The 57,671-nt window shown below is 41.4% G+C and carries 54 protein-coding genes and 1 pseudogene (2 of these 55 running past the window's edge); 28 read left to right on the forward strand and 27 right to left on the reverse strand.

The features are described from left to right. From WDV74_RS07840 to WDV74_RS07855, 4 genes are all read right to left on the reverse strand, one after another. Positions 1-4,112 carry the 5' end (the start) of a non-ribosomal peptide synthase/polyketide synthase gene (locus WDV74_RS07840; protein WP_338885390.1) on the reverse strand. It extends 18,655 nt beyond the left edge of the window, so 4,112 of the gene's 22,767 nt are visible here — the first part of the coding sequence; the start codon lies at positions 4,110-4,112; its stop codon lies beyond the left edge, outside the window. Positions 4,113-4,815: 703 nt separating this feature from the next. Beyond that, entirely contained in the window at positions 4,816-5,031 is a 216-nt protein-coding gene (gene cspA, locus WDV74_RS07845) for an RNA chaperone/antiterminator CspA (RefSeq protein ID WP_074021785.1), read from the reverse strand. A 282-nt stretch (positions 5,032-5,313) separates the two neighbouring features. Then, complete coding sequence (locus WDV74_RS07850; RefSeq protein ID WP_338885392.1) at positions 5,314-5,709, reverse strand: structural protein; 396 nt, start codon at positions 5,707-5,709, stop codon at positions 5,314-5,316. Then, positions 5,690-6,022: a phage holin, lambda family gene (locus tag WDV74_RS07855; protein ID WP_338885394.1), complete on the reverse strand. Its 333-nt coding sequence runs from the start codon at positions 6,020-6,022 to the stop codon at positions 5,690-5,692. Before WDV74_RS07855 ends, WDV74_RS07850 begins: the two co-directional genes overlap by 20 nt. 393 nt (positions 6,023-6,415) lie before the next feature. Here WDV74_RS07855 and adiA point away from each other — a divergent pair, with 393 nt between their 5' ends. The 10 genes from adiA (at position 6,416) to WDV74_RS07905 (ending at position 17,954) form a co-directional block, all read left to right on the forward strand. Then, entirely contained in the window at positions 6,416-8,689 is a 2,274-nt protein-coding gene (adiA, locus tag WDV74_RS07860) for an arginine decarboxylase (RefSeq protein WP_338885395.1), read from the forward strand. A gap of 17 nt (positions 8,690-8,706) precedes the next feature. After that, positions 8,707-10,050: an arginine/agmatine antiporter gene (adiC, locus tag WDV74_RS07865; RefSeq protein ID WP_338885397.1), complete on the forward strand. Its 1,344-nt coding sequence runs from the start codon at positions 8,707-8,709 to the stop codon at positions 10,048-10,050. Positions 10,051-10,487: 437 nt separating this feature from the next. Beyond that, complete coding sequence (locus tag WDV74_RS07870; protein WP_338885398.1) at positions 10,488-11,579, forward strand: PfkB family carbohydrate kinase; 1,092 nt, start codon at positions 10,488-10,490, stop codon at positions 11,577-11,579. Beyond that, positions 11,576-12,520 carry a pseudouridine-5'-phosphate glycosidase gene (locus tag WDV74_RS07875; protein ID WP_338885400.1) on the forward strand — a complete coding sequence of 315 codons (945 nt, stop codon included), beginning with the start codon at positions 11,576-11,578 and terminating at the stop codon, positions 12,518-12,520. The genes WDV74_RS07870 and WDV74_RS07875 overlap by 4 nt, the downstream gene beginning before the upstream one ends. A gap of 109 nt (positions 12,521-12,629) precedes the next feature. Beyond that, on the forward strand, positions 12,630-13,886 hold the full coding sequence (locus WDV74_RS07880) for a NupC/NupG family nucleoside CNT transporter (protein WP_338885401.1): 1,257 nt from the start codon (positions 12,630-12,632) through the stop codon (positions 13,884-13,886). Between the two features lie 130 nt (positions 13,887-14,016). After that, a complete protein-coding gene (locus WDV74_RS07885; RefSeq protein WP_338885402.1) occupies positions 14,017-14,445 on the forward strand; it encodes a universal stress protein in 429 nt (142 codons plus the stop codon). Positions 14,446-14,535: 90 nt separating this feature from the next. Beyond that, a complete protein-coding gene (locus WDV74_RS07890; RefSeq protein WP_338885404.1) occupies positions 14,536-14,973 on the forward strand; it encodes a universal stress protein in 438 nt (145 codons plus the stop codon). Between the two features lie 312 nt (positions 14,974-15,285). Next, positions 15,286-16,260, forward strand: a complete 975-nt coding sequence (locus tag WDV74_RS07895; RefSeq protein WP_338885405.1) for an endonuclease — start codon at positions 15,286-15,288, stop codon at positions 16,258-16,260. Between the two features lie 327 nt (positions 16,261-16,587). Continuing rightward, a complete protein-coding gene (gene phoH / locus WDV74_RS07900; RefSeq protein ID WP_338885406.1) occupies positions 16,588-17,367 on the forward strand; it encodes a phosphate starvation-inducible protein PhoH in 780 nt (259 codons plus the stop codon). A 281-nt stretch (positions 17,368-17,648) separates the two neighbouring features. Beyond that, positions 17,649-17,954, forward strand: coding sequence for a hypothetical protein (locus WDV74_RS07905; protein ID WP_338885408.1), 306 nt, complete (start codon positions 17,649-17,651; stop codon positions 17,952-17,954). A 245-nt stretch (positions 17,955-18,199) separates the two neighbouring features. Here the strand turns inward: WDV74_RS07905 and WDV74_RS07910 are convergent, their stop codons facing one another. The 4 genes from WDV74_RS07910 to WDV74_RS07925 all read right to left on the reverse strand — a co-directional run bounded on the left by WDV74_RS07910 (position 18,200) and on the right by WDV74_RS07925 (position 19,492). Then, a complete protein-coding gene (locus WDV74_RS07910; RefSeq protein ID WP_338885409.1) occupies positions 18,200-18,514 on the reverse strand; it encodes a HigA family addiction module antitoxin in 315 nt (104 codons plus the stop codon). Further along, complete coding sequence (locus WDV74_RS07915) at positions 18,514-18,792, reverse strand: type II toxin-antitoxin system RelE/ParE family toxin (protein ID WP_338885410.1); 279 nt, start codon at positions 18,790-18,792, stop codon at positions 18,514-18,516. The genes WDV74_RS07910 and WDV74_RS07915 overlap by 1 nt, the downstream gene beginning before the upstream one ends. Positions 18,793-19,116: 324 nt before the next feature. Next, a complete protein-coding gene (locus WDV74_RS07920) occupies positions 19,117-19,260 on the reverse strand; it encodes a hypothetical protein (protein WP_338885412.1) in 144 nt (47 codons plus the stop codon). A 52-nt stretch (positions 19,261-19,312) separates the two neighbouring features. Continuing rightward, a complete protein-coding gene (locus WDV74_RS07925) occupies positions 19,313-19,492 on the reverse strand; it encodes a hypothetical protein (RefSeq protein ID WP_338885414.1) in 180 nt (59 codons plus the stop codon). A gap of 70 nt (positions 19,493-19,562) precedes the next feature. Here WDV74_RS07925 and WDV74_RS07930 point away from each other — a divergent pair, with 70 nt between their 5' ends. Beyond that, positions 19,563-19,754: a hypothetical protein gene (locus tag WDV74_RS07930; protein WP_338885415.1), complete on the forward strand. Its 192-nt coding sequence runs from the start codon at positions 19,563-19,565 to the stop codon at positions 19,752-19,754. A gap of 377 nt (positions 19,755-20,131) precedes the next feature. Here the strand turns inward: WDV74_RS07930 and WDV74_RS07935 are convergent, their stop codons facing one another. Further along, a complete protein-coding gene (locus WDV74_RS07935) occupies positions 20,132-20,437 on the reverse strand; it encodes a hypothetical protein (protein WP_338885416.1) in 306 nt (101 codons plus the stop codon). Between the two features lie 376 nt (positions 20,438-20,813). On the opposite strand from WDV74_RS07935, the gene WDV74_RS07940 reads away from it, so the two are divergent. Next, complete coding sequence (locus WDV74_RS07940; RefSeq protein WP_338885418.1) at positions 20,814-21,248, forward strand: hypothetical protein; 435 nt, start codon at positions 20,814-20,816, stop codon at positions 21,246-21,248. A gap of 182 nt (positions 21,249-21,430) precedes the next feature. Next, positions 21,431-21,721: pseudogene (locus WDV74_RS07945) on the forward strand (transposase); the annotation flags it as partial. A 37-nt stretch (positions 21,722-21,758) separates the two neighbouring features. Here the strand turns inward: WDV74_RS07945 and WDV74_RS07950 are convergent. From WDV74_RS07950 to WDV74_RS07970, 5 genes are all read right to left on the reverse strand, one after another. Beyond that, on the reverse strand, positions 21,759-22,205 hold the full coding sequence (locus WDV74_RS07950) for a helix-turn-helix domain-containing protein (RefSeq protein WP_338885420.1): 447 nt from the start codon (positions 22,203-22,205) through the stop codon (positions 21,759-21,761). Beyond that, complete coding sequence (locus WDV74_RS07955) at positions 22,202-22,513, reverse strand: type II toxin-antitoxin system HigB family toxin (RefSeq protein ID WP_338885421.1); 312 nt, start codon at positions 22,511-22,513, stop codon at positions 22,202-22,204. The genes WDV74_RS07950 and WDV74_RS07955 overlap by 4 nt, the downstream gene beginning before the upstream one ends. Before the next feature lie 400 nt (positions 22,514-22,913). Further along, positions 22,914-23,096, reverse strand: coding sequence for a DUF2474 domain-containing protein (locus tag WDV74_RS07960; RefSeq protein WP_338885422.1), 183 nt, complete (start codon positions 23,094-23,096; stop codon positions 22,914-22,916). Then, entirely contained in the window at positions 23,053-24,060 is a 1,008-nt protein-coding gene (cydB, locus tag WDV74_RS07965; protein WP_338885424.1) for a cytochrome d ubiquinol oxidase subunit II, read from the reverse strand. The genes WDV74_RS07960 and cydB overlap by 44 nt, the downstream gene beginning before the upstream one ends. Continuing rightward, a complete protein-coding gene (locus tag WDV74_RS07970; RefSeq protein ID WP_189759740.1) occupies positions 24,050-25,402 on the reverse strand; it encodes a cytochrome ubiquinol oxidase subunit I in 1,353 nt (450 codons plus the stop codon). Before WDV74_RS07970 ends, cydB begins: the two co-directional genes overlap by 11 nt. Before the next feature lie 453 nt (positions 25,403-25,855). Here WDV74_RS07970 and ribA point away from each other — a divergent pair, with 453 nt between their 5' ends. From ribA to WDV74_RS08005, 7 genes are all read left to right on the forward strand, one after another. After that, complete coding sequence (gene ribA / locus WDV74_RS07975) at positions 25,856-26,494, forward strand: GTP cyclohydrolase II (protein ID WP_338885426.1); 639 nt, start codon at positions 25,856-25,858, stop codon at positions 26,492-26,494. Then, complete coding sequence (locus tag WDV74_RS07980) at positions 26,495-27,034, forward strand: NAD(P)H-dependent oxidoreductase (protein ID WP_338885428.1); 540 nt, start codon at positions 26,495-26,497, stop codon at positions 27,032-27,034. Between the two features lie 169 nt (positions 27,035-27,203). Next, the gene (locus tag WDV74_RS07985; protein WP_338885429.1) at positions 27,204-27,821 is read left to right on the forward strand and encodes a hypothetical protein; all 618 of its coding nucleotides are present in this window, start codon (positions 27,204-27,206) and stop codon (positions 27,819-27,821) included. Between the two features lie 151 nt (positions 27,822-27,972). Then, on the forward strand, positions 27,973-28,563 hold the full coding sequence (locus WDV74_RS07990; protein ID WP_338885430.1) for a hypothetical protein: 591 nt from the start codon (positions 27,973-27,975) through the stop codon (positions 28,561-28,563). A gap of 10 nt (positions 28,564-28,573) precedes the next feature. Then, positions 28,574-29,296 (forward strand): MFS transporter, encoded by a 723-nt coding sequence (locus WDV74_RS07995; protein WP_338885431.1) that lies wholly within the window; start codon positions 28,574-28,576, stop codon positions 29,294-29,296. A 14-nt stretch (positions 29,297-29,310) separates the two neighbouring features. Next, positions 29,311-29,778, forward strand: coding sequence for a hypothetical protein (locus WDV74_RS08000; RefSeq protein ID WP_338885432.1), 468 nt, complete (start codon positions 29,311-29,313; stop codon positions 29,776-29,778). 21 nt (positions 29,779-29,799) lie between these two features. Further along, positions 29,800-30,510, forward strand: a complete 711-nt coding sequence (locus WDV74_RS08005) for a class I SAM-dependent methyltransferase (protein WP_338885433.1) — start codon at positions 29,800-29,802, stop codon at positions 30,508-30,510. 271 nt (positions 30,511-30,781) lie between these two features. Here WDV74_RS08005 and yegD read toward each other — a convergent pair whose 3' ends face one another. Continuing rightward, entirely contained in the window at positions 30,782-32,134 is a 1,353-nt protein-coding gene (gene yegD, locus WDV74_RS08010) for a molecular chaperone (protein ID WP_338885435.1), read from the reverse strand. 371 nt (positions 32,135-32,505) lie between these two features. Here yegD and WDV74_RS08015 point away from each other — a divergent pair, with 371 nt between their 5' ends. From WDV74_RS08015 to WDV74_RS08025, 3 genes are all read left to right on the forward strand, one after another. Next, the gene (locus WDV74_RS08015; protein WP_338885436.1) at positions 32,506-33,927 is read left to right on the forward strand and encodes a PLP-dependent aminotransferase family protein; all 1,422 of its coding nucleotides are present in this window, start codon (positions 32,506-32,508) and stop codon (positions 33,925-33,927) included. Positions 33,928-34,053: 126 nt separating this feature from the next. After that, entirely contained in the window at positions 34,054-34,623 is a 570-nt protein-coding gene (locus WDV74_RS08020; protein WP_338885439.1) for a HutD family protein, read from the forward strand. A gap of 252 nt (positions 34,624-34,875) precedes the next feature. Then, positions 34,876-35,817 carry an omptin family outer membrane protease gene (locus WDV74_RS08025; RefSeq protein WP_338885440.1) on the forward strand — a complete coding sequence of 314 codons (942 nt, stop codon included), beginning with the start codon at positions 34,876-34,878 and terminating at the stop codon, positions 35,815-35,817. A 72-nt stretch (positions 35,818-35,889) separates the two neighbouring features. On the opposite strand, the gene lhgO is transcribed toward WDV74_RS08025, so the two are convergent. The 3 genes from lhgO to WDV74_RS08040 form a co-directional block, all read right to left on the reverse strand. After that, the gene (gene lhgO, locus WDV74_RS08030; protein WP_338885441.1) at positions 35,890-37,080 is read right to left on the reverse strand and encodes an L-2-hydroxyglutarate oxidase; all 1,191 of its coding nucleotides are present in this window, start codon (positions 37,078-37,080) and stop codon (positions 35,890-35,892) included. Then, a complete protein-coding gene (locus WDV74_RS08035; protein ID WP_338885443.1) occupies positions 37,073-39,043 on the reverse strand; it encodes a TRAP transporter permease in 1,971 nt (656 codons plus the stop codon). Before WDV74_RS08035 ends, lhgO begins: the two co-directional genes overlap by 8 nt. Positions 39,044-39,116: 73 nt before the next feature. Next, positions 39,117-40,151, reverse strand: coding sequence for a TAXI family TRAP transporter solute-binding subunit (locus tag WDV74_RS08040; RefSeq protein WP_338885560.1), 1,035 nt, complete (start codon positions 40,149-40,151; stop codon positions 39,117-39,119). A 335-nt stretch (positions 40,152-40,486) separates the two neighbouring features. On the opposite strand from WDV74_RS08040, the gene WDV74_RS08045 reads away from it, so the two are divergent. Continuing rightward, positions 40,487-41,317, forward strand: a complete 831-nt coding sequence (locus WDV74_RS08045; RefSeq protein WP_338885444.1) for an alpha/beta hydrolase — start codon at positions 40,487-40,489, stop codon at positions 41,315-41,317. Between the two features lie 897 nt (positions 41,318-42,214). Here WDV74_RS08045 and WDV74_RS08050 read toward each other — a convergent pair. From WDV74_RS08050 to pth, 4 genes are all read right to left on the reverse strand, one after another. After that, the gene (locus tag WDV74_RS08050; protein ID WP_338885445.1) at positions 42,215-42,793 is read right to left on the reverse strand and encodes an NAD(P)H-dependent oxidoreductase; all 579 of its coding nucleotides are present in this window, start codon (positions 42,791-42,793) and stop codon (positions 42,215-42,217) included. Between the two features lie 80 nt (positions 42,794-42,873). Continuing rightward, positions 42,874-43,842 carry an AraC family transcriptional regulator gene (locus tag WDV74_RS08055; RefSeq protein WP_338885446.1) on the reverse strand — a complete coding sequence of 323 codons (969 nt, stop codon included), beginning with the start codon at positions 43,840-43,842 and terminating at the stop codon, positions 42,874-42,876. A 269-nt stretch (positions 43,843-44,111) separates the two neighbouring features. After that, positions 44,112-45,203: a redox-regulated ATPase YchF gene (gene ychF, locus WDV74_RS08060; RefSeq protein ID WP_099132307.1), complete on the reverse strand. Its 1,092-nt coding sequence runs from the start codon at positions 45,201-45,203 to the stop codon at positions 44,112-44,114. A 213-nt stretch (positions 45,204-45,416) separates the two neighbouring features. Then, positions 45,417-46,007 carry an aminoacyl-tRNA hydrolase gene (gene pth / locus WDV74_RS08065; protein ID WP_338885447.1) on the reverse strand — a complete coding sequence of 197 codons (591 nt, stop codon included), beginning with the start codon at positions 46,005-46,007 and terminating at the stop codon, positions 45,417-45,419. Between the two features lie 262 nt (positions 46,008-46,269). Here pth and ychH point away from each other — a divergent pair, with 262 nt between their 5' ends. Then, positions 46,270-46,545 (forward strand): stress-induced protein YchH, encoded by a 276-nt coding sequence (gene ychH, locus WDV74_RS08070; RefSeq protein WP_338885448.1) that lies wholly within the window; start codon positions 46,270-46,272, stop codon positions 46,543-46,545. Positions 46,546-46,699: 154 nt separating this feature from the next. On the opposite strand, the gene WDV74_RS08075 is transcribed toward ychH, so the two are convergent. The 5 genes from WDV74_RS08075 to lolB form a co-directional block, all read right to left on the reverse strand. Continuing rightward, entirely contained in the window at positions 46,700-48,682 is a 1,983-nt protein-coding gene (locus WDV74_RS08075; protein ID WP_338885449.1) for an autotransporter domain-containing protein, read from the reverse strand. A 229-nt stretch (positions 48,683-48,911) separates the two neighbouring features. Beyond that, positions 48,912-50,966 carry an autotransporter domain-containing protein gene (locus WDV74_RS08080; RefSeq protein ID WP_338885450.1) on the reverse strand — a complete coding sequence of 685 codons (2,055 nt, stop codon included), beginning with the start codon at positions 50,964-50,966 and terminating at the stop codon, positions 48,912-48,914. Between the two features lie 776 nt (positions 50,967-51,742). Further along, positions 51,743-52,690 carry a ribose-phosphate diphosphokinase gene (gene prs / locus WDV74_RS08085; RefSeq protein ID WP_120211349.1) on the reverse strand — a complete coding sequence of 316 codons (948 nt, stop codon included), beginning with the start codon at positions 52,688-52,690 and terminating at the stop codon, positions 51,743-51,745. A 58-nt stretch (positions 52,691-52,748) separates the two neighbouring features. Then, entirely contained in the window at positions 52,749-53,654 is a 906-nt protein-coding gene (gene ispE / locus WDV74_RS08090) for a 4-(cytidine 5'-diphospho)-2-C-methyl-D-erythritol kinase (RefSeq protein ID WP_338885451.1), read from the reverse strand. Then, positions 53,654-54,271: a lipoprotein insertase outer membrane protein LolB gene (gene lolB / locus WDV74_RS08095; RefSeq protein ID WP_338885452.1), complete on the reverse strand. Its 618-nt coding sequence runs from the start codon at positions 54,269-54,271 to the stop codon at positions 53,654-53,656. The genes ispE and lolB overlap by 1 nt, the downstream gene beginning before the upstream one ends. A gap of 298 nt (positions 54,272-54,569) precedes the next feature. Between lolB and hemA the strand changes: the two genes are divergently transcribed. The 3 genes in view from hemA to prmC are tightly spaced (at most 30 nt apart) and all read left to right on the forward strand, a layout consistent with a single transcriptional unit that may run on beyond the window. After that, entirely contained in the window at positions 54,570-55,832 is a 1,263-nt protein-coding gene (gene hemA / locus WDV74_RS08100) for a glutamyl-tRNA reductase (protein WP_338885453.1), read from the forward strand. A gap of 30 nt (positions 55,833-55,862) precedes the next feature. Further along, positions 55,863-56,945 carry a peptide chain release factor 1 gene (gene prfA / locus WDV74_RS08105; RefSeq protein WP_189759986.1) on the forward strand — a complete coding sequence of 361 codons (1,083 nt, stop codon included), beginning with the start codon at positions 55,863-55,865 and terminating at the stop codon, positions 56,943-56,945. After that, positions 56,945-57,671: the 5' portion of a peptide chain release factor N(5)-glutamine methyltransferase gene (gene prmC, locus WDV74_RS08110; protein WP_338885454.1), read on the forward strand. It continues 134 nt past the right edge of the window; only the first 727 of its 861 coding nucleotides appear in the window; it begins with the start codon at positions 56,945-56,947; the stop codon falls past the right edge of the window. Before prfA ends, prmC begins: the two co-directional genes overlap by 1 nt.

Genomic DNA, 57,671 nt, shown 5'->3' on the forward strand with positions numbered 1-57,671 from the left:
GGGGTGCCGATAACAATATCATCCTGACCACTAAGCCTGTTGAGTACAATACTCCAACCAGCCAGCAGAACCATAAATAAGGTACTGTTATGGCGTTGTCCGAGTTCCTTAAGTGAATTTAATACTGAGGCATCAAGGTGGAAAGGCACTTGTCTGCCGATATAAGTTTGTACTGCTGGGCGTGGCCGATCAGTGGGGAGTGATAATAACGCGGGCGCATTTTCAAGTTGCCGGAGCCAGAAGTTTCGCTGTGCAGTAAAACTTTCTCCTTGCAACCATTCACGCTGCCAGACGGCATAATCGGCGTACTGAATGGGAAGTTGCGGCAAAGGATCATTCTGGTCATTAAGGACAGCATGATAGAAAACACCCAGTTCGCGTATCAGCACCCCAATGGACCAGCCGTCAGCGATAATGTGGTGCAGGGTGAGCAGTAACACATGTTCCTTATCCGCCAGTTGCAGCAGTTGACCACGGATCAGGGGGCCTTGAGCAAAATCGAAAGGCGTTTGGGCTTCAAGGGTCGCGAGTTCAGTTACCCGCTCGATATGCAGAGCGGGATCGAGTTGGCGCAAGTCCTGACAGGACAGGGCAAAACCGATATCCGCCGGGGCGATTTGCTGGCTGGGTTGCCCTGCAACCAGCACGAAACGTGTCCGCAGACTTTCATGCCGAGCCATCAGACGATCAAGTGCGGTGGTTAGGGCGTGATGATTAAGTTGCCCCGTCAGGCGTAGTGCTACAGGAATATAATAGGCTTGACTCGCCGCCGGATCGAGCTGACCGAGGAACCATAACCGCTGTTGGGCAAAGGATAAAGGCAAGGGCTGGCTGCGATCAGCCAGTGGGATCACGGTTTGTGTGAGCGTGGCCGTATCCGTTAGCGTCTGGGCCTGCGCCAACAGGACGGGTTGGGCAAACAGGGTTTGTAACGGTAATTCCCGCGCCAGTCGCTGACGGATACGGGCGACAAGCTGGACGGCAAGCAGGGAATGCCCGCCCAGCTCAAAGAAATGATCATGGCGGCCAACCCGTTCCAGCCCCAGCAAGTCCTGCCAGATTTTAGCCAGTGCGGTTTCTGTGTCACCGACTGGCGCTTCATAGCGGCGCGTTGCCACGGCTGACGCATCCGGTGCAGGCAGGGCTTGACGGTTAAGTTTGCCATTGGGTGTGAGTGGGAAAGTTTCCAGTATCACAAAAGCACTGGGTAACATATAGTCGGCCAGGTGTCGGGCGAGTTGCTGACGCAGTTCAGCCGGCATGAGTTTAGCGCCCGCCAGCGGCCGCAGATAGGCCACCAGCCGTTTCTCGCCAGGTTCATCTTCGCGGGCAATCACCACGGCTTCGCGCACCCCGTGACACTGCATCAGCTGTGTTTCGATTTCCCCCAGTTCAATACGGAATCCCCGCAGTTTGACCTGAAAATCATTGCGGCCAAGATATTCGATATTGCCATCAGGCCGCCAGCGGCCGAGGTCGCCGGTTTTGTACATGCGGTCATTGGGATTTGGGGAAAACGGGTCAACAAGGAAACGTTCAGCGGTCAGTTCCGGCCGGTTTCGATATCCACGGGCCACCCCAGCGCCGGCGATATAAATTTCTCCGGTCACGCCCAAAGGTACGGGCTGGCCGCTGCCATCAAGGATATAAATACGGTTGTTGGCAATCGGGCGACCGATGGGGGGCAGTGTTGGCCATGGCGCCATCGCCTTATCCAATGAATATGCCGTGACAACGTGGCTTTCTGTCGGGCCATAGTGATTATGTAACCGGCAATCAGCCCGTTGCAGGAAGCGCGCAATGGCCGGTGTAATACGCAATTGCTCGCCGGCGGTGATGATATGCGCCAGGCAGGAAAAATCCTCTTCACTGTCACTGGCGGCTTCAGCCAGATGCTGGAGCGCAATATAGGGCAGAAAAACGCGGTCAATCTGTTGTTGCTGAATCAGCCGGAGGAGCTGTTGCGGCGCCCGCCGTTGGGTTTCATTAACCAGAACCAGACAGCCGCCTTCACTCAGGGTGGTAAAGATTTCCTGAAAAGCGACATCAAATCCCAGCGCGGCAAATTGCAGGGTTTTGCCCGTGCCGGCGGGGTGTGAGTGCCATTGCAGTAAGTTTGACAAAGCGGCCAGCGGCATTTCTACGCCTTTGGGTAATCCGGTGGAGCCAGACGTGTAGATAACATAGGCCAGATGGTGGGGTGTCAGCCCCATATTCTGCGTGTCAGGATTGTCAGTCGGTTGTTCTGCGAGAGACATTGCCGGCGCATCAAGCAGCAGGGTGAGATAACCGGTGTCTGTACTGTTCAGGGTGTTAGCTAACGAGCCCTGGGTCAGCAGAACCACGGGCGCCGCATCGTTGAGCATATAGGTTAGCCGTTCAGTCGGGTAGGCTGGATCGAGCGGGACATAGGCGCCGCCAGCTTTAAGAATAGCCAGTAAGCCGACCACCATATCCAGACTGCGCTCGACACAAATCGCCACGCGCTTGTCTGGACGGACGCCCCGCGCAATCAAATAATGGGCCAACTGATTAGCGCGCCGGTTCAGTTCGCCATAACTCATCGTTTGTTCTTCAAATACCACGGCGGGCGCATTGGGCTGTTGCGCGGCCAGTGCTTCAAACGGGGGATGGATTAAGGTCTCTGGCGGGAAATCCATCTGTGTGGCATTGAAATCTGCCAGCAATTGTTGCTCTTCTGGCGGTAATAGAGGTAAGCGTCGGATCGGGGTTTGCGGGGACGTCAGGGCGGCTTCAATTAACACCATAAGACGGGAGTGGAGTGCTGTTACTTCAGCACGACTCAGGTAATTGGGGGAAAAATTAAACTCAAGTGTGACCGGTTTCTGGGCATCTTCACTGTTAGCAAATGCATATTGGTGGACAGCGATAACAAGCGGGAACGGTGCACCACGTTGTACTTGGCAGTATTTGAGTGTGGCGTCGGGTATATCGGCATTCACATCTATCCACTCAAATGACAGCATGATATCGAATAACTGGGTACGTCCGGTCTGCTGTTGGATTTGTATAAGCCGATTGATTTCTGCGACTGGCAAACGCTGACGTTTGTAGCAACGACGCAATTCCGTTGCAGTTTTGTCCATCACATCAAGAAAAGTATCATGGGGCGAAACCGTGATACCAACCGGGATCACCGACGAAAACATTCCTACCGTGCGTTTTTGTTTGTTGTTCTTACGGTTATGTACGGGAATACCAATAACAATATCTTCATCTTCGGGATGGTTTGTCAGCGAGTAAGCCGTGCGTGAAAAATAGCAGGCCAGCGCGGCATACATAAAATGCAGGACAGATAATCCGTGTGCAGCGACAGTTTCTTCGATTCGCTGGAAGAGCGTTTTATCCAGTGGACAAATTAGCGGTTCGGCATGTTCGTTATCTGTTGTTTTCTCTAAATTTGAAGGTTGAATTAAAGCAGGCGGTAAGTTTTTATAACGCTCTGACCAGAATTGCTGGTCTTGTCGATAGCGCGGTGAGTTTAAATAGGCATCATCCTCATTAATAAAGTCAAGATAAGAGGGCGCCGTTTCAGTAAATTCTTCTTCCCTGCTTAACCTGGTATACGTGTTGGCTATTTCTTCGGGAATAAGCCCTAACGTGTTCCCATCTCCGATGAGATGATGACAGCAGAAATGCCAGTACCAACGATGATCACTCACCCGTAACAGGGCAAAACGCCAGAGTTCACTGTTTAAATCGAACGGTCGCATGAAGGCAGTACGGATATATTGTTTAGCCTGCTCTTCGGCGTTTTCATGATCTGAGAAATCGTGGATTGTCACGGATACAGGCAAGGTATTAGTAAGCGCTTGCAGCGGTAATTCCTGCGTTTTAATGAGTCGTAAACGCAATGCATCATGACGATAAACAACGGTTTCAACAGCGCGTACTAACAGCGCGTCATCCAACTTTCCTTCAACCAGAATTACTGAACCCAAGTTATAGCAGGTGCTATGAGGACGGAAGAGCTGGTCGAGCCAGACAACTTGCTGGGGAGAACTGAGTGGGAATTTGTAAGAGGGAGATGCAGAAGCATTCTCTAATGAAAGTTGGTTCTCGTTGTTAATATTATTGCATGACATAGGCATTGCTTAACTCCTGCTCGCAAGACTGGTTAGCTTGGTTGATGAATTAAAAATGATTTGTGTGGCATTACTCCACACTGGAGATGAAGAACTAACTCTTTATGAGCAGGTACTTTATTTTTTAAATTTCAGTTATAAAAGGGACTTAGACCATCTATTTTTGATAGTGGTTTTTAAAAATTCTGATAGTGTACTTGTGTGGAGCGTTTTTGGGCGGGGCTTAACAGAACACTCATGGCGCTCTAGGAGGCTATCACATACTGGCCCTTAAGAATTAAGTTCTTAAAAACCGCTATATAATGTTTTGTTCTTACATAATCTATGGCGGGCATTTCTGACATATACCAATCGTCTTTCAAGATGCGTCTTATATCTCCGCGTAGCGGGGAGATATAAACAATCATATTGATTTGCAAGCTGCAATTTGAAATTGGATTGGCATAAATATCTCTTCGTTAGAAGGAGGATTAACTGGCACGGGAACACTGTGGGAGCAGGAGATTTTAGTAGTTCAGGAAATTAAGATTAAGCTTTCAACGGATAGAACGCTTAAGTTTTATTGATAATGAAGTCAAAGAGGGATGTTTCAGAAACCGGCTCGGCTTTATCCATACCGGCAACTGAAAATATTCTGACATCCCGTCACTCTGCCCACTCAAGCCAGAGGCCGTCTTCGTTGTCGCAGAGGAGGGATTCAGGGAAGATTTTACGCTGTAGGCACAACGTTTACTGCTGCTGGGCCTTTAGCACCGTTCTCGATGGAGAACTCGACCTTCTGGCCTTCGAACAGAGTGCGGTAGTCGTTACTCTGAATAGCGGAGAAGTGTACGAACACGTCTTTGCTGCCATCGGTAGGGGAGATAAAACCAAAACCTTTATCCGCATTAAACCATTTTACTAAACCAGTCATTTTATTAGACATGTGATATTTCCTTTGATTGAGCCTTGTTAGGTGAATATGGCTTGTTTTACAGAAACTACTTAGCGCTTAATGGAGAAACTCAAAAAGAAGGGGATATCTGGGATAACGCCTGAGGATGAGAACTGCTTTAATAAACTGCTTTGTATGAGGTCTGTCTTTCAAACCGACCTGGCTATTAACGCATGATCCCGAATATTAAGCAAGTTATATTTTTGCTACCTGGTCGCTAAAATTGCGGATGACGGGGGATAAAATCACCGCCTGTAGGCGGTGATTAAGAACTCATAACAATTCAAATGCTTGCTTAATGATCTCATCGGAATAAGGCTGTTGGCCGTTCTCCATTTGAATGACAGCTTTAACCAGTCGGCTCATCATGGCGACGTTTTCTACATCGACCACCGCACTGCTGGCTATGCCAACTGATTGACATACATAAGCGATATAGCTCTCAGTGTCATTTTCATTTGGTGGCGCCCAGCGGGAAATAAACTGGCGAATAGTATTGTCTCCGTATTTGCGTTCGTAGTTGCGCAGAATTTTTAGCATTGCCCGTATACCATATTCCGGCGCCACAAATTGGCAAAATGATTTGTCTGTCTGGATATCACGTAAACCCTGCCATTTGTCACCATGACGGATATTGCCGGGGTTGTGGTTACGAATTCCTCTTGTCATTGTGATCTCCTAAGCGTTTATTGATGGCACGAATAGCAAACTCGCGTATTTTCTCTACGCCAATAAAACCAACAGTACCACCGAGTGCAGGTGAAATACTGTTGGGAATACCAAATAGTTCCAGTCCACTGGAAAATCCCCACGATAGCGCTCCACATAATAGCGGCTCAACCCAGCGATTTTTTCGCTCTACACCATCATAAATAAGTCGGCCATAACAAATCATGATGGCCAAAATAGAGCCAGAAATTTGTGGCCAAGCGTTTCTTAGACCGTTTAATAAATCGGCCCATAAGTCAGGATGTTCTTTCATTATTGTCCCCATAATTTAGTGATGGGCATCATTAGCATTGACTTAATGATATCCCGTACCTTTCCATGGTAACGCGGGTAAAGAAAATCCACAGGGTTACGCTATTGTGCTCTGGCTCTGACTAAATCCATAAACGCCAAGTTTGAGAGATGGACAAAAACAAATGGATTGCACAAATTCAAATAGACACTATATTAATCAGTGTGATTTTTAATAATAAAATTATATTTTAACAAATAGTTTATTTATACAATTATATTGTTGATAACTTTTACTGTGACATATTTAGCATCGTTAAATTTTCTTGATCGTATCAATTATTCGATGGTCATTGCTAAGTAACTCTGAATTTATCCTGTCAGTTCAAGTAGAGATAGAGTAAGGAATCATGTCATGAAAGTATTGATAGCAGAAAACGAAGTGGGTACAAGATATCATAGTCACTATGTGGGAAATGCTGTGCATAGGTTGGCTGATAAATTAATTGAAAAAGACGTGGCTGTTGTTATTGCTGAGTCTTTTGATGATAGCTATACAATAATTTCAGCCAATGAACCGTTCGATTGTGTAATGATAAGCTGCGCACTCATAGATGATGATTTATATCTTCAAATACAGAAACTACTCAATAAATTATTTGAACGACAGGAAAATGTTCCAGTCTTTTTGTTGAGTGATCGGGAAAAAGCGGTATTTTTGCTAAATCATGAATTACTGGAACAGTTAACTGAATTTGCCTGGATATTGGAAGATTCTGCGGATTTTATTGCGGGTCGTGCTATTGCCGCTATGCAGCGTTATCGCCAACAATTATTTCCGCCTTTAATGTCAGCATTAATGAAATATAGCCGAACTTATGAATATTCCTGGGCGGCACCTGGACATCAAGGGGGAGTCGGCTTTAATAAAACACCGGTTGGCCGCTTTTATCATGACTATTATGGGGAAAACCTCTTCCGTACTGATATGGGAATTGAACGCGCTTCATTGGGTTCGCTATTAGATCATTCCGGTGCATTTGGTGAAAGTGAAAGAAACGCAGCCAGAGTATTTGGCGCAGATCATTCTTATTCTGTCGTGGTGGGAACGTCAGGCTCTAATCGCACGATTATGCAGGCTTGTATGACCGAAGATGATGTGGTCATCATCGATCGGAATTGCCATAAATCCATTGAGCAGGGGCTGATACTGACCGGCGCTAAACCGGTTTATATGCTGCCGAGCCGTAACCGCTATGGCATCATCGGGCCTATTTATCCACAAGAAATGCAGGCCAAAACATTACAGAAAAAACTGAAACAAAATCCACTGACTCAGGATATAGCGAGCCAGAAACCCGTTTATAGCGTAGTGACAAACTGTACCTATGATGGTGTCTGTTATAACGCCAAACATGTACAGGCGTTATTGGATAAAAGCGTCGATAGAATCCATTTTGATGAAGCATGGTATGGTTATGCGCGGTTTAACCCGATTTATCATGATCATTTTGCCATGCGCGGCGATCCGAAAGACCACTCAGGGCCGACAGTCTTTGCTACCCATTCATCTCATAAGTTGTTGAATGCGCTCTCCCAGGCTTCTTTTATCCATGTACGGGACGGACGCAATCCGGTGGATTTTTCACGGTTTAATCAAGCCTACATGATGCATGCAACAACTTCTCCTCTGTATGCGATTTGCGCTTCAAACGATATCGCGGTTGCAATGATGGATGGCAATAGCGGCTATTCCTTGACTCAGGAGGTCATTGAGGAAGCCATTGATTTTCGTCAGGCATTAGCGCGTTTAAATCGAGATTTCAATAAGAAGGGGGACTGGTTCTTTAAGCCCTGGAATCAGGAAAAAGTGACCGATCCTGCCACCGGTAAGAAAATGGCTTTTGAGGATGCGCCCAAGGAATTACTGGCGAAAGAACAAAGTTGTTGGGCCATGCGTCCGGGGGACAGTTGGCACGGATTTGAAGATTTACCGGATAACTGGAGTATGCTTGATCCGATTAAAGTCAGCATATTGGCTCCAGGCATGGGAGAAAACGGTAAGTTGAAAAAACAGGGCGTGCCAGCCGCATTGGTTACCGCATGGTTAAGCCAGCACGGTATCGTACCAACCCGTACTACGGATTTCCAAATTATGTTCCTGTTTTCAATGGGGATCACCAAAGGAAAATGGGGAACATTGCTTAACACCTTACTCTCTTTCAAACACCACTATGATGCCAACACGCCTTTAAGTAAGGTTTTGCCAGATTTGGTAGATCAGTACCCAGAAGTGTATGAGCAATTAGGATTGAAAGAGTTAGGCGATAAAATGTTCGATTATTTGCGGCAGAATAATCCGGGTGAAAAACTAAATCGGGCATATGCTGGTCTGCCTAAAATGGAAATGACGCCGCGAGCTGCTTACCAGGCCATCGTGACCAATAATGTGGAAATGGTGGCATTGGATGATTTACCCCATCGCATTGCGGCGAACTCTATCATCCCATATCCACCGGGTATTCCCATGCTGCTTTCAGGCGAAAACTTTGGTGATAAAACCAGTCCCCAAATTGGATATTTACACGCATTACAAAAGTGGGATCACGAATTTCCGGGTTTTGAGCATGAAACGGAAGGCACAGAGATTATCAACGGCATTTATCACGTCATGTGTATAAAAAAGTGAAAACGGGAAGATAAATTATGGCTATTGTTTCAGAGGCAAATGTTTCAGAGGCAAAAAAAGTCGGATTGATCCCCGTTACTCTGATGGTTGCGGGTAACATCATGGGATCGGGTGTTTTTCTTTTGCCTGCCAGCCTGGCATCAACAGGCGGTATTGCGATCCTTGGCTGGTTGGTGACTATCATTGGTGCTGTGGGGTTATCAATCGTCTATGCGAAAGTTTCCTCACTGGATGATAGCCCGGGGGGATCTTATGCTTATGCACGACGGGCTTTTGGTCCTTTTTTAGGCTATCAGACCAATATTTTATATTGGCTGGCGTGTTGGATCGGCAATATCGCCATGGTTGTGATTGGCGTTGGTTACCTGAGCTATTTTTTCCCTATCCTGAAAGATCCCATTATTTTAACCATCACTTGTACAGTCATATTGTGGATATTTGTCATTTTGAACATTATCGGGCCGCATGTTATTACCCGAGTGCAAGCGGTAGCGACAACCTTAGCATTGATTCCGATTGTCGCAACCGCCGTATTGGGGTGGTTCTGGTTCAACGGCAAGACCTATATGGACGCGTGGAACGTCAGTGGGTTAAATACCTTTGGCGCGATTCAGAGTATTTTAAACGTCACATTATGGTCTTTTATTGGTGTTGAAAGTGCTTCTGTTGCGGCTGGCGTGGTTAAAAATCCCAAGCGTAACGTGCCGATTGCGACTATTGGTGGTGTGCTGATTGCGGCTGTCTGTTATGTGCTGTCTAGCAGCGTGATTATGGGCATGATCCCCAACGCGGCGTTGAAAATTTCATCTTCACCATTTGGCGATGCCGCTCGATTGGCGTTGGGAGATACCGCGGGAGCCGTAGTTGCCTTTTGTGCAGCGGCAGGCTGTTTAGGATCATTGGGTGGCTGGACATTGCTTGCAGGGCAAACAGCCAAAGCTGCCGCAGATGATGGGCTGTTTCCCTCAATCTTTGCCAAAGTGAACAAAGCAGGAACGCCAGTTGCGGGGTTGTTGATATTGGGTGTTTTAATGACGATTTTCCAACTCAGCAGTATTTCGCCAAATGCAGCGAGAGAATTTGGGTTGGTTTCGTCTGTCTCCGTGATTTTTACCTTGATACCTTACCTGTATACCTGTGCAGCTTTGCTGTTAATTGGTCATGGTCATCTTGGGCAAGAGAAAACGCGATATATCACTATTACGTTTATTGCCTTCGTTTATTGCGTCTGGGCAGTTTTGGGAACCGGAGCCAAAGAAGTGGTATGGACGCTAGTTGTCATGATGGTCATAACAGCAATGTATACCTTTAACTACAATACGAAACATCCTGTTCCTTTTCCGTTAGATAAAAAAGATTAATTTCGATTTTGGGTGTCACTATTTTGGTGCTGTTATTTCAGCACCTTTTTTTTATGCTGATTTTCTTAACCAATAAGGTTTGTGAGATAAATCATCATTGGATGTAACAAGCCATTCTCTAATTGTCTAAAAATTAAGAATAATAGAAAAACAAACAGATGTTGGTTTAATTTTGCGTTTTATGCATCTGATTGTTTTTACAGTTATTATCACAATATAAAACATTATATGTTCGATTAATTGGTACAAAATCCTTTCCTTGAGTAAACTTTCATTATTAATGTTGTTATTTCTGTCACATTTATCGTGAGTAAATGCTTTTTCATATGGCTTACGATCACTTTCTCACAATGACAATAAACTATATAAATAAACTTTACTGTCACGCAACGATGAAATAAAAAGCTGTCATGTTCAAACATGAGTAAGGACATGATATGGCAAATCGAGAAAAACAGATATTACAGATTATTAGGCGAGACCCTTTTATTCAGCAGCAGGAAATCGCCGACATTCTTGGAATTAGCCGTTCATGTGTCGCGGGGCATATTATGAATCTGACTAAAAAAGGGAATGTTAAAGGAAAAGGGTATATCCTTTCAGAAAATTGTTATGCTGTAACGGTCGGTGCCGCTAACATGGATGTTACCAGTTACGTATTTTCTGAATTAATCTATGAAGATTCTAACCCAGGGAAAAATAAATCTACGGCAGGTGGGGTAGGGCGAAATATTGCGCATAACATTGCTTTATTAGGCAAAGAAAGTTATCTAATTTCTGTTATTGGTGATGATATTTATGGAGAAACATTATTTGAACAAACAAAATTATCGGGTGTTTATACAGATTATCTTCATCAATTGCCCGGTGAAAATACATCGACCTACCATTCATTGATAGATGAGCGAGGTGAAATGCGGGTTGCTGTTAATGATATGGATATATTGGAACAACTTACGCCTGCCTTATTATCTCAATCTCAGTCTTTAATTAAAAACGCGGGTGTATTGATCATTGACTGTAATTTAACACAAGATGCATTAGAGTGGTTATTCAATCACGCAGAAAATATTCCGATCTTTGTTGATACCGTATCGACATTTAAAGCGAACAAAATCCGTCATTGGTTATCTTACATCCATACCTTAAAACCCAATCGGCTTGAAGCTGAAATACTGAGTGGAATAAAAATTACGACATTGGCTGATGCTATTGATGCGGCTGCCTGGTTTCATCAGCAAGGTGTTCAGCGACTCGCCTTGAGTATGGGAACAGAAGGGGTGTATTACAGTGAAATTGGCGGTGTTGCTGGGTGTTCGCCAGCCATTCCCATCAATATTGTCAATGCCAATGGGGCGGGTGATGCCATGATGGCTGGCCTTGCATATTGTTGGTTGGAAGGGATGGCATTAGAAGAGAGCATCCGTTTTTCACAAGGCTGTTCTGCGCTGACTTTATCTTCAGAATTGACTAATTACCCAAATTTATCCTGTAGTAGAGTAAAAAAACTGTTGGAATTAACATCATGAATAAGAATGTTGCATTAAATGAGTATTTAGATATTGCTCCAGAGGTGATTCACGCATTGGCAGAGAATCGTCCTGTCGTTGCGTTGGAATCGACAATTATTTCTCACGGTATGCCTTATCCACGAAATAGGGAAACCGCTTTAAAAGTTGAACAGTGTATTCGGGAAAATGGTGCAGTTCCGGCAACTATCGCGATTATTGAGGGAAGAATAAAAGTTGGGTTATCCCATGATGAAATTGAATTCTTGGCGAAAGAAAGGCATCTGGTTAGCAAAGTTAGCCGTCGTGATTTACCTTTTGTTATTGCGGCGGGCAAACATGGTGCAACGACGGTGGCTTCAACTATGATTATTGCACAAATGGCAGGTATTGCTGTGTTTGCCACAGGAGGTATTGGTGGTGTTCATCGCGGTGCTGAACGTTCCTTTGATATTTCGGCTGATTTACAAGAATTGGCTATGACCAATGTTGCCGTTGTATGCGCTGGTGCTAAATCCATTCTTGATTTAGGGTTAACGGTGGAATATCTGGAAACTCATGGCGTGCCTCTGGTGGGTTACCAGACAGAAAAACTACCCGCCTTCTTCTGTCGTAGCAGTCAATTTCCTGTCAGTGTAAGGCTTGATGATCCTCAACAAATAGCCCAAGCCATGAAAATAAAATGGCATTCAGGGCTGAATGGTGGAATTGTGATCGCCAATCCGATTCCTGAGCCATTTGCTATGCCGGAAGAACGGATCAATAGTGCAATTGAACAGGCGGTTCATGAAGCAGAAAACCAGGGTATTTTGGGTAAAGAAAGTACGCCTTTCCTGCTGGCGAGAGTTACAGAAATCACCGGTGGAGAAAGTTTACAGGCGAATATTGAATTGGTTTTCAATAATGCTAGGTTAGCAGCTAAAATTGCTGTTGCTTATCAAGAGATAAATAAAACACAATAAATTCCATCCAAATTTTTATCCAAAATTATAATAAAATAAATGCCAGCCTGAAAAAACTTAGCAATATATTCGTTCTTTTTTGGGTTGGCTAAAAAATAGGAATGTAATCATGGATATTTTACGCAGCTTATTGGGTGTGGTGATATTGCTTTCTATCGGTTATATATTCTCAGTCAATAAAAAAAGAATCAACTTACCTACAGTAGGGGCTGCATTATTTCTCCAAATAGCGCTTGGGGCGATTATGCTTTATATCCCTGCTGGGAAATGGTTGATTAATAATGTGGCTAATGGCGTCAATGCCGTTATTTCTTACAGTTCAGCAGGAGGTTCATTTATCTTTGGCAGTTTAGTTGGCCCTAAAATGAATGAGTTGTTTGACGGTGCAGGGTTTATTTTTGCATTTCAAGTTTTGCCAGCAATAATTTTTATTACTTCACTAATATCGATCCTCTATTATCTTGGTATCATGAAATGGATTATTAATATCTTGGGATATGCGTTCCAGAAAGCGATGAGAATTAGCAAAATAGAAGCTTTTGCCGCAGTAACAACAATATTCCTTGGGCAAAATGAACTACCGGCCGTTTTAAGACCCTTTGTTAACAAAATGAATCGCAATGAGCTTTTCACAGTGATGTGCAGCGGCATGGCATCAATTGCTGGTTCGATGCTGGTTGGATATGCCGGATTAGGTGTCCCGATAGAATATCTTCTGGCTGCATCATTGATGGCGATCCCAGGTGGTATTTTATTTGCTCGTTTACTCAGCCCTGCGATAGAGCCTTCACAAGTCCAATTTGAACACATTTCATTTAGTGAAAAACGGCCTGCCAGCATTATCGAAGCCGCCGCGGGTGGTGCTATGTTGGGACTAAAGATCGCGGTTGGCGTAGCAACGGTGGTCATGACTTTTGTTGCCCTGATAGCATTAATTAATGGCCTTATTGGTGGTTTTGGTGAGATGTTGGGCTGGCAAGGTATAAGTTTGGAGAAGCTGTTTGGTTATCTTTTTTCACCATTAGCCTACATTATGGGCGTTAACTGGGAACATGCGGATTTAGCTGGGAGTTTGATTGGGCAGAAGCTGGCAATCAACGAATTTGTGGCTTATGTGAACTTCTCTTCCTATTTAAACGATCCGATAGTGGTTTTGGATGCTAAAACTATTGCTGTTATCTCATTTGCTCTTTGTGGTTTTGCCAACTTTGGTTCGATTGCCGTTGTGGTCGGGGCATTTATCTCAGTCGTCCCTGAACGAACATCAGATATCGCACGGCTTGGTGTTAGAGCATTACTGGCAGCGACTTTATCTAACCTTATGAGCGCAACGATTGCAGGGATGTTTATGAGTTTATCTGGCTAATCCCTATCCATGAATCTGAATAGGGGCTAACATGTTTTAGGTGTTAGATAACTCACAGTAAGTTTTCCACATTTCAATATACTAAAAGAAATCAGGATAACTTGGTATTTCGGTAAGTAGGAGCGTGCGTATGTACAAAACTCTTTTAGTGCCAGTAGATATTTCCGAAGAAGATCTAACTAACAAGGCAGTTGACTGCGCTCTTAAAATCGCCAGGGAAACGGGAGCCAAATTACATTTTTTACATGTATTACCCATTTCATCGGCGATTATTAATGCTTATGCACTAGGCTATATGGAAATTAAGGACAAGGCGACTATCAAGGCAGAACAGGACTTGAAAAAGCTGGTTGATTCCATTGAATTACCAACTCGTCAGATCTCCTATTCGATTGCATTTGGTTCACCAAGAGACGAAATTACAGCTACAGCGGATGAAATTGGTGCTGATTTGATTGTTATCGGTTCAAGGCGACCTAATATCACGACTCACCTGTTGGGTTCCAACTCTGCTGGAGTTGTCCGATATGCAAAAACATCTGTATTAGTAGTGCGATGATTATTGATGGAAATAATAACTTATTGATTTTACTGCTTTTAGATGATGGCCGATAGCTGGTGGTTATATCCGATTACAGGGGGAGTATGTATGTATAACACGATTTTAGTTCCAATTGATATTGCGGAAGATATATTAACTGATAATGCAATCAAACATGCTGAATATTTAGCAAAAATATCTAATGCAAAGATTCATCTTTTTCACTCTGTGCCAGATATTTCCCGATTTTCCGTGAATTATAGTTACCACTATGATTTATTGAGTGCTTTTGCTAAAAAAGCAATAGCAAACTCTGAAGAGGAACTGAAAAAAGTCGTGGAACGAATTGATGTACCTAAAGATAGGGTGTCATTCTCTGTTGCCTTCGGCTCTCCACGAGATAAGGTGTTGTCTACAGCGCGTGAGATTGATGCAGATTTGATTATTGTCGGCTCTCGTCGGCCTGATATCTCAACTCACTTACTGGGTTCCAATGCATCGGGCATTGTAGGACATGCCAATATCTCTGTTTTGGTAGTGAGATAACCGATTGTCTATTATCCATAAAACCGTGCCTGAACATAGCACGGTTATTTTTTAGTCACTTAAATTATATACCAATCTCACTTCAGGATGCGTGTGATTTCTCCCCGCGAAGCGGGGAGAAATCAGGTTTCATAGAGTGTTGTAAATGCAACTTGAAGTTCAATGCGTATATTACTATTAATTAGTTCAAATAATGCATTAACGTTTTCTTGGTTGTTAAAGATAAATCGACGAATAATATTTGTCATTTTAGGGCGTTATCAGGCAGGATAATAGAGGGATGTTATGCACAATCAGTAAACAGGTATTATTTTGAATAGTAAAATTGGTCAGTTGGCACGTTATCTTTTAGTTTTTGGATTAACCCTCTCTTTTCATGCATGGAGTGCACCGACCAGCTTCGAACAAGCTAAAGTTGAATCAAGAAAAAATGTTTATAGCGGACAAACAAAGTCAGGTATAGGCACACTGTATTGTGGATGTGATTGGCAATGGGTTGGCAAAAGTGGTGGACGTGTTGATCTGGCTTCTTGCGGTTATCATGTTAGATCACAGCAAACAAGGGCGGCACGTATTGAATGGGAACATATGGTGCCAGCCTGGGTATTTGGGCATCAGCGTCAATGTTGGCAAAATGGTGGTCGGAAAAATTGCGTTGAAACCGATCCTGTATTTCGCATGATGGAATCAGACATGCATAATCTGGCTCCATCAATCGGTGAAGTTAACGGTGATCGCAGTAATTTTGGTTACGGAATGCTCGCCAGAAACACACCGAATATGTATGGTTCATGTAGCAGTAAGGTGGATTTTAAATCACATTTGTTTGAACCACGCAATAGAGTAAAAGGGATGGTTGCCAGAGTCTATTTCTATATGCATGACCGCTATAATTTGACTATGTCACGCCAACAGCAACAGTTGATGATGGCGTGGGATCGCCAGTATCCAGTAGATGCCTGGGAGCGTGAAAGAGATAACCGAATTGCCAAGATTATGGGGCACCATAACCCCTTTGTGACTGGTAGCAAAAAGTGGGAATTGGGGCAGAGCCGTGCGTCAAAGCAAAATAATTTGTATGCAGGGAATAGCCAGATATCAACCCAAAGGGCGCCATCAAAGATAGCGCAAAATGAGATAATTAAAGGGAATAAAAATAGCCAGATTTATCATTTTTCATACTGCTCTGGCTATAAAACGGTAGCAGATAAAAACGCAATTTACTTCCACTCAGAAGCCGAAGCCAAAAAAGCAGGATATCGCTTGGCAGGTAATTGTAAAAAGTAGCTGTTAATGCATTGCGAATAAAAAATCAAACAACATTTCAGTAAAATTTAACCTTTGAGCTTGTCATAAAGAAAAAACTGTCATTATACTGACATCATAGTCCGTTACATTACACCAAAGAAACGGAAAGATGCGAGGAATGCTAATGACAGATACTGAAACTGCATTCTCGGTTAGGAGCCGACGCTTAAGTTCATGTCACTGATAAAAAGTGAGATCTTAACGTCGGTTTTTTTATTGGTCTTTAATGAGCTTAAAAGGGAGCTCCTATCTATAACATCGATGTTAAGACACCGCAAAGTGAAACTAACGATAAGGTGTGCGACTATGGGTAGACAGAAAGCAGTGATTAAATCTCGCCGTGAAGTTAGAAGAATGTTAAAAAGGGGATCACGTTATCGGAACAGCGATAATGTCACTTCACTGGTACAGCTTGGAGGTGTGGAGGCTATCGGAATGGCGCGTGAAAGCAGGGATACTTCAGAAATTATGCCTCGCAGTGAAGCACAGTATCGCTATATGCGGGCGATCAATAACAAGCAATTGATTATTGCTAATGGTGAAGCGGGTTGTGGCAAAACCTACGTTAGCGCCGTAATGGCAGCCGATGCCTTAATCAATAAAGAGGTTGATAAGATTATTGTGACGCGGCCGGTATTACAGGCAGAAGAAGATCTTGGTTTTCTGCCAGGAGATATGGCAGAGAAATTTGCTCCTTATTTCCGCCCGGTTTATGACGTGTTATTAAAACGTATGGGAACTTCATTTTTGCAATATTGTTTGCGCCCTGAAATTGGCAAAGTAGAAATTGCCCCTTTTGCCTATATGCGCGGGAGGACATTTGAAAATGCATTTGTGATCCTCGACGAAGCGCAAAATGTCACTGTTAATCAAATGAAAATGTTTTTAACGCGGTTAGGAGAAAATGTAACCGTAATTGTAAATGGTGATGTTAGCCAGTGTGATTTGCCAACAAATATCACATCGGGGTTGGTGGATGCATTGAAGCGGTTTTCTGATGACGAAGCTATCAGTGTGATCCATTTCTCTCAACAAGATTGTATTCGCTCTAAATTATGTCAGAAAGCGTTGATGGCTTATGGATGATCATAGAAACGTAGTATAGGAATAAACCCCCCAGTTAATTTTGGGGCTGGGGGGATGGTATAGTGTTTGCTAATAGACTTCAGTATGCATGTATTCAATTAAGTCATTGGATAATGACATGATGAATATAAAAGAATATTACATTACGGGTTATTAAAAATTTTTATAATCAGACCTATATTGTTTTTCACTCCTGATGATTGTTTCTTTTCTGCCTTATTCAGTGTGCGAAAATAGCTTCATTAAGAAAACAAAATAAATAATTAAAAGGAGTGAATAATATGAAGTTTCGCACCTTTAGCCACAACAACGTTAGAAATCGATATATTGATCATGCCGCGCTTGAGCGGGAAATGGAATTAGATAACTTAATTGCTCAAGAACGGGAAGAAAACCGCCGTCACCTGCATTTGAAATTGCGTATTGCTGACGAGATACGAAAAGAAAAAGAAACTCATAAGCATCCATCGGCCTGCGAAAAATTATCCCATTCATTTAGTCTATTGGATAAAACACCGATTTACTCAAATGGGCGCGATTTGTTTACCTTGAATAAATGTTTTAGCCGTAATCTGTTTACGCTGTAGTCTTGTGCAATAAATTGTGGATGTGATTATCCGCACCAAAAATCTCGCTGAGTCTATGCGGAGTTTTTTATGTAGCTACAGACCGACGGGAAACCGAAGCGAACTGACTGTGTGTCACGGTAAAAAATCAGAAAAGGGAAACGGGGAGAAGCTGCGTCATGTACAAGGCCGCGAGTCGATAATGGCTCGGTGGTTGCAATAACCGTCAATAAGCGGAGCTATATTAGCCCCGCGTATTTTTTTGTTTAATGATTGGGTTTTACCTGTAAGGTTTCGTCTTGATCGCCGTATAAAATGATCCCTGATGTATCAATTTGATTTTCTAACTGGCGCAGGTCATAAGCACTTTGAAGGCGTAACCAGAATTCAGGAGTACTTCCTAGCGCGGCGGCTATACGAATCGCTAACGATGGGGTTAATGCCGTTTTACCGGCAAGAAAACGCGATATAGTAGCTGGTGTTACTCCAATATTGTTCGCAAAGCGGCGACCACTTATCCCCATATCTGCTAAATCTCTGGCGACAATCTCACCGGGATGGGAAATTTTAAACTGTCTCATTAGTGATAATCCTCATAATTTAAAATGTAAGCATCACCGTTGATGAATTGAAAAGTAATATGCCAGTTAGCCCTAACTGTAATAGACCAATAACCTTCGCGATCACCTTTCAGCGGGTGAAGTTTATATATTTGGCGATTTAATTCACCTATTTCATTTGCTGCATCAATAGTTTGTAAACGGTCGTTAATTCTCTCGACATCTTGCGCCTGAACGCCAGAAGTAACACCTTTTTCAAAAAGTTGCTTCAATCCTTTGTGCTTAAATGATTTGATCATTGTTACGTTACGACTCGTGTTACGCGATGTGTAATACTATACTTGAGTGTTACACATCATGCAATACTTGTTTTCGAATAAGATTTTCAAAGTTACTACTACTTATTTAACTTAATATATTAATTAAGCGCGTTATTTATGGTTCTATTGGCTAAATAAGCCATAGAAACGCTTTTAAGTGTGTTTTGTTGTTGGCTGGTAGATATTAAGGAATATAATCAAAATGCTGTAAACGTGGTTTGTGGGGATCTGGTAAAGTATTTAAGACAGTAAAAAACAAAAAAATCCGCTCAGAGTAGCGGATTTTGTAAAAGTAATTGATTTTTATTTTTCGATTGATAAATCTAACTCGCTTTGTGTCTCTTTATCTTTGGTAAAAATGGATTTTAAATATTTAACTAAATCGTTTTCTGTGTTGATTTTATACTCACCATAACCCATACTGATTTTATCACCAGTATAAGACACGATTCCCAGACGTTCGCAAAGTTTTAACGCTTGGTTTGTCTGTGTAAATCCGCTATCCGCTATCTGCTTTCTTGTCTGCTTTTTCTTTGTGTGCTGTCATTTGATCACGATATTGACGCATAGTAAATTTGACTTTACTCATAATAATAAAATCTAAAACTGCCATGATATTAGATGCGCTCATATCTGATAAATCATAATTATAAAAACCATTAGCAACACCACGAATCACAAAACCAAATTTATTTAAGCTGTAAGAGTTAACAGCAATTTCTTTTAATAAGTCGCCAGGATCCTTTTTAGTGTTTTTAATGATGAAATATAAAGCAGAAACAGCTTTCTCATTTTTAGAAACTAATTCAGATAATCCAGAAAAGTATTTAACTTTGGTAATTGCTGCTTGTAATTCTGCTTTCTCTGCACTGGATGGAGTGGCAATATCAGATAAGCATTGTTTGATATCGTTATATTGTGCGCTTATTGCGCTGAAATGATTTATTTTTGTTTTATAGTGTTGTCATCACTTGATAGCAACAATAATAACCATTTAAAAAAACAGATCAAGAATTTTTTTGAATATTTTTAATTTTCATTGAAAATTAAAAGTCTTAGAAGTAATTTCAAATCGACTGAAGGTGTTCCATGAGTAAATAATGTATTTCAATATTAAGCCTTATATTTATTGTAAATTTATAAAATATAATGTCATATATCAATTGGTTTGACCGACAGGGTTGTTAATCTATTTTTTTTTCAATAGAAATATGAATGTTCTTGAAAAAATAATACGTGAGAGTTAGAGCGATTAATCATCTTATACAAAATTTAGTTTGTTTAGGGGCATTAAACTTAGCCCCAAGCTTTAGAACAATTATTCAGCTAATGATCCGTCAGCTTCGAGGGGAATTATACGTTTTACGGCATCATACATGATGATCTCTCGCTCATTGTTGTCTGTAATTAGCACGACAGAATTATAATCGCAGTTATGACAAGTCCCCTTATAAAGGTCACCGTTATTCATAAATACTGCCACATTTTTTTTACCGACAGCGTGGGCTTTGTTTAGTATTAAGTTAAACGTTTTTGGCTTCGGCAATGTATTTTTGTCAAAGAACTCAGTTTTTGATTCGATGATGTCAAATTCTCTGCGAGGGATAAATTTTATTTTTGCCAACTGACAAAAAAGCATCCTTCGATCAGAGAATAAATAACCCCATTGCGGTTATTGCATTTCACTACATTGCTAGTGAATGAGTTTCCGTCTATTGTCGTTACTTCAACGGAGTATGCTCCTTTAACTGCTGGAATGATACTAAATAAAAAAACCTTATAGTTCCTATCCGACTTGCGTTTGATACCGTATGTAATATCTACCTTTGGTAATTCATTGTTCATTTTTTTCTCTACTTAATTATTTCATTGATATGAGTGGATCATACCAAACACATGACGGCTTAAAAATCAGATAGTCGGTGTGGTCTTGTATTGTATTGTAATAAATGCTTATACAATTGTACAATACGAACGATTATCAATAACAGGAAATTTGTATGAAAAACAAGGCATTGATGGCTATTTTGTGTTCTTTTTTGCTGGCAGGTTGCTCAACAACAAGACTGAACGTTGCTGCTTCTAAAGAAGTACCTGCAGAAAGGATGTTTTGGGAATCAGGTGGAGATGAAAATCGAGGTAACAGTAAAATAATTATAAAAAGAGATGCTGGCGTGGTTTATTCAGCGTGTGTCTCGAATGTTTTTTTCCAAGGGCTTAGAGTAGCAGAGCTATACCCCGGTGAAAAAGTAACTTTGGCTGTGAATAGTGGCGAATATATGATTGGAGAGTTTCTTAGTAGCGGAGCATGTCTTCCGTTTTTGAAGACTCTGTTAGTGAAAGTGAAACCTAACTCAATTAATGTATTTAGAATTAAAACAATACTTATGGGAGCGAATGGAGGTGATATGTTGGTTAGAGATAACGATATTTAAACCGAATTTACTGAATCTATTTTCACAGAATAAGTGTTGAAAGGAAAGATCGGAATATCACCTTATATTATTTGATGTGTATTAGTTCAAAAATTTAAATATATTAATTTGAACTAATACATGCAATGCTGGATTCAAGTAAAAAGAGATCAGGGTTTCATAGGGGCGGGCTGTTTTCAAAATATCATTGCGTTGGGGTTAAAGTACTGGATAGCGCGATCAAGATCCCGAAAGTTTCACCGATTGAAGCGCGTTTACATCGTGAAATGACAGGCTCCTTGAAAAGTATCACGCTGAGCCGCAGCGCAACGGGGAAATATTATGCGTCAATACTCTGCGATGACGGGACAGAAGCGCCGGCGAAACCCACATTGATATCAACTGTTACGGGTATTGATATGGGACTCTCGCACTACGCCATTAAATCGAATGGTGACAAAACCCCGAATCCCCGCCATCTCATCAATGCCAGTCGAATAAAAAAGCCTGTATATTACAGGATTAGAAACATTATTCGTTCTCATCAATAAACTCTGATACTGACAGGTTGAAACGTTTTGATAGGTTTTTCATGTGCTCTAACGTTAGCTTACGTTCACCTTTCAAAATCATGCTCACCAAAGAACGAGAGCCAATTTCATTTTTGAAGCTGCTTTGATTTAGCCCGTGTTGATCCATCAAGGTACGCAACATTGCCAGCTCCTGCGGTACGGCGGTAATACGCGCGTTAAATTCGGCGAATTCGGGCGCTGTATTCTCATAGTCAGCGATTTTTTTCGCCAGCAGGTCGATAAGCGGGTTTTCATCATCGGTATCGATTAATCGCTCTACTATCTCAAGCGCTTGTTCATAATCATCGCGTCTATTGCTTCCGCCCAACAAGGGAATGGCGTTTATCAGGATTGCGGTAGCGCTTAATGCTACTTCATAGTTCTCATAATTGTTTACAGCCATCATTCTGGATTTCTCCGGTAGTGATCAGTGAGCCGGTCATATTCTTTTTGGGTCACAATGTGTTTTATAAACACGTTCTGGGTTTCAAATTTGATGTATGCAATGATGCGAAGATTGTTACCTCCTATATCAATTACCCACCATTTCTCCCTATACTTGAACCTATCTAGACTACCAAAACGTGCTTTAAGGTGTTCCGGGGTTAAAAATCTCTCTGTGTTAAGCACCTTGTACGTGTCATCGAGTGCAGAGGAATCATTAGGAAATCGGCGTCCTGCTTCGTCAAAAGGCTTTTTTGAAATAACCCTCATAAATCCCTCTGTCTGAAAAGTATGAGAGAATTATACTAAAATTTTTTCATGTTCACAATATGTGGACATAATTTTGTTCACAAAAAGTGACGACTCGTTTAGTATAAGAATTTGGTTTGTTTATCAGGTGCGCCGTAAAACCCCGTCCTTCAGAGGGTGTCAAAATTAAGTAATTTCAAGATGCGTCTTATACGCGTTAAACTGCAAGTTGCAGTTTACAACACTCTATGAAATCACAAGCATCTTGAAGTTAGATTGTTTTGCAAGCTGCAAATTGAAGTTGGCTTGGTATATAAATATAACTTGCCAGAGAAAGGTTTTAATCAGTTAAACAATTTTGCTGTTGCTCTGATCAAAACCTTAATTCAGATAGTTTCTCAGTAATTAAAAAAGTGAGTTATCACTTGACCTTCATTCCCGCCATTGTCATTAGAGTGCGAAATAACGTAGATACGGCGTATAAAGTTAATACACTGCAAAACCAAATTGCCACCATCCAACCTAAGCGCTTCCATAGTGATGGGCGTTGTGGTGCTGTTTTAATGGTAGCCTTGTTCGTGAGTGATTTTTCCTCGGAAGACATAATAACTCCAAAAGGTATAAGTCAAAATTATCGGGATAATGAACAGAGCACCAACCAGCATAAAGCCCAATGATTGGGGAGGAGAGGCCGCCTCTTCATAGCTAATAGAAGGAGGGATAATGTTTGGCCAAATGCTGATCCCCAATCCAGTAAAGCCCATGAAAATCAATATCAGTGCTGTCAAAAATGGGGTGTAATGACTTGAGTTTGGGTGAGATTTCAATAGTTGCCAGCTTGACCACAATACCAATAATGGTACGGGCATGAAGAAAAATAGATTTGGCAAACTGAACCAACGTTCAGCAATTGCTGGGTGAGCGAGTGGTGTCCAAATACTGATAATGGCGATAATTGTTAGCATCAGCAATGTCAAGGGGCGCAGAGTACGATACATCTGTTGTTGTAGATGACCTTCTGTTTTCATCACTAGCCAGCCGCATCCCAATAAGGCATAAGCGATGACGAGCCCAATCCCACAAAAGAGAGGAAAAGGAGCCAGCCAATCAAAATAGCTACCGATATAAACACGGTTTTCGACAGGAAAGCCCGTAATGACTGCGCCAACGACGATACCTTGCATAAAGGTGGCGAGAATTGAACCGGCAATAAATGCTTTATCCCAGAGGTGTTGATGCGTTGGTGTGGCTTTAAAACGAAATTCAAAAGCAACGCCACGAAATATCAAACCTAATAACATAATAGTCAATGGAATTGCCAGTGCATCCAAAACTACCGCATAAGCCAGTGGGAACGCACCAAATAATCCTGCACCTCCCAGAACCAGCCAGGTTTCATTGCCATCCCAGACGGGAGCCACAGAATTCATCATCAAATCACGATCGGATTGTTCCTTAATCGCTGGATATAAGATGCCGATCCCAAGATCAAAACCATCCATTACGATATACATCATGGTACTAAATATAATGATCAGGAACCAAATGAGAGGAAGATCAATACCCATTTACTGACTCCTTATTTGGGACTACTTGCGGAAGGCCTTTACGGATGAGTTTCATCATATAGGCGTAACCCACGCCGAATACGGCGCCATAGACGACAAAGAAAATAAGTAGGCTGATGCTCATGTGGATTTCACCGTGTGCTGATACCGCATCTTTGGTGCGCATTAAGCCGTAGACGACCCACGGTTGACGGCCAATTTCTGTGGTAAACCAGCCCGCCAGGATCGCGATAAGGCCAGAAGGTGCCATTAAGAGCATAAAGCGGAGAAAGAGCGGGTTTTCATACAGGCGTTTTTTATGACGCAACCATAACCCCCAGACGCCGGCAAGGATCATCAAAATGCCTAATCCCACCATGATGCGAAATGACCAAAACACCATAAAAGCATTTGGGCGATCTTCTGGGGGAAATTCTTTCAGTGCTGGAACTTGCTTATCCAGACTGTGTGTCAGAATCAGGCTGGCAAGATAGGGGATCTTGATTGCATAACGTGTCTCTTCCGCTTCCTGATTAGGAATGCCAAATAGAATGAGTGGTGTGGCTTCACCAGGATGGTTTTCCCAATGACCTTCCATGGCAGCGACTTTAGCTGGTTGATGTTTTAATGTATTCAATCCGTGCATATCGCCAATGATGGCTTGCAATGGGGCAATAATCAGGATCATCCACATCGCCATTGACAACATTTTCCGCATAGCGGATGAATCATTGCCTTTTAGCAAATGCCAGGCAGCAGAAGCCGCAATGAAAAATGCTGAAGCCAGGAATGCCGCTGTTCCCATATGTAGTAGACGATAGGGGAAAGAGGGGTTGAAGATCACCGCGAGCCAATCAACAGGAATAACCTGATTATCTATAATTTCATGGCCTTGTGGTGTCTGCATCCAGCTATTAGAGGCCAATATCCAGAATGTCGAGATAATCGTGCCGAGTGCCACCATACAGGTTGAGAAAAAGTGTAGCTTTTCTCCGACCCGATGCCAGCCAAACAGCATGACGCCAAGGAATCCAGCCTCAAGGAAAAATGCGGTCAGCACCTCATATACCAACAACGGGCCGGTAATAGAGCCGGCAAAATCAGAAAAGAAACTCCAGTTGGTGCCGAACTGATAGGCCATCACCAAGCCGGAAACCACGCCCATACCGAAATTAACCGCGAAAATTTTTGACCAGAAGTGATATAGCGTTTTGTAGTCCGTATTACGTGTTTTAAGCCATAAACCTTCCAATACCGCCAGAAAGCTCGCTAAGCCTATCGTAATGGCTGGAAAAATAATGTGGAAAGAAACCGTAAATGCAAATTGTATCCTTGCGAGTTCAAGGGCATTCAACCCTAACATAGTGACCTCTTATTGAAATCTTTGGATATATGGATAAACGAAGTTAGAAGGTACAGACAAGTAGAACACAAGGCATTTTGGTATAATAGTGACAATTATTCGTTTATTGACTATAACAGTTTTGAGTGAAGTCAGTTACATGCTGTGTTGTGGGCAATGAGTATTGTTTGAAAAACAGGTACAGATGGTATTGAGAGTATTTCACTGACATTTTGAAAAATAATAATTTAAACAACCCTATTGGAGTAGGAGCCTATCTTATTTTAATAATTAACGGTGATTATATTGACATACTATAATCACGATGATATGTTAATTTTGTGTTAATTTTTTGTTTGAATTGAAATTGATTAACTTTGTAATAGATTTTAAATTCAATAAGTTAAAACTTATTGGCATTGTAAGTATTTGTAGTTTTTTATTATTCTAGTTTAATATAAGGAAATAATAAAAATGATTTATAAAGATATGAAATCGACGTCGGTCGTATGTAAAGTCAAAATACCTATTGTTTTGGATAATGACATAAATAAGAATGCTCTTTTTTATGGTTTTGATCATTTTTCTGATGGAAAAGAACACGTTGCTATTGCTTTTGATAATATTGAAGGAAAAGATAATGTTTTAGTGAGAATTCATTCAGAATGTTTGACCGGTGATGTATTTAATTCACAATGCTGTGATTGTGGTCCACAATTGCGTGAATCATTAAGGATATTATCAAATTACGGAGGGATTTTATTATATTTAAGGCAGGAAGGACGAGGAATTGGCTTGCTTAATAAGCTAAAATCTTATGAATTGCAACAACAGGGTATGGACACTTATGCAGCTAATAATAAATTAGGTTTTCCTGATGATTTAAGAGATTATCAACCTGCGGCTGAAATGCTTAAAATATTGAATATAAATAGTATCAGGTTATTGACTAATAATCCTGATAAAGTCACACAAATAAAAAAATATGGAATAAAAGTGACGGAAGTAAAAAATACCGGATGCCACTTAAATGAAAATAATGTTAGTTACTTAAAGGCAAAAAAAGAACATACTTATCATAATATTACCATTAATGGATTAGGAGAGATGTAAATGAATGTTTTATTCATTAATGGAAGTCTAAATAAAAGTTCCAATACAAAGGCATTAATTAATTATTTTTCATCATTGTTTGATGAAAGTAATCATATTTTTTATTGGTCTTTTGAAGACACGCCTTTGCCTTTTATGGATCCAGAGTATTATGGTTGTGAAATTGAACAACAGCCAAATAAGAATGTACGTCAGTTTATTACCGCGATTAATACCTCTGATATTGTGATATTCGCGAGCCCAACTTATCACGGTACAGTCAGCGGTGTATTAAAAAATGCATTTGATCATTTGGAAAAAGGGATATTCGTAGGTAAAGCGATTATTGTGGCCAGCGTTGCCGGTGGAATAAGAAGTAGTACACCAACATGTGATGCTCTCCGTTCTATTATCAGAGCATTAGGGGAAAACTGTTTAATAGAACATATTTCCGCTGGTGGTTCAGATTTTTCACAGAAAGCAGAAGTCATTGAACTCGTAAGTCAAAATGTCCAGGAACGCTGTCGTTCTGCTATCAGAGAGCTTTTTGGCCAGAAATAAATAGGCAAGATATGTACAGTGATAGAAAAATAACATCAGTAAATCATCATGGTGCTTTCAAAATGAAGGCTCGCAGTATATTAGATAATTTTTTGCCATTAGTCATCAATACTGATCTTATTCAAGTTCCATCACGTTTTCAGGGGGGTGGAAAAATGCTGGATATACCTTGAAAAATGGACTCATTATAGGTGGCCCTTGCACGTTATGTAATTTTATCACTCGTTTTCAATCCCGCTTAGTTTGTGGTGGACAGTCTGCTGAATTATACGATGCTATCACTGGTAAGTTACTCTATAAACTCGATTCGCCTATTAACTGCGGTATTAGCTTTACATCAAATAATCAAGTTTTATTGGCTGTTGGAACCTACTCAGGCAATGTTTTTATCTTTTCAGAAAAACAATGTCTCAAACTCCTGACTGTTATCTATGCACACCGGAATGCTATTAAGGGTATTTCTTACAATAGCAAGGAGTTGTTCTGTGGTTGTGCCGATGGTGAATTAAGTATTATTGATCCAGATAATCTTATTATCTTACACATGATACAGAAAGCCCACGAAAGTATACTGAATGATTGTTCACCTTTTGCACATGGTTTTGCGACAGTTTCTCGTGACTTGCATCTCGGGCTTTGGGGTGATGAAGAGCATACCGATAAAATAAAGACGCGCCATACACATTCGATTAAATGTGTAGCTGCTAGTGATGACGGTTTTTTATCGCTTGTGGTAGTTATAGTGGTGTTGTCGATGTTTATTCGGTTGCTAACAAACAGTGGATAGGCCAGCCCAGGTGTCCGACTAGTAGTGGGATTTCGTCTTTAGCTTGGAGTGAGAATAATCACATATTTATTGCCGCCTCTTATGATGGGCGATGTTACGAAATAAGTGTAACAGAATAATTTATGTCACAAAAATAATAGGAGAAAGAGCCGTGCAAATGTCACTTGAACTAAACACAATGAATAAAATCTTATTTATTGAAACTCGTGGAATGAACCCGACTGGGATTTTAAAAACAGCGATAGAATTGGGATATTACCCTTGGGTTGTAACAGAACAACGTGAAGAATGGCAAACACACTTAAGTGAACAAAATATAAACTGTACATTATTATCCGTGAGTCAACTGACAGCTCAACATATTATAAATGTATTACCTCATCGCCCAAAAGCTGTCATTACGCTTTCTGATCAATATCTTGAGATTGGCGCTGAAGTTGCCAAATATCTTGAGTTACCTCATACTCCACTAGAAGTATTGGCCGATTGTCGTAATAAATATATCACTCGTAAACGAGTTAGTAGGACAACCGTCAAACAGCCCAATTTTGTAAAAGTTGATAATTTTGATGCAGATATTTTTTTATCCAAAACATTGCCTTTTACAGTGTCAAAAATTAAAAGTAATACTGATCGGTTTGGGTTTTTAATAATATCTTCAGATGATTTATCTCTTTTGAATAAAAAAGTGAACAATATTATTGTGAAAATGAATATAGCTATTTTACCATCGCAAGAGTAGGGAGTATAATGTGAATTATAGCTTAAAAGATGTCAAGTTAATTAGACTTGCTTCCATTCCTTGGGGGTGTTTATTGTTAAATGGTATCTCTTTCCCATTTTTAACCCATAAAGGGTTGTCAGTCAGTGAAGTGTTTTTCATTCAAAGCGTTTTAGCATTCTCTATTGTTATTACGCAAGTACCCAGTGGTTTATTCACAGATAAGTTTGGTATTAAAAAGGCTTTGGTTTTAGCGGGAATATTTAAAGGTATTGGTGGTATTATGGCTTGGGCAATGGAAGGCTTTGTCCCAATGATGATTGCCTGGTTTTTTATTGGGTTAGCCAATAGCTTTTATTCTGGAACCAATGTATCAGTGATTTATCGTTCATATTTATCTCAAGGAAAAAAAACAGATTTTATTTCTAACATTTATCAATGGGGGAATTTTAGTTTTTATATTTCTATTTTTCTTGGTTCTTGGATTGCGAAATATTCAATGGAGTTGGCAGCATTGATTAATGGTTTAGTTGCCTGTACACCTGCATTAATATTTTCATTTATCTCTAATGATTCAAGATTTAAAGAAATAAATAGAGAAACAAACAAAAAACAAAAAACAAAAAAATCAATCATTCTATTGCTTTTAATTTTAAAGGTTTTTTTTCTTTTCCGAAGAATAAAGGGTTGGTTTTGTTTTTATTTTCTTTATCTGGAATGTTTAATATTATTGTTAGCCAATCTTCAAATCTAGCCCAGATGTTTTTATTGAGTAAAAAATTTGAAATTCAGTACATAGGTTTAATCATTGGTGGATTAGGTGGAGGAGGGATTATTATCACGAAATTATTGTCTAAAAAAATATTATCACTTTCTATACAACAGACACTAATATTCATAATTTTATTAACTCTGTGTTCTTTCTTCTTGTTAATTAATAATGTAGTTTTTGTCTTTATTATTGGGATCTTATTATTAGAAGTTGTCAAATATTTAATTGAAGTTTATATAGTGGATGCTATCAACCGTTCATATCAAGGTGAAATGATTGCCTCTTTAAATTCAGTATTAAGTCTTATAAAACGTTTTTCTGTTATGATTTTTGCACCATTTATCGGCGTCATGATCGAAAAAAATGGATTTCATATTGCGTTAACCTATTTAGCGTATTTCTATCTTTTTATCTCTGTCGTTGTTATTATATTTATTTTTCTTTACCATAATGAATCTAAATAAAATAGATTAAGGTTATTTTCTATGAAAAAGAGTGACATTATACAACACCTTCCAGAATTGGAAGAATACGAAAAAACACTTTATTGCAGTTTTAAACAATATTACAAAGAGGGGCGTGATAGTTGGTCTGGAGCAGAAGCTAGCCGAAAAACAACATTAAAGCTTTTGTCTTTGTTGAAAAATGCTTCATCAGTATTGGATATTGGTTGCGGTAGAGGGTTAGAATCTAAGGTCATTGCTGATCAAGGTCATAAAGTTTTAGCTCTTGATATCATTGATAGTTTTGAGTTCATTGATTATGACTCACTCAATATTGAATTCAAGCATGGTAATTTTCTTGATAATAATATTATATTTGAAAAGTTTGATGCCATTCTGGATAATGGCTGTTTTCATCATCAACATCCGTCACTTTATCTGATTTATTTGGAGAAAGTTTATGGTTGTTTAAAAGATGAGGGGTTTTTTGCTATTAGCATTTTTGCAACAGAAGATGAAAATCAAGATAAAGGGAACGTTTATCTCCATCAGGATGGTAGATTAGGAAAAGAGTTTAGTGCTTCGGAAATTATGGGATTATTTCTTCAGGATAAATTTAGTTTGTATTATCTGGAACGTTATATTCGGGACAATTTTCCACTACCCAATTATTTATGTATATTCCAGAAAAATAATCACAACATCAATAATATTAAAAATAGATATACTAATCTAACTTTAAGATGCGTGTAATTTCTCCCCGCGTAGCGAGGAGGAATTAGGTTTTATATCCTGTTGTAAATGGCAACTTAAAGTTTAATGTGTATAGCGATAATGAAACTAATTTGTCTCTTTAAAAAACAGGGTGAAGTTTATTACTATGGCACTGTTTGATGTAGAAATTAACCCTAAGAATAAATAGGTTAGTGATATTCCTATTATTTAAGCTGGAAGAACATGACTGAGCAAAAAATTATCGGTAGTATTAAAGCAGGCTCAGTATCATTGAGTCTGCTTATGTTTATTACGCAAAACAAATTTTTGCCCAGCGTGCCAACCCTGTTGTTACTGAACCGAAGTAATTCCCGCCAACCAGCGGGATACCCGGCAATTTTTGTTCAACTTCCTGACGCAGAATAGGGGAACTGGCTGAGCCTCCTGTCATAAATATCACATCTGGTTGAGTTCCACTTTGTGCCACGGCTTCACCCACCAATTTTGCCATTTTCTCTTTAGTGGATTCTATTGCCGTAATCATCTGATCACGCTGAATATTAACTTCAATAACCTCTGTTAATAAATTAAGTTTAACGCCATACTCAGACCGTTTTGAAAGTGCAATTTTGGCTTCCTCTGCGCTGCGAACCAGGCTGTATCCTAACGTCTCTTGGTGTACTTTCAATAAACGGGCGAGTTTTTCTGGCTCTTGGGCATCTCTGTGCAAGGATTTTAATGTCGTTAAATTCTGGCGAGAGTAGAATGCTTTTTGGGCCTGTATGTCATTGATGGCAATCGGGTTCCAGAACTGCGTCAGGGGCATGTCAATACCTGAAGAGACTTTGCTGCCTAATCCAAAAGGGTGCATAAGTTGTTTAAAGGTGAGATTAATATCTAAATCATTTCCCCCGATGCGTTGACCTGTGTGCGCCAGTAAGCTCTCATTGCGCTCAGATAGATTTTTCCAGCTTGGCCCCATTTGGATAACTGAGCAATCTGTGGTTCCGCCACCAATATCGACAACCAATACCGTTTTATCTTCTGTTAATGTGGCTTCATATTCCAAGCCTGCTGCCACGGGTTCAAATTGGAATTCAATGTTGCGGAAACCTGCCCGTTTGGCCGCATTCAGTAAGATTTCTTCAGCTTGTTGATTCGATTTATCACCACCACGCCCATGAAAATTGATTGGACGCCCAATGACAACATCGTTGATAACTTGCTGCTTATTGGCTTCTGCTTGTTGTTTGATATTTGCCATCATGGCACAAACTAGATCCTCAAAAAAACTGATTTGAGTATCTCTTAATCCCATTGCACCCAGAAAAGACTTTGGCGATTTAACGTAATAAACCTCTTGAGGATCTTCCAAATATTGAGCGAGTGCTTTTTGCCCAAAGACGAGATCGCCTGGCAAAAGTTCAATGCCTTCCTCTCGGTTTGCTGTGATAGCGCTACGAAGTAATTGCTCACCTGTTTGATTAGTTGGTTTGATATTCCAGTGGCGAAATAAGTGCTCGGAAACAGACTCTCTGGTCGGTGCCGCCAGAGCTGAAGGCATATAGAAGTTATCATCCTCAATAGCAATGAGCTGTGGCGTATCTCCGATCATTTCTGCTACTGCGCAATTTGATGTGCCATAGTCAAAACCGATGAACATAGGTTTCCTCATATTTAATCGTAGAAAATTTTAAAAAGGGAGCAGATGCTATCTTAAATTAGTGCTGAATAATAGATAGAGTAATCATAAAGGCTGAAATGATTCATTATTTTCTCTTAGAATGTATGACTCCAAAACCATAGAGAAGGAGGGTGTTAATAATAAATTTATTATTAACAGTATCGAAAATAGCATTAATTAATATGCGTTGTTTATTAGGCAATTTTTAATTGTTGGGATATGGAAGTTATCTTTTTCAGGTAAATTTATTCATTCTAATCATAGAGTGATTTCTGTTTCAGAAAATACCAAGTATAATACTGGTAATTTTTCATTCTATACCTATAACAATTTAAACAAAGGCCAGACATATGACACGTTACGAACAATTGGCTGGATTGATCCGCCAACAGATAGAGGACGATATTTGGCAAGTAGGTGATAGATTACCATCATTGCGGGAATCCGTGAAATCGTCGGGCTTGAGTTTGATGACGGTACTACAAGCTTATCAATTACTGGAAAGCCAGGGATGGATCGTGGCACGCCCACAATCAGGGTATTATGTTGCTACTCGATTAAAAACATTTGCGGCAGCAAAAGGAGGGAAGGGACTCAATTTAAGTGAAAATGTGGAGATCAATGCATCCATATTTGATGTATTACAGGCATGCAAAGATCCGCAAATTATTCCTTTCGGTTCGGCATTTCCCGATCCTTCTTTATTGGACGACCCCAAATTATCAAAAATATTGGCTTCAGTTGCTCGTCGTTTCGTGCCACACAGTTCACTGGCAAATTTACCTCCAGGTAATGAAAAGTTACGACGTAATATATCCCGTCGCTATGCTTCCCACGGTATTCATGTTTCCCCTGAGGAAATTGTTATTACTGCTGGGGCCATGGAATCATTAAGTTTCAGTTTGCAATCTGTCACTTCGCCAGGGGATTGGGTAGTGATTGAATCGCCCGCTTTTTATGGGGCGTTGCAAGCGATAGAGCGGTTACGTTTGAAAGCCATTGCCATTAAGACAGATCCCCATACAGGCATTGATTTGGATACCTTGGAAGAAGTTGTGCAAAGATATCCAATAAAAGCTTGTTGGTTGATGTCGCGTTTTCAAAATCCGCTATGCAGCACAATGCCACCTGAAAATAAACAGCGATTAGTCGAGATTTTGAACCAAAACCAGATCGCCTTGATTGAAGATGATGTATATGGTGAATTGTATTTCGAGCAGGAGCCTCCAGCCCCCATAAAAGCATGGGATACAGAAAATAATTTCATGCATTGTTCATCATTTTCAAAATGTCTTGCTCCCGGTTATCGGGTAGGTTGGGTTGCAGCAGGTAAACATGCGAAGAAAATTCAGCAATTACAGATGATGAGTACGGTCTCTGCCAGTACACCGACACAGTTGGCGATTGCGGACTATTTGGCGCAGGGAAAATATGACAATCACCTGCGTCGATTGAGGCGGTTATTGGAACAACGGCAAAATCGGATGCTATGGGCAATCAGTGAATATTTTCCCCAATCAGTGAAAGTCAATAGCGCGCGTGGGGGTTATTTTCTTTGGCTGGAGTTCGAATCACCGTTTAATGCCAATCGACTCTATCAACTGGCATTGGCAAGGAATATTAGCATCGCACCGGGTAGTATGTTTTCCACTAGCGCTCAGTTTGATCATGCCTTTCGTTTAAATACTTCATTTGCCTGGAATGAAACACATGCCTTGGCAGTAAAAGAATTGGGGAATATGTGCCATATGCTCTTAAAAGAATGCGGGTAATCAATCACATTTCAACTATCTCAATATTGTCGTAAGAGAAATTATTTGCCAATGTTTCTGTTAACAAGTTGACACTAGTTATCTTTTAGTGCTGTAAATAAAATCTTAAAGCGGTGAGGGAGTGGCATGAAAATGAAATGCTTCGATTATGCAACATTACCAAGGGTGCAATGGTCTGGAGGGGAAGGCGAAACGAGGGATATTGTTTGCTGGCCTGTGTCTGATGATTTTGCCTGGAGAGCTTGTTTTACGACTGTCCATCAAAGTGGGGTATTGGGGCAATTCCCTGATGTTGAATGTTCAATCATTTTATTAAAAGGAAAGGGTATCCGCTTAACCAGTCCAGGTTTTCTGGAACACGAATTGGTGAAAAAGATGACCCCATTTAATTTTTCAGGCGATATTTTGGCCCATGCGGAATTAATGGATGGCCCTGTTCAGTGTTTCAATATCATGACTCGCCGTTCATGTTGGGCTTCTGAGGTTTCTGTGATTTCTGATGAACGTTTACTGCCAACATCACACAGTGGTGTACTTTATGTTTTAAAAGGGCGTTGGGAAATGACAGGCGCGAATTGTGTCCAGCTTGCTTTTGGTCAAGGTGCGTGGTGGTTACCGGATATACGGGAAGGGGTAATTAAGCCATTGATTGCGGATAGTAAACTTTTGTGGATTGACTTACGTCCGATTGGATAAATGGGATAATCATTGAAAATTAATATAATCAATGGCCTGCTATAAAGCAGGCCGTTGATTTTTATGTGATTAAAAAAAATTATTTAAAATTTTGGTTAAAAAAACTTACCTAAAAATGAAAAATAACTAAAAGAGTATAATCTTAATCTATAGGTATATAACGGTAAAAGTAATATACCCAAGATGAATCGCCATCAAGGTAACAAAAATTATGAAAACTCAATTCACACTCCGGTAAGGTTATTAATAATTATGAAAAAAATCTTGATAGCTACTCCATTATTGACCTTTTCTTTTGGGATTATGGCAGAACCTGCTTTATCACAATTGGATTGGTACGATGGCAGCGTATCTTTTGTGCTTGGACTTGGTTGGTTAAAAGGAGAATCTAACGAACATCTCTATGGATATTCCAAAGATCCAAAATACAAAAGTAGTCAATTGAATTGGAAAATTGGCGACGTTCTAATTGCCAGAGGCAAAGTTTCTTGGGATCCACTTGATAGGCTAACTGTGAGTGCGGGAGGTTGGGTTAGGTTATCGTCACGCAATAGCAAAATGGTTGATTACGATTGGCTCGATGTCAACCAGAGTCATTGGACCCATTGGTCATCCAGCCCAGATACTTCTCTAAACGATGCCAATGAATTTGATTTAAATGCCGCAGGTTGGTTAATTAAACAATCCAATTACAAATTAGGGGCGGTATTGGGTTATCAAGAAACACGTTTCAGTTGGACGTCACATGGTGGTCATTATGTCTATAATAATGGCGCTGATATCGGAGAATTTCCCGCCGGGATGGCTGGCGTTGGCTATAAACAAAAATATAGCCTGCCTTATATTGGGTTAACCGGGCAGTACCGTTATCAGGATTTTGAATTTAACCTTTTACTAAAATATAGCCCGTGGGTAAAAGCCTGGGGTAACGATGAACACTATATGCGTCGTTTAACGCTTCCTCAGCGATCTGATAAGGTGCGTTATTTTGGTGCTAGTATAGATGCCGGTTATTATTTAACTCAAAATACGAAGGTATATACAGCATTTACCTGGAATAAATATCGCGAAGGTAAAGGTCAAACTAGGCTCATCTATTATGATGCTGACTACACCGAAGATTTAGGTGATAATTCTGTCGGAATTGAAAACCGAAATTACAGTATTGATCTTGGATTACAGTACCATTTTTAATTTTCTTATAATGAAATCACTGACAGTTACCATTGTTGCAGTATCTGTCAGTTTAAAAAAACAGGCCAACTCTTACAGTTCAGTGAAATATCGCCTCACAATCTCCCTGCCAATTTCCATCGAAGCCGTGGCGGCCGGTGAAGGTGCATTGCAGACATGCAGTGAACGGCGGCCTTTCACAAAGTGAAAATCATCCACTAATTTACCATCAGCGGTGAGTGCTTGCGCACGTACACCGGCTGGACCTGGTGTGATATCTTCCGGCTGCAAATCAGGAATAAGCTGGCGGGCATTTTCGGTAAAAAGTTGGCGAGAAAAAGAACGCCGCATTTCTGCCATGCCTTCACAGAAATAACGTGTGGCGATGTTCCAAAATCCTTTGTAAGTCAGTACCTCTGCTAAATCCCGTAAATTAAAATCTGTTTTGTTATATCCCTCACGCTTAAATGCTAATACTGCATTCGGGCCAACATCGCGTTTGCCATTGTGCATCCGCGTAAAGTGAACGCCGAGGAAAGGGAAATCAGGGTTAGGTACGGGATAAATCAGATGATTAACCAGATAATTTTTACTGCTGTCCAGCACATAATATTCACCGCGGAAAGGAACGATCTTCATATCTGTCTTATAGCCCGCTAACCTGGCAATTCTGTCACTGTGCAGTCCAGCACAATTCACCAGCCATTTTGCCTGATAATGGGTTTGCTGAGTTTGTACCTCAACATAATCACCATGTTCATGAATACCCTGGACTTGCTGTTGATAATAAATATCCCCCCCTTGGGTTTGAATAATTTCAGCCAGTTTGGCTGCAATTTCTGGGTAATTCACAATCCCTGCATCCGGCACCAATATCGCTTCAAGGCCGTTGACATAAGGCTCGCGCTCTTTCAATTGGGCTTGCGAAAGATGGCTGACGTCAAGGCCATTTTTCAAGCCTCGCTGGTAGATATTTTCCAGCAAGGGAAGCTCCTTGAGTTGTGTGGCGACAATCACCTTACCGCAACGGTCGTAATATAAGCCATGCTGCTGACAGAACTCATATATCGTACGGTTGCCTTGTTTCGCCAGTCGAGCTTTTAAACTGCCGGGTGTGTAATAAATGCCGGAGTGCACAACGTTACTATTATGGCCGCTTTGATGTACAGCTACGCCATTTTCTTTATCTAATATCAGCAAGCGTAAGTGTGGATGCTGTTCCTGTAAGGCATTAGCGGTGCCAAGCCCGACCAATCCCGCACCAATAACAATCACATCATACATTTTTAGGGGGTTCCTCATTATGCTTGTTTTTTACACGTTCCAATTTATTGCGTAAGAAATGCAGGGTTCCTGCCACGATAATCAGTACTATTCCGGCCAGGTCTGTGAGTATCCCTGGTTTGATTAATAGGATCGCGGCAATGGCGAAGAGAATTCTTTCTAGCCAATGGGTTTTGTACATCCAGAAATTAGCACTGGCAACAGAAAGTGAATAGATGCCAATCAGTGCAGTCAGGATCATATAGCTAATGGAGAGGAAGTTTAAATCATCACCTTGCATCAATAAGGCCGGGTTGTACACCAAAATAAAGGGAATGATAAAACCGGGCAGAGCCAGATAAACCGCGCTCCATGAAGTTTGTATTGGATCTGCACGGGCAATGCTGGCAGCCGTGTAACTGGCGAGTGCGACAGGTGGCGTAATATTGGAAAGTGCACCAAACCAGAAAACAAAGAAGTGAGCCGCTAAGGGTAAAACGCCTGCTTTGATTAATATCGGTGACACCGTCACGGCAACAACAATATACAAGGCAGTCGAAGGCAGCCCCATACTGAGGACGATACAAACTACCATGACAACCAGCAGGATCATCCATAGGGTATTGTTGGTCAGGGAGACGATATTGAAAGCGAGGGTCGATCCAATACCTGTCATGGTGACAACACAGATAATAACGCCAATGGCTGCACAGGCGACAGTCACCTGAATAGCCCCGCGAGCCGCTTCATTCAGAGCCGCCGCGATTTTCTTGGGAGTCATGCGAACGGTAGTATCGGGTGTGATCCAACTTGCAATAATAATCGCGATAATACCGAGGAAACCGGCATAAATCGGTGTTTTCCCGGTCAATAGGGTTCCAATCACAATAAAGAGTGGCAGCAATAATAGGCCACGGGCTTTGAGTACCGCTTTGACTTGGGGAATATTTTCCTTGCTGACACCTTTCAATCCTTGTTTTTTGGCTTCCAGATCAATAGCAATAATCAGGGCGGCATAATAGAGCAGTGCTGGAATAATGGCGGCAATTACAATCGTGGTGTAAGAAATGCCCAGGAAACCCGCCATGATAAATGCGGCTGCCCCCATAATCGGTGGCATGATCATGCCGCCTGTTGATGCCGCGGCTTCGACAGCGCCGGCAAAACGGGGAGACAAGCCGATATTTTTCATCAGGGGAATGGTGAAGGTTCCGGTTGTAGCAACGTTGGCGACAGCACTGCCACTCAGTGAACCCGTCAGGGCAGAGGAGATGACCGCAACCTGGGCAGGGCCACCACGACGGCGTCCAGTCATTGCCATAGCGAGGTCATTGAACAATGCCGTCGCGCCGCTGGCACTTAAGAATGCACCAAACAAGATAAAAACAATAATAGCTGTTGATGCTGTAGATAGGGTAATGCCGAAAATGCCTTCACTGGTCATAAATAAGCGGAATAACAGACGTTCAAGTGAAAATCCGGCATGACCGAAAATACCCACGAAATAATTACCGAATAGGGCGTAGATGATGGCAAAAAGGGAGATACCCGGTATGAAATAGCCGGTTGTACGCCTTGCTGCTTCAAAGAGTACAGCGATGCCAATGACGGACATGACATAATCTGTGGTATTAGGCATGCTGTTGCGTACAACATGCAAGTCAGTGTAAGTAAAATAAAAGTACCCATAGCTGACTAATGTGAGCAGAATAAACAGGTAATCCCAATAATTAAATTTGGCTGTTGCATGACGTTTGGAAATCGGAAACAGAATAAAGCCCAATACCAGAATGCCAGCGAGAAATGTTGCATTACGATAAAATTCCTGCGTATTGGATAACGCGTTGGAATAGATAGCATAAAGGGAAATAGCGATGGCAAGTATTATCGTGATCTTCGAATAGAAACCGCGTAATTGGCGGTTGCCTGATCCTGCTTCTTTATCCTGCTCCATTGTGGATGGCGTTACATTATCAGTGTTCATAGCGACTCCATAATATTATGGTCAATAACATGCTGGGAAAATTAAGTTAGGCCTTATGATTTCCGGTCAAAAATCAGTGTTGGTTGTTTGTCGATTTAAGTTCTGGTGGCACAAGATAGTCAGGAATATTCAGGCCAATTTCGCGATAATACCGGTATGCCCCAAGATGTAATGGTACGGAAACACCTTTCAATGCGTTTTCAGGCAGAATGTATTTTGCGGAGCTATGGATCTGATGGACTTCCTTCTGGTTTTCAAACATCACTTTTGTTAATTCATAGATGGTTTTTTCATCTATTTTGCGGGTTGTCATCAGAATATTGGGTTGTGCAATCGTGTGGATAGGCTGTTTTTGGCGTGGATAAGTTTCTGGTTTTATGATGAAGCGAAACCATGAGTTGGCAATAGCGTTAATCTTTTTCAGTTGTTCATCTGTCACATTGAGAATGCGGGCAGGAACACCACTGGCATACATATCGGTGACTGCTGAAGCGGGGACACCCGCAGGTAAGGCGCCGCCATCAAGACGGCCGTCCCGCATGGCTGAAACGGTATCGCCATAGCCGAGATATTCTGGGTGAATCTTTTGTTTGCTGAGATTGACACCTTGCAGAATAATCAGGGTAGATTGTTCAGTACCACTGGCTTGAGGTCCTACAGAAAAACGTGTTCCGGCAATATCGTTTAGCGTGCCATCCTTGACCTTATCGTCGACTAAAACAAAGTGTTCAACATTTGGCCAAAGAACAGAGATAGAACGCAGATCCTGATAAGGATGGTTTTTGAAACTTCGGACACCTTGATAGGCCTCGACAGCAATTAAACTCTGTAAAATCGCGAGTTGGGCTTCATTTTTTTGGAGTAGATCAATATTTTCAATCGAACCGGCTGAAGATTGCCCTGTAACCTGAATATTTTCCTGTTTTAGATGGTGACTCCAGACATTGGCCAGGCCGACTCCCATTGGATAGTAAGTTCCGCCTGTAGAAGCTGTAGCAACGGAGAGAAAACGTTTATTGGCATTTTCTATTTTGCCTGTTATGGCCATGATGACCAGAGCAATGACAGCAATAGCTGTCAATAGGCGCTTTACTTGTGTGGAAGCCATATTCTTTATCGTCATAATGTGGTTACCAGATGAGTTGTGTAATAAATGTTAAATATTTGCATTCACTTGTATACAACATTACTTATCTGGTTCAGAGTTTGATGTTGAAAATTTGTGATAGGTGTTTTGTATACCTAAAAAATAGGCAAAAAATATACAATCACTGATAGATTTTAAGTGAGAGAAGCGCACTATATATATTGCAGAGAATAAAGAAATCAGGTTTTATAAATAAAACTTATATTAACGTTAAGGCAATCTCAATTCAGTCGATCAGTCGAAATTTCTAACATTTCTTTAAACCAATCTGTTATTGACTCTTGAGGAGATAAATAATGGTTACTCCACATCAGCATATTCATCACCATAATATCCGAACCCGTTATGCCAATATATCGGTAATAGATACTGGTGGTAGTGGATTACCCGTTCTATTAATTCATGGTAATTCAAGTTGTAAAGAAATATTTCGTCACCAAATTAACCAGTTAAAAGGGAAGTATCGGGTTTTGGTGTTAGATTTGCCAGGGCATGGTTCATCATCTAATGCCAGTGATCCACGTCAGGCATATTCAATGCCTGGTTATGCACATACGGTTATTGAGGTATTAGAAAAAATAGGTATTAACAAAGTGGTGGTATTTGGTTGGTCATTAGGTGGACATATTGGGTTAGAAATGTTGGCGTTGTTCCCTAAGATGATTGGCTTAATGATTTGCGGTACGCCGCCAGTATCCGTCGGTGCAGATAATGTAGCGCTTGGCTTCCGTCCTGGTTTGGGACTCGCCGGCAAGGCGGAATTTACTGAGGAGGATATCAAAATTTTTGTATCTGATACCTATGGTGTTAATACCCCTCATGAGCCTTTTATGATTGAAGCCGTGATAAGAACCGAGGGATTGGCACGGCAGTATATGTTTGAGGCTTTTCTTTCCCCCCAAGCAACAGATCAAAAGTTATTGGCCGAAACCAGCCAAATCCCGTTAGCGATTGTTAATGGGGCAGATGATCCCTATATTAATTTTGACTATATTAATGGTCTAAGTTACCGAAATCTTTGGAGAGGGAAAGTAGTTAATTTAGTGGGAGTTGGTCATGCCCCGTTCTGGGAAACACCGGAATTATTTAATTCTATCTTAATTGAATTCCTTAAGGATTTTCAATGAAATCAAATGTGGTAACTCATTGATTATGACAAATAATAGCGGGAGACTTTTATTACATGTTTATTTAATAAAACACGTAAAAGTGCTCCCTCTATTATATTTTATAATGACATATCTTCACTGTTATCTCTATTCTAACTTCAGTTTTTTACTGTCACAACAAAATTCAGGCTAGAATATGATTAAATAAAAACAAGAATATCTTTGTTTTTTTACAGTGTCATACTAAGTTATTGTTACAAGCAAAATAGCTTAGCGGCTTTAAGTTTAACACTACTATCAGGTATTAAATTACAATAACCGTCGCATGTTGCCTTTACATCGTCATTAAAAAGCTTACAGAAGAACGCATTTGCGTTAGTTGTAATGATTGTTCCTACGAATAATGAGAGTATACAAGCAGCTAATTTTCTTTTCATGATCTGTACCTCATAGAATTAGGGGTTAACATGAATAAAAGCATAACGATAAATTATGTATAAACAGAGTTGACATTAGAACTAGTATTGACGTCAACATGCTCATTTTTACAAGTGTTCCGTGTTTTTTACTATTGATTTTTTTATTGCATTGATATTTTATTTACGATTTTTTAACAATTTGTTTTTTATTATTTTATGGGGAAAATGAGTGCAAAAGAGATAAGAAAATTATTTTGGATGAATTTATTTATTAAATAACGTTAAGGAAATGTTTTATTTCTTTTGTGATAATTTATGATGTTACTTTTTCATTTTGATTAAATGATTTTGGAAGGGATAATAATCCACTTGGTATACACCCAATGAATTTTAAGTTGTAGCTTGCAAGTCAATGTAATTTTTTATATCTCCCCGCGTAGCGGGGAGATATAAGGCGCATCTTGAAAGGCGATTGGTATAGAAAATAAATCAACAGTTAGAAAAATGCGGATAAATGTTTTTTCAGTCGTTGAATGTCTTGAGAAATTTGTGGGTTTTTTATCACATCATAACAAGCAAATGTGGGTATTGGAGACATACCTAAAAACTGGTTTGCCTTATGGAAAGGGTGGTAAACACTGTCAATGCCTTTTCCTTCAAAAAATTGTTTGGGATCTTCAAATGACTCCAGTGGCGCATTCCAAGTTACCGAAAACATATAAGCCTTGCCTTGTATCAGGCCACCTGAACCATATTTTTTGGTAGGATCATCACGGGTTCGCCCATCATTCTTATACAAAGTACCGCGGCCAGTCTGGAAAACCTCATCGACATATTTCTTTAAAATCCACGGTGCTTCCATCCACCAACCCGGCATTTGGTAAATAATACGATCCGCCCAAAGAAATTTATCCACCTCTGCGGGAATGTCATAACCTTTATCCACATGTGTTACCTGAACTTTGTGACCGCTCTCTGTCAGGTGCGCTTTGATAACTTCGGTTAAGACATTATTCAGCTCTCCTTTCGATTCATCAAAAATTTTGGCTGAATTGATAACTAAAATATGACCCATAATAATCCTCTGTTTTATTCTTTTGATAAACTGAGGATTATCTTAGAACTGGTTTTGATTGAATGTATGCCTATTTATTGTCAATTATTGCCCAATGCTCCAGCAATATCTATTTTATTCTCCTGGTGGGTTAGCCGAAACCGTTTCATATCTCGGCGGGGAGATTCACCAAAAAGACGGCTATATTCACGATTGAATTGGGAAGTGCTTTCATAGCCAACCTGAAAGGCGGTTGTTGTCACATTGTGGTGTTGGGTCAATAATATGCGCCTTGCTTCGTGTAAACGCAGCCATTTTTGGTATTGTAATGGGCTCATAGAAGTGACGGCCTTAAAGTGATGATGAAAAGAAGAAAGACTCATTTTGGCGATTTTGGCCAGTTGTTCGACTTTAACCGGATCAGCAAAGTGTTCTTTTAGCCATTGAATCGCATGGCTGATTTGATGGCTTGGGCTTTCTTGGGTCGCCATTTGTTGTAAACGTCCTCCCAACTCACTTTTCAGTAACCGATAGATGATTTCTTTATATATTAGAGGAAAAAGGGCGGGAATATCTTCCGGTGTATTTAATATAGCCAATAGACGATTAAAACAGACCAAAAGATCTGTTGTAGCAGAAGTCACGGCCAATCCACATGTATCCTGAGTTTGCTGCTTTATCGTGACCTTATTTTCAACCATTAATCTTGATACTTCCTGAATATTCAGTTTTAACATCAAAGCAAAAAAGGGTTTTTCTTTGGATGCGGTGCAAATCTGGGTAATGGTGGGGATATTTGTTGAAGTCACTAAGAGTTGTTGGGGATCGCAACAATATGAGCGATCACCAATCGTTACCCGCTTCGTCCCTTGGGCAATAACCATAATACTGGGATCATAGAGCCAACTAACTGGTTCGATTGGCTGTTCCAAATAGCAGAGTGTCAATTGAGGAATTGCTGTTTTTGCAGCGTGTGTATTGGGGGACGCTAACTTGGCTACTTTGCCAGCCAGTTTCTGTAGCTGGATTTCAATTTCTGTTCTATCGGGTTGTTGATTCGAGACACTCATTGTTCATTTCCTTACTTATACATACCAATCTAACTTCAAGATGCCTATGATTTCTCCCGCGAAGCGGGGAGAAATCAGGTTTCATATCGTGTTGTAAATGGCAACTTGAAGTTTAATGCGTATCAAAGCCATGATTATTAGTGTGTTATGCAGCATATCCCTGAAAGGCAAATCATAAAAATAAAAAAATCCACGCAATGGCGTGGATTTTAATGAGTTTGTCAGCCTTCACGAATCACCCTGAGAGGCTGTGAAACAACAAAAGCAAATTAGACGTTAAACAAGAAGTTCATCACATCGCCGTCTTTAACGATATAATCTTTCCCTTCAGCTCGCATCTTGCCCGCTTCTTTCGCCCCTTGTTCACCTTTGTAAGTGATGAAATCCTCAAACGAAATAGTTTGGGCACGGATAAAGCCCTTTTCAAAATCAGTATGGATTTTACCCGCCGCTTGTGGGGCGGTTGCACCCACTGGGATCGTCCAGGCACGAACTTCTTTCACGCCCGCAGTAAAGTAGGTTTGCAGGTTCAGCAATTGGTAGCCTGCACGAATAACACGGTTCAAACCTGGCTCTTCCAGACCTAATTCCGCCATAAATTCTTCGCGGTCAGCGTCTTCCAACTCAGCGATATCGGCTTCAATCGCTGCACAAACGGGAACAACAACGGAGCCTTCTTTTTCAGCAATGGCGCGAACGGTATCAAGGTGCGGGTTATTTTCGAAACCGTCTTCATTGACGTTGGCAATATACATGGTTGGTTTCAAAGTCAGGAAGCTCAGATAACGAATAATCGCTTTCTCTTCCGCACTCAGGTTTAAAGCGCGCAGCATACCCGCTTGTTCAAGGTGTGGAAGGCATTTTTCTAAGACTTCCAGTTCTGCTTTAGCGTCCTTATCACCACCTTTGGCTTTCTTCTGTATACGATGGATAGCACGCTCGCAGGTGTCCAGATCCGACAGCGCCAGTTCTGTATTGATAACTTCAATATCAGAGGCAGGATCAACCTGACCAGAAACGTGGACAATGTTGTCGTTTTCAAAGCAGCGTACTACATGGCCGATTGCTTCTGTTTCACGGATGTTGGTCAGGAATTGGTTACCTAAGCCTTCACCCTTTGAAGCACCTTTTACCAGACCGGCAATATCGACGAACTCCATAGTAGTTGGCAGGGTGCGTTGTGGTTTAACAATCTCAGCCAACTGTTCGAGACGTGGATCTGGCATCGGCACAACACCTGTGTTTGGTTCGATAGTGCAGAACGGGAAGTTTGCTGCTTCGATACCTGCTTTGGTCAGCGCATTGAATAATGTAGATTTCCCAACGTTAGGCAGGCCAACGATACCGCATTTGAATCCCATATATTTATCACCTTAAATCACTTATATACGTATTAAACTTCAAGTTGCCATTTACAACATTCTATGAAACTTAATTTCACCCCGCGGAGCGGGGAGAAATTACTCGCATCTTGAAGTTAGATTGGTATAAACCAACAAGAATAAGCTTGTCGGTCAGTTTACAAAATTGGCGCTATTATACACGCAATAGCCCGATCCGCCATGCACTCCCGGTTAAGCGCTGGCTTTAAAGGCATGTAGGCGATTAATTGCCTTGTTCATGCCATCTTTAATCAGGATGTCAGTACAGCGCAACGCTTCATCTATGGCATCGTCAATCAGTTTTTGTTCGCTGGCAGGCGGCTTGCCAAGGACAAAGCCTACGACTTTGTTTTTATCGCCTGGATGGCCAATACCGATACGCAGACGGTGGAAGTTAGGGTTATTTCCGAATTTGTTCTGAATGTCTTTTAGGCCATTATGACCGCCATTGCTGCCACCCAGTTTCATTTTTGCTACCCCAGGCGGCAGATCCAGCTCGTCATGTGCAACCAAGATTTCATCCGGCTGAATACGATAAAATCCAGCCAGGGCAAGAACGGATTTACCACTAAGGTTCATGAAAGTGGTGGGTACCAGTAAACGAATATCCTGCCCATTCATGTTGATACGGGCAGTATAGCCAAAAAATTTACTCTCTTCTTTCAGAGATTGGTTATGGCGTTGCGCTAACAAGTCGACAAACCATGCTCCAGCATTATGTCTGGTCTGTGCATATTCAGCTCCAGGATTTGCCAGGCCAACGATTAATTTTATGTTACTCACGGTTTAATTTCGCTTATTGGAAATAGAACAAAAAGGGGATTAGTTTACCTACCTCAAGGCTTGAGTACAAAATTCATTTAACAAAGGTTATTGTGATGGAATGTAAAAAATCAGGCTTAAATTTGTACAGCTTGTGATCACCACCGCAATAACCTTTCATATAATAAGGCTATAATTAATTTTAAAGAAGATATCTACTTTCGTGCTTTTGCGTTCGTTGCATTTGCAAATTAGCGTTCACAAAAAGTATTGGAGGTTGGCCATGAGACGTAAAAAGGCTTTTATTTTTGGTAATATTCTTATGGGAGCAGGAATGGCGGCAATGTTCATTAGTTTAGCCTATCTATTGCTTAGCCATATCTTCAATTTTGGCCTTTCTGAGATTTTGATAAGCCTCTCATTAATGGGGTTGTTTGTTGGCGCATTTATTTGGTTGGTAGGAGCCAGTGTTGGCGGCCGAGAACAGGTTACTGATAAGTATTGGTGGTTGAAGAATTACGATGAACGTTGTTGCCGTAAAAAACATCGACATTTGTGATTATTATTTTAAATAAGGCGGTAACCATTACCGCCTTATCCTTATTAGTTATGTTCAGTGTATACCCATCTCACATCAAGATGCATATTGTTTCTCCCCGCGAAGCGAGGAGAAACAATGATTATAATGAGCAACTTGAAAGGTAACACGTAGATTAAAAATTGACATTGAAACCGAGGTTGAAATAGTAGTCATGATTCGGTTCATTATCATTTTTTTCATGTGAGACGGCGGCAAATGCGTGAAAATTATTGGTCAGATTGGCATTAATACCGACTGTATATTGGATATGATCTCTATTCTGTTTCTCTCCCGGTTGAACGAAACTTGTTTTGGTCGCATTGATTGCGCTACGAAGAGTATAGCGTTCGTCATCGAATTGATGATTGAACAGGATAGAGGCATAAGGATTGAAGCGGCCTAGCTTAGTATCTACTCGCCAGCCCACCGAGCCAACTTTGGAATGATAGCGTTGATCCGCAAAGTGCATGGAAGTGCTGTTGTTACCTGTTTCACGATAGCCGTCAATATCCCCTTTGTCCCAGGCATATTGGATAATTGGGCTGGTGGTCAGATAGTGAGTAATGGGAATATCCCAGCCTGCTGTAATCCGCCAACCCCACTGTTTTCCCATCGTTGAACCTGATTCCCTGCGAATGGCTTGACCAAGCTGAATGGAACGTGACAGATTGTCATAATTGGTACGTGAATAATGGACATCACCGTTCAGCCATCCATTACCATAGTAGTTCCAGAGTGTGTAAGCGGTTATGACATGACCTGTAGCCGCATAGCTGAAATTAGGTGTTGCATTTTGTTCATCTTTATAACGTGAAATTGTGGCTCCCAAAATTAAATTATCCGTCAGTTGATAATCGCTACCCAATGTGAGGGTATTATTGTGATTGCCGGTATAACCCCCGAATACACCAACTTTACCTTTGGCCTGATGATCATTGCGAAGCTGTTGTAGGTGACCGTCAAGTGAGCTTAGCGCAGTTGTGGTTGGGGTACGGTTGATGTGGTTCAATGCCATCACTTGTAAAGGGGCGTTGTAGATAGACATGATGTACTGGCCAATGACTTTGTGTGCGTAAGGGGTTGGGTGGAGGTCATCGGAAAATAAGTAGGGTTGGCTCTTATCAAATCCAGGCTGGGAAGAAGAACACAGATCAGCCCTCGTACCTTGTGGACAGGCATAACCAAGGGTATTAGCAATACCATAAATGGTCGGATTTTCAATAACCTCCCTTAAGAGATGATTGACATCGGCACGCAGGATATTGCCGTGAATGAGTTGATTCTCTTCGTTTTGGTTAAATTCGTCGGAAAATTGGGAAGCAATTTTGCTGGTATTATCATAAGCATCAAGTAATTGGCGGTAAATTTCTTTCGCGGCTTCTGGATCTTGGGGAGAAGCACCCTCAGCAATCTTTTTAAAAACGCCCTGGAGGATTTTATTTCTGATTTCCTTATTCGGTGTGGGGTATTTATTGATGGCTTCGTGGGCTTGTTTCAGAATTTGGGCGATTTTGTCATCGGGTATTTTGCTTTTTTTTAAAGCGCCTTGAAGCACGGCTTCCATAATTTTGGGGGTTGTCCCAACATCAGGGACATTAGGCACAATAATTAACCCTGCGCCAGCCTTAATGAGTTGATTGATCTGCGATGCTGCGGATGCAGAACTATCATTGATACGATGTTGCGCTGCTTTTTCATCGCCCTTCGCTAAATCTTGCAGAGCGTCCTTTACATCATTGCCGCCTATCCAATGTATGTACAAACCATTCGGATCAGCCCGTCCAGAGTGTGCTTTCAAATAGTCATCAAGCTGTTTCTTTGTTGGGTGTGCAAAATAATCCCAGAAAGGATCACCAGAACCGTTAGCGGTTGCTCCTCCATACGCATAATTGGTTCCACCTTCCTCAGAGGGTATTATTTTTTTGCCAGTAAGGTTTCGGGCTATGTATTCATCATATAGCTCAGCGTCTTTGCCATCTGTTGTAAATCTGCCGATATTCCCGCCATCACTTAAGCTATCCCCGAAAACATATACATTGTTATAGGCATAAGCATTTGTCATGAGGTTAACGAATAGTGCAGTGGTGGCTGATACTAAAAAGAGTGCTTTCTTCATGTAGTTCTCCTGAAAAAACAGCGCATTATTTTCATGCCAGCCAAAACACCTTGATTTAAAAAGGCACTTGCTCATTTTTCTTGGGTTAATGGCTGATTCTCTGATTATTTCAGTTCGATACTACTTGCAATTGCATATACAAAAATTAAACAGAACGTTAACGTTTGTGTGATAATTAACAAAAACGCAAGGCAGTCATTTTGCCTTGCGTCCCTGAATAAATGTTTTCTTAGAAACTTGCGTTGATACCTAAGCTGAAATTGTAGCTAGGATCTTGGCTATTGCCGTCATTGCGGGTAACGGAAGCAAATCCGCGTAGGTTATTGATCAGGTTTGCGTTCACGCCGATTGTATATTGACGCCAGTTTGTGCTCTGTTTACCACTTTCCTGCACAAAGGAAGTTTTGGTGGAGTTAATGGCACTGCTCAGTTTGTAGCTTGTATCACCAAATTGGTGATTAAACTGGACAGAAGCGTAAGGATTGAAACGACCTAATTTAGTATCTATGCGCCAACCCAGGGTGCCAACTTTAGAAGTGTAGTCTTGATCACTAAAATGCATGGAAGTGTTATTGTTACCGGATTCACGGTAGCCATCAACTTCACCTTTATCCCAGGCATACTGGATGATTGGGCTGGTGGTCAGATAGTGAGTAACAGGAATATCCCAACCAGCGGTAATGCGTGCGCCCCATTGTTTACCTGTGGTAGAACCGGTTTCCCTGCGCGTCGCTTCGCCAAGCTGGATGGTACGAGTCAGGCTATCATAGTTAGTGCGTGAATAATGGAAGTCACCGCTTAACCAACCATTGTTGTAATAGTTCCACAATGTATACGCTGTCAAAACATGACCACGGCCTGCATAAGAGAAGTCAGCAATCGGTGAGCGCTCCTCTTTATAGTTAGAGTACATTGCACCCAATAGCAGGTTATCTATCAGCTGATAATCGCTACCCAGTGTAAAGGTTTTATCTTGGTTACCCGTGTAGCCACCAAAGACACCGACTTTACCTTGTTCGTTGCCACCGTTACGCAGTTGTTGCAGATGACCATCAAGGGAAGAGAGGGCACTTTTCACTGGTGCGCGGTTGACTTGATTCAATGTCATTACCTGTGATGGGGCATTATAAATAGAGGTAATGTATTGTCCCATTATCTTGTGTCCCAACGGGGTTGGGTGGAAAGAATCAGAGAATAAAAATTCTTTGTCTTTAGTAAAGTTGGGATCCTTGGAAGAGCATTGAGCCGCGCTTTTACCTTGCTCGCAAGCATAACCCAATGTATTTTGGATGCCATAAATCATAGGGTTAGCGATCACTTCACGTAATAATCCATTGATATCGGCACGCAAGATATTACCGTTTCCTTCGCTAATCAATTTGTCGACTAGCTCATTATATATATCAGTGAGTTTTGTAGCCCCTTGACTTGCATCATCATAGGCAGCGAGAAGTTTTTCATAGGTTTCTGTAGCCTTGGCGGCGTTATCTGGATACGATTTTTCTGCAATTGTTCTCAGTGTCCCTTCAAGCACTTGACGGCGGTAATCACTATTAGGAGTAAGATATGTATTAATGCCATCATGAACTAATTTCAAAGTGTCATTGATTTTTTGTTCGATGGGTTTTTTTTGGTCTTCAGGTAGATTGTTATAAACTTCAGGATCTTTAATACCTTTAGATTCTAAAGTCTGGCGAATGATAGCTTGACTAAGTAATGTTTCTAAAAATCTAGGGGTAGTGCTCACATCAGGAACGGTTGGAGCAATAACTAATCCAGCACCTTGTTTGATAAGTTGATTGATTTGATTTGCGGCTGCGGTAGCGCTGGTGATGACAATGTCAGTGGCAACTTTTTGAGCTTGTAGTGGATTTTTTTCTTTCGCTGCCTCTTCCAAAGCTTTGGCAAGGTCGTTACCCCCTATCCAATGAATATAGATGCCGTTAGGATCAGCTTTTCCATTATGAGCATTAAGATAGTTATCTACCTGATCTTGCGTATTAAAACCGTCTTTACTGTATTGTTTAAGAGCCGTCGCACCACCTTGGGCATAATTAGTGCCACCATCTTTGGATGGTGTTGGCTTAATATTCATAATGTTTTGAGAGAATTCTTCAAGATATAACGGATTATCTTCTCCATCTGACATATATCGCCCTATATTCCCACCATCGCTCAGGCTATCCCCCCCACCGACATAGACTTGATCATAAGCATGAGCATTAGAAATAGCATTAATTGAAAGCGCTAGCAGTGCAGGTGTAAATAAAAATGCCTTTTTCATTGGCACTCTCCTTAAAAAGTAGTTTTTTCTATTAATCAACAGCTTGTCTTTAGAAAAGCGGGTTTTTGGGCAAAAAGCATCCCGCAACTCTTCCTCAGTAGGTTAGAGATGTTGATATGTTTAATATTGAGATAAACCCATATAAGACAGCTGACTTATTGGTAACGGCTGCCTACGATTAATTATGGTTTCAGGTTATTGAACTTCCATGTTGCATTGCATCTTTTTATGAAAAATGTGATCTTAAAAAATTTAACGCCTAAGTGCGTACATAAAATAGCCAACCGAAAAATTATCTCTTTCATTCCTGGATATTGGTAGCTTATCTATTAGGATAATTTATTTTTTTAGAGAAGAAATAATACCTGTTTTCAGATACTGTTGTGTGATGTAAAGAAATAAAACCAATTCCATTAAGCGTGCGACAGGTTAGCAGTAACTATTCAATGACACCAGTATTGTTAGAGTGTTAGGAACTGGACGTACCAGATGGATTGAAATGTTTATGGGATATTAACATTAGATTATATGGTTATTTAATCGTTTTATTTTATTGGGTGAAATTTAAGGCATTAGATTAACATTTTGATATTTTTAATTATTTTTTAGATAATAATATTTTAATTGTTATTAATTCAAAGAGAAAACATTAGCTAAATATATTAAAAAAACAGAAAACCCCGCTGCTGCAAATGCAGCAACGGGGTTTTTCAAGCAATGATTTATTTAATCACTTGAATAAGTTAGCGTTTAATATTGACGCTAAAACTTAAACATTAATGCTCAAACATCGCAGAGATTGATTCTTCATTGCTGATACGGCGAATGGCTTCAGCCAGCATACCAGACAGTGTCAAAGTACGAACTTTGTTCAACGCCTTAATCTCATCAGACAGAGGAATTGTGTCACAGACCACAAATTCATCGATCACTGAGTTTTTGATGTTTTCCACTGCATTGCCAGAGAAAATAGGGTGGGTTGCATAAGCAAACACCCGTTTCGCTCCGCGCTCTTTCAATGCCTCAGCCGCTTTGCACAGTGTGCCACCTGTATCGATCATGTCATCGACCAGAACGCAATCACGGCCAGCAACATCGCCAATAATATGCATCACCTGAGAAACGTTTGCACGTGGGCGACGTTTATCGATGATAGCCATATCTGTATCGTTCAACAGCTTAGCAATCGCACGGGCGCGAACAACACCACCGATATCTGGCGAGACAACAATGGGGTTTTCCAGTTCTTTCTGGAGCATATCTTCCAGAAGGATTGGGCTACCAAATACATTATCAACCGGGACATCAAAGAAACCTTGGATCTGCTCGGCGTGTAGGTCAACAGTGAGAACACGGTCTACACCAACGCTGGACAGAAAATCAGCAACAACTTTTGCAGTGATAGGTACACGTGCCGAACGGACACGGCGATCCTGACGGGCATAACCGAAGTAAGGAATAACAGCGGTAATACGGCCGGCAGAAGCACGACGTAGCGCATCGACCATAACCACTAATTCCATCAGGTTGTCGTTGGTGGGGGCACAGGTAGACTGGATGATGAAAACATCACCACCGCGTACATTTTCATTGATTTGAACACTAACTTCACCGTCGCTGAAACGACCGACAGCAGCATCTCCCAAGTTAGTATATAGGCGGTTGGCAACACGTTGTGCTAGTTCAGGTGTGGCATTACCAGCAAAAAGCTTCATATCGGGCACGAGAAAAACCTCAGGCTTGCGTCCAGAGAGATATTGTTGACCAATCAAACAAATATGCTCATTGGTTCAATAACATGGGTATCCCAGAGCGGAATGTATGCAATGGAGAAATGTTAACGCCACGCGCAACAAAACTCTGCATCCACTCTGGAGTTTCATTTAACACCTTACGGGCCGATGCTTCTGATTCGAACTCGCCGAAAACACATGCACCGGTTCCAGTCAGGCGTGACGGTGCGTATTCTAACAGCCATAAAAGAAGCTGTTCAACCTTACGAAAACGTTTTCTTGCGATTGGTTCACAATCATTTGCAAATGGGGCCTGTAATAATGCGGGTAGAGAGCGAATCGGAGAATTTCTTTTTAATTCAGGATCAGTAAAAATTGTTGGGGTTGATATTTCAATTCCAGGGTGAGCAACCAAAAACCATTTTTCTTCCGGTGAAGCAGGCTGGAGTTTTTCTCCAATGCCTTCGGCAAAAGCGGCGTGGCCTTTGACAAAGACAGGAACGTCTGCCCCCAGGCATACACCAAGCTGTGCTAATTCATCATCGGACAGATTGGCTTGCCAATGGTGATTGAGGGCAATCAATACCGTCGCGGCATTGGAAGAACCACCCCCTAAACCTCCGCCCATTGGCAGACATTTATCAACGCGAATATCGGCTCCCAAATGTTCGGTGACAGATTGAATATTCGCATTAAGATTCGGTACGGCACGTTTTTGTAATAGATGGTTTTGCAACAACCGGGCTGCCCGCACGATTAAATTGTCATCATGGGCTACGCCTGCAACCGGAGTCAGCAAGCGGATTTGGTTATCTTGACGTGGGGAGATGGTGATTTCATCGCCATAATCTAAAAATTGAAACAGTGTTTGCAGTTCGTGGTAGCCGTCAGGCCGCTGCCCTGTTATATACAAAAATAAATTCAATTTTGCCGGAGAAGGCCAGGTTAAAGTCATTATTGAATCGTCCAATTATCCATCTTTAATTTTATACGGTTGTTCCCTTGTGTCAGTTCCAGTCGAGTAGGTAAAGCTGGCGTGATCGTTGTATCGTATCCTTGATAATTTACGCGCCAAATCTCCCCATTTTTTTTGTCACTAACGGATTTAAGCAGGTAATTTGTATCCAACTGAAAATCTTTGGCACTACCGGGTAGACCGATAATCCAGCTTCGTAGATTATCCAGAGGAATATTCATATTGGTCAGTTGGTAAATCAAAGATTCGGGTTTATCACTGAGATATTTTTTACCATTATTGTCAGTGACCTGAATCATATTTGGTTCGACGAATAATTCCAATTCTGTTGTACCCAATGGATTGAGCAACAGTAACTTATAATTGTCAGAGGAATATTGTTGCCAGAAAAATCGGGCGTACACTTTTTTTTCATCGGCCAGATAAGCGAAAGAACCTCGGGTTTGGTAATGCCCTAATTTTTGCAGTTGCTGTTCACGGGCGTGCCATTGTGGTGTATCCGCTGATCCCGTGCCCATAGGGGGTTGTGTGACTGTACAGGCAGTCAGTAAAACGCCGGAGAGGGGAAGTAAGCGAAAAAAAACAGACATTTTCATACGGTAACCCTTGGTGGTAAGCGAGTTTAGCATTTTGGCGATTATAAATATGGCAATATTTATATAACAACTTAAAGTATGCTCTCCCGAAACTATAATCATAGAAGGTAATTTAGCGAAAGTTCGCTGAGAATTCTCGAATAAAATTATCGCATAATCACCTGATTGACTTTTATTGAACTGATGCATCAAGTAGAATGCTCGACCAATGAGAGTCCTTATGAAGGGTGTGAGTTTATGAGAATAATTATCAATATCATCATAGTCTTGCTTCCCGTGATAACTCAATGTAGTTAAGATGACTTTATTAGCACTCGGTATCAACCATAGAACAGCGCCTGTTTCTTTACGTGAGCGGGTGGCTTTTTCTCCTGACACGCTAGGATTAGCGCTTGATGACTTGCTCCAGCAACCCCTGGTGCGAGGTGGCGTCGTACTGTCTACCTGCAACCGTACAGAGCTTTATCTCAGCGTTGAACAGCAGGGTAATTTAAAAGAACAGTTAATTAATTGGTTATGCAAATATCATCAGCTTAACCCTGATGATTTGACAGGTAGCCTCTATTGGCATTTAGACAATGAGGCCGTCAGCCATTTGATGCGAGTTGCAAGCGGCCTGGATTCCCTGGTATTGGGGGAACCGCAGATTTTGGGACAGGTGAAAAAGGCTTTTTCTGAGTCGCAAAATTATCATTCTTTGTCGAGTGAACTGGAACGCTTATTCCAAAAATCTTTCTCGGTGGCTAAGCGGATCAGAACAGAAACCGAAATTGGCGCCAATGCCGTTTCTGTCGCATTTGCGGCCTGTACACTTGCACGGCAAATTTTCGAATCCCTTTCCCAACTGAATATCCTGCTGGTGGGCGCGGGGGAAACGATTGAACTGGTTGCCCGTCATCTAAAAGAGCATGGCGTAAACCACATGATGATCGCCAACCGGACAAAAGAGCGGGCACAGATGCTTGCCAGTGAAGTCAATGCCGAAGTCATTTCCCTGCCGGATATCGATACCCGATTGGCTGAAGCGGATATTGTCATTAGCTCCACGGCCAGCCCATTGCCGATCATTGGCAAAGGTATGGTCGAAAGGGCATTGAAATTACGTCGTAACCAACCCATGTTGCTGATTGACATTGCCGTTCCTCGCGATATTGAACCAGATGTGGAAAAATTGAGTGATGTTTATCTGTACAGCGTGGATGATTTACAGGCTATCATTCAGCAAAATCTTGCCCAACGTAAAGCTGCGGCAGTGGTTGCGGAAGGGATTGTGCAACAAGAAAGCAGCCATTTCATGGATTGGTTGCGTTCTCAAGGCGCTGTTAATACAATTCGCGAATATCGAGAGCAGGCAGAGAAAATTAGGGCTGAGATGACGGCAAAGGCATTGATGTCCATAAGGCAGGGTGCTGATGCTGAACAGATCATTAACCAATTGACCTACCAGTTGACGAATCGTCTGATCCATACACCGACTAAATCTCTCCAACAGGCTGCCAGTGATGGCGATTTGGAACGCCTGAATCTATTACGGGACAGCCTTGGGCTGGATCATAACTAACCCTATTCTTAATAAGGTCTGATATTACGAATGAAGCCTTCTATTGTCGCTAAATTGGAAGCACTACAAGAACGCCATGAAGAAGTTTTGGCTCACCTCGGTGATGCTGAAGTCATTGCTGATCAAGAGCGTTTTCGCGCATTATCAAAGGAATATGCTCAACTGACGGATGTGACTAACTGTTTTAAAGCCTGGAAAAGCGTTCAGGATGATATTGAAACAGCCGAGATGATGCTTGATGATCCCGAAATGCGGGAAATGGCGCAGGAAGAACTCAAAAGCGCAAAAATTCGTAATGAAGAGTTGGAACAGCAATTGCAATTGTTGTTATTACCGAAAGATCCGGATGATGAGCGCAACTGTTTCCTTGAAGTTCGTGCCGGAACGGGGGGGGATGAAGCTGCGATATTTGCCGGAGATTTATTCCGTATGTATAGCCGTTATGCTGAATCTCGTCGCTGGAAAGTGGAACTCATGAGTGCCAATGAAGGTGAACATGGCGGATATAAGGAAGTGATTGCCAAAATTTCTGGTGAGCAAGTTTATGGACACCTGAAATTTGAGTCTGGTGGTCATCGTGTCCAGCGAGTGCCGGAAACAGAATCCCAGGGGCGCATCCATACTTCTGCGTGTACAGTAGCTATCCTGCCAGAAATCCCGGAAGCGGAATTACCGGACATTAATCCAGGCGATCTGAAAATTGATACTTATCGCTCTTCCGGCGCAGGCGGGCAGCACGTTAACACCACTGACTCGGCAATTCGAATTACCCACTTGCCGACGGGGATTGTCGTGGAATGTCAGGATGAGCGTTCACAGCACAAGAACAAAGCCAAAGCGATGTCTGTGCTTGCTGCGCGTATCCGTGCCGCTGAGATGCAAAAGCGTCAGGAAGCGGAGGCTTCTGAACGCCGTAACTTGCTTGGCTCCGGTGACCGTTCAGATCGCAACCGCACTTATAACTTCCCACAGGGACGCGTTACCGATCACCGCATCAACCTGACGTTATACCGCCTTGAAGAAGTGATGGAAGGCAAACTGGATATGCTTATCCAACCTATCATTACTGAATATCAAGCAGACCAATTATCCGCATTGTCAGAGCAGGATTGATGAATTATCAACATTGGCTCCGACATGCAGCTATGCAGTTGGCTGAAAGTGACAGCCCTAAGCGTGATGCAGAAATTCTGTTGCAACACGTAACAGGGCGTTCCCGCACTTATTTAATTGCATTCCATGAGACACCAATTTCTCCAAAAGAAGTTAGCCAGCTTGATACCTTGCTGGCTCGTCGCATCCAGGGTGAACCGATTGCTTATATTGTGGGAGAGCGTGAATTTTGGTCGCTGCCCCTGACTGTATCACCAGCAACGTTAATCCCTCGTCCTGATACGGAATGCCTGGTGGAAAAAGCCTTGGAACTATTGCCTGCATCATCGGCTCGAATCCTGGATCTTGGCACGGGAACAGGGGCAATTGCATTGGCGCTGGCAAGTGAGCGACATGATTGCTATGTCACCGGGGTGGATATCAACCCTGATGCCGTTGCATTGGCAAGACATAATGCGGCAAAAAACGCGGAGAAATTGTCTGTTCACAATGTGAATTTTCTGCAAAGTGAGTGGTTTTCTGCGGTTGGGGAAAGACAATTTGATATGATTGTCAGTAATCCTCCCTATATTGATGAGCTTGACCCTCATCTGCGCGAAGGAGATGTCAGGTTTGAACCAGCCACTGCATTGATCGCTGCACAAAATGGCATAGCAGATTTGCAGACAATTATAGAGCAGGCTCGCCACTTCCTGTTACCAAACGGATGGCTATTATTGGAACATG

The organism is Xenorhabdus sp. TH1, assembly GCF_037260955.1.
GTDB classification, from domain to species: Bacteria; Pseudomonadota; Gammaproteobacteria; order Enterobacterales; family Enterobacteriaceae; genus Xenorhabdus; species Xenorhabdus griffiniae.

Excerpts from the sequence above, each read along its gene's own strand:
- WDV74_RS07890 (WP_338885404.1), top strand. The coding sequence starts at position 14,536 with ATGTATAACACGATTTTAGTTCCAATTGATATTGCGGAAGATATATTA.
- WDV74_RS07980 (WP_338885428.1), top strand. The coding sequence starts at position 26,495 with ATGAATGTTTTATTCATTAATGGAAGTCTAAATAAAAGTTCCAATACA.
- WDV74_RS08035 (WP_338885443.1), bottom strand. The coding sequence starts at position 39,043 with ATGAACACTGATAATGTAACGCCATCCACAATGGAGCAGGATAAAGAA.
- ychH (WP_338885448.1), top strand. The coding sequence starts at position 46,270 with ATGAGACGTAAAAAGGCTTTTATTTTTGGTAATATTCTTATGGGAGCA.
- WDV74_RS08075 (WP_338885449.1), bottom strand. The coding sequence starts at position 48,682 with ATGAAGAAAGCACTCTTTTTAGTATCAGCCACCACTGCACTATTCGTT.
- WDV74_RS07970 (WP_189759740.1), bottom strand. The coding sequence starts at position 25,402 with ATGTTAGGGTTGAATGCCCTTGAACTCGCAAGGATACAATTTGCATTT.
- hemA (WP_338885453.1), top strand. The coding sequence starts at position 54,570 with ATGACTTTATTAGCACTCGGTATCAACCATAGAACAGCGCCTGTTTCT.
- WDV74_RS07850 (WP_338885392.1), bottom strand. The coding sequence starts at position 5,709 with ATGACAAGAGGAATTCGTAACCACAACCCCGGCAATATCCGTCATGGT.
- adiC (WP_338885397.1), top strand. The coding sequence starts at position 8,707 with ATGGCTATTGTTTCAGAGGCAAATGTTTCAGAGGCAAAAAAAGTCGGA.
- WDV74_RS08025 (WP_338885440.1), top strand. The coding sequence starts at position 34,876 with ATGAAAAAAATCTTGATAGCTACTCCATTATTGACCTTTTCTTTTGGG.
- WDV74_RS08020 (WP_338885439.1), top strand. The coding sequence starts at position 34,054 with ATGAAAATGAAATGCTTCGATTATGCAACATTACCAAGGGTGCAATGG.
- lhgO (WP_338885441.1), bottom strand. The coding sequence starts at position 37,080 with ATGTATGATGTGATTGTTATTGGTGCGGGATTGGTCGGGCTTGGCACC.
- WDV74_RS07875 (WP_338885400.1), top strand. The coding sequence starts at position 11,576 with ATGAATAAGAATGTTGCATTAAATGAGTATTTAGATATTGCTCCAGAG.
- WDV74_RS08015 (WP_338885436.1), top strand. The coding sequence starts at position 32,506 with ATGACACGTTACGAACAATTGGCTGGATTGATCCGCCAACAGATAGAG.
- adiA (WP_338885395.1), top strand. The coding sequence starts at position 6,416 with ATGAAAGTATTGATAGCAGAAAACGAAGTGGGTACAAGATATCATAGT.
- WDV74_RS08040 (WP_338885560.1), bottom strand. The coding sequence starts at position 40,151 with ATGGCTTCCACACAAGTAAAGCGCCTATTGACAGCTATTGCTGTCATT.
- WDV74_RS07960 (WP_338885422.1), bottom strand. The coding sequence starts at position 23,096 with ATGTCTTCCGAGGAAAAATCACTCACGAACAAGGCTACCATTAAAACA.
- WDV74_RS07885 (WP_338885402.1), top strand. The coding sequence starts at position 14,017 with ATGTACAAAACTCTTTTAGTGCCAGTAGATATTTCCGAAGAAGATCTA.
- cspA (WP_074021785.1), bottom strand. The coding sequence starts at position 5,031 with ATGTCTAATAAAATGACTGGTTTAGTAAAATGGTTTAATGCGGATAAA.
- WDV74_RS07880 (WP_338885401.1), top strand. The coding sequence starts at position 12,630 with ATGGATATTTTACGCAGCTTATTGGGTGTGGTGATATTGCTTTCTATC.
- WDV74_RS07855 (WP_338885394.1), bottom strand. The coding sequence starts at position 6,022 with ATGAAAGAACATCCTGACTTATGGGCCGATTTATTAAACGGTCTAAGA.
- WDV74_RS07950 (WP_338885420.1), bottom strand. The coding sequence starts at position 22,205 with ATGATGGCTGTAAACAATTATGAGAACTATGAAGTAGCATTAAGCGCT.
- WDV74_RS08045 (WP_338885444.1), top strand. The coding sequence starts at position 40,487 with ATGGTTACTCCACATCAGCATATTCATCACCATAATATCCGAACCCGT.
- phoH (WP_338885406.1), top strand. The coding sequence starts at position 16,588 with ATGGGTAGACAGAAAGCAGTGATTAAATCTCGCCGTGAAGTTAGAAGA.
- WDV74_RS07955 (WP_338885421.1), bottom strand. The coding sequence starts at position 22,513 with ATGAGGGTTATTTCAAAAAAGCCTTTTGACGAAGCAGGACGCCGATTT.
- WDV74_RS08050 (WP_338885445.1), bottom strand. The coding sequence starts at position 42,793 with ATGGGTCATATTTTAGTTATCAATTCAGCCAAAATTTTTGATGAATCG.
- ispE (WP_338885451.1), bottom strand. The coding sequence starts at position 53,654 with ATGACTTTAACCTGGCCTTCTCCGGCAAAATTGAATTTATTTTTGTAT.
- WDV74_RS08080 (WP_338885450.1), bottom strand. The coding sequence starts at position 50,966 with ATGAAAAAGGCATTTTTATTTACACCTGCACTGCTAGCGCTTTCAATT.
- yegD (WP_338885435.1), bottom strand. The coding sequence starts at position 32,134 with ATGTTCATCGGTTTTGACTATGGCACATCAAATTGCGCAGTAGCAGAA.
- WDV74_RS08055 (WP_338885446.1), bottom strand. The coding sequence starts at position 43,842 with ATGAGTGTCTCGAATCAACAACCCGATAGAACAGAAATTGAAATCCAG.
- ribA (WP_338885426.1), top strand. The coding sequence starts at position 25,856 with ATGATTTATAAAGATATGAAATCGACGTCGGTCGTATGTAAAGTCAAA.
- WDV74_RS07915 (WP_338885410.1), bottom strand. The coding sequence starts at position 18,792 with ATGATCAAATCATTTAAGCACAAAGGATTGAAGCAACTTTTTGAAAAA.
- lolB (WP_338885452.1), bottom strand. The coding sequence starts at position 54,271 with ATGAAAATGTCTGTTTTTTTTCGCTTACTTCCCCTCTCCGGCGTTTTA.
- cydB (WP_338885424.1), bottom strand. The coding sequence starts at position 24,060 with ATGGGTATTGATCTTCCTCTCATTTGGTTCCTGATCATTATATTTAGT.
- WDV74_RS07905 (WP_338885408.1), top strand. The coding sequence starts at position 17,649 with ATGAAGTTTCGCACCTTTAGCCACAACAACGTTAGAAATCGATATATT.
- WDV74_RS07940 (WP_338885418.1), top strand. The coding sequence starts at position 20,814 with ATGAAAAACAAGGCATTGATGGCTATTTTGTGTTCTTTTTTGCTGGCA.
- prfA (WP_189759986.1), top strand. The coding sequence starts at position 55,863 with ATGAAGCCTTCTATTGTCGCTAAATTGGAAGCACTACAAGAACGCCAT.
- WDV74_RS07870 (WP_338885398.1), top strand. The coding sequence starts at position 10,488 with ATGGCAAATCGAGAAAAACAGATATTACAGATTATTAGGCGAGACCCT.
- ychF (WP_099132307.1), bottom strand. The coding sequence starts at position 45,203 with ATGGGATTCAAATGCGGTATCGTTGGCCTGCCTAACGTTGGGAAATCT.
- WDV74_RS08005 (WP_338885433.1), top strand. The coding sequence starts at position 29,800 with ATGAAAAAGAGTGACATTATACAACACCTTCCAGAATTGGAAGAATAC.
- WDV74_RS07910 (WP_338885409.1), bottom strand. The coding sequence starts at position 18,514 with ATGAGACAGTTTAAAATTTCCCATCCCGGTGAGATTGTCGCCAGAGAT.